The 55,433-nt window shown below is 65.1% G+C and carries 52 protein-coding genes and 1 pseudogene (1 of these 53 running past the window's edge); 24 read left to right on the top strand and 29 right to left on the bottom strand.

The window, feature by feature from the left end:
* The 6 genes from rsmA to lptF all read right to left on the bottom strand — a co-directional run.
* On the bottom strand, nt 1-483 hold the 5' portion of the coding sequence (gene rsmA / locus DBR10_RS06555; protein WP_108503619.1) for a 16S rRNA (adenine(1518)-N(6)/adenine(1519)-N(6))-dimethyltransferase RsmA. Its footprint begins 339 nt before the window's first position; 483 of the gene's 822 nt are visible here — the first part of the coding sequence; its start codon is at nt 481-483; the stop codon falls past the left edge of the window.
* A gap of 23 nt (nt 484-506) precedes the next feature.
* Entirely contained in the window at nt 507-1,508 is a 1,002-nt protein-coding gene (gene pdxA / locus DBR10_RS06550) for a 4-hydroxythreonine-4-phosphate dehydrogenase PdxA (protein ID WP_108503620.1), read from the bottom strand.
* On the bottom strand, nt 1,505-2,827 hold the full coding sequence (locus DBR10_RS06545; protein ID WP_233243298.1) for a peptidylprolyl isomerase: 1,323 nt from the start codon (nt 2,825-2,827) through the stop codon (nt 1,505-1,507). Before DBR10_RS06545 ends, pdxA begins: the two co-directional genes overlap by 4 nt.
* A gap of 207 nt (nt 2,828-3,034) precedes the next feature.
* Nucleotides 3,035-5,383 (bottom strand): LPS-assembly protein LptD, encoded by a 2,349-nt coding sequence (locus DBR10_RS06540; RefSeq protein WP_233243297.1) that lies wholly within the window; start codon nt 5,381-5,383, stop codon nt 3,035-3,037.
* 22 nt (nt 5,384-5,405) lie between these two features.
* Nucleotides 5,406-6,512 (bottom strand): LPS export ABC transporter permease LptG, encoded by a 1,107-nt coding sequence (gene lptG, locus DBR10_RS06535; RefSeq protein ID WP_108503985.1) that lies wholly within the window; start codon nt 6,510-6,512, stop codon nt 5,406-5,408.
* Nucleotides 6,509-7,648 carry an LPS export ABC transporter permease LptF gene (gene lptF, locus DBR10_RS06530; RefSeq protein WP_108503984.1) on the bottom strand — a complete coding sequence of 380 codons (1,140 nt, stop codon included), beginning with the start codon at nt 7,646-7,648 and terminating at the stop codon, nt 6,509-6,511. The genes lptG and lptF overlap by 4 nt, the downstream gene beginning before the upstream one ends.
* 212 nt (nt 7,649-7,860) lie before the next feature.
* On the opposite strand from lptF, the gene DBR10_RS06525 reads away from it, so the two are divergent.
* Genes DBR10_RS06525 through DBR10_RS06515 form a run of 3 tightly spaced genes read left to right on the top strand, consistent with a single transcriptional unit; the run spans nt 7,861 to nt 10,147 of the window.
* Nucleotides 7,861-9,342: a leucyl aminopeptidase gene (locus tag DBR10_RS06525; protein WP_108503983.1), complete on the top strand. Its 1,482-nt coding sequence runs from the start codon at nt 7,861-7,863 to the stop codon at nt 9,340-9,342.
* Between the two features lie 8 nt (nt 9,343-9,350).
* Nucleotides 9,351-9,812: a DNA polymerase III subunit chi gene (locus tag DBR10_RS06520; RefSeq protein ID WP_108503982.1), complete on the top strand. Its 462-nt coding sequence runs from the start codon at nt 9,351-9,353 to the stop codon at nt 9,810-9,812.
* Entirely contained in the window at nt 9,809-10,147 is a 339-nt protein-coding gene (locus DBR10_RS06515) for a peptidase inhibitor I78 (protein ID WP_108503981.1), read from the top strand. Before DBR10_RS06520 ends, DBR10_RS06515 begins: the two co-directional genes overlap by 4 nt.
* Nucleotides 10,148-10,246: 99 nt before the next feature.
* Here the strand turns inward: DBR10_RS06515 and lexA are convergent, their stop codons facing one another.
* The 5 genes from lexA to DBR10_RS06490 all read right to left on the bottom strand — a co-directional run bounded on the left by lexA (nt 10,247) and on the right by DBR10_RS06490 (nt 14,512).
* A complete protein-coding gene (gene lexA, locus DBR10_RS06510; protein WP_108503986.1) occupies nt 10,247-10,951 on the bottom strand; it encodes a transcriptional repressor LexA in 705 nt (234 codons plus the stop codon).
* A gap of 453 nt (nt 10,952-11,404) precedes the next feature.
* Nucleotides 11,405-11,968, bottom strand: a complete 564-nt coding sequence (locus DBR10_RS06505) for a lysophospholipid acyltransferase family protein (RefSeq protein WP_108488757.1) — start codon at nt 11,966-11,968, stop codon at nt 11,405-11,407.
* A gap of 125 nt (nt 11,969-12,093) precedes the next feature.
* A complete protein-coding gene (gene trpC / locus DBR10_RS06500) occupies nt 12,094-12,882 on the bottom strand; it encodes an indole-3-glycerol phosphate synthase TrpC (protein WP_108504381.1) in 789 nt (262 codons plus the stop codon).
* Nucleotides 12,879-13,907: an anthranilate phosphoribosyltransferase gene (trpD, locus tag DBR10_RS06495; RefSeq protein WP_108556215.1), complete on the bottom strand. Its 1,029-nt coding sequence runs from the start codon at nt 13,905-13,907 to the stop codon at nt 12,879-12,881. Before trpD ends, trpC begins: the two co-directional genes overlap by 4 nt.
* An 8-nt stretch (nt 13,908-13,915) precedes the next feature.
* Entirely contained in the window at nt 13,916-14,512 is a 597-nt protein-coding gene (locus DBR10_RS06490) for an anthranilate synthase component II (RefSeq protein WP_108505625.1), read from the bottom strand.
* A 193-nt stretch (nt 14,513-14,705) separates the two neighbouring features.
* Here DBR10_RS06490 and DBR10_RS19270 point away from each other — a divergent pair, with 193 nt between their 5' ends.
* Nucleotides 14,706-14,909 carry a hypothetical protein gene (locus DBR10_RS19270; RefSeq protein WP_177486132.1) on the top strand — a complete coding sequence of 68 codons (204 nt, stop codon included), beginning with the start codon at nt 14,706-14,708 and terminating at the stop codon, nt 14,907-14,909.
* A 7-nt stretch (nt 14,910-14,916) separates the two neighbouring features.
* On the opposite strand, the gene trpE is transcribed toward DBR10_RS19270, so the two are convergent.
* Together trpE and DBR10_RS06475 are read right to left on the bottom strand one after the other, a co-directional pair.
* Nucleotides 14,917-16,455, bottom strand: coding sequence for an anthranilate synthase component I (gene trpE / locus DBR10_RS06480; RefSeq protein WP_108556214.1), 1,539 nt, complete (start codon nt 16,453-16,455; stop codon nt 14,917-14,919).
* A complete protein-coding gene (locus tag DBR10_RS06475) occupies nt 16,452-18,407 on the bottom strand; it encodes a peptidylprolyl isomerase (RefSeq protein WP_108505626.1) in 1,956 nt (651 codons plus the stop codon). Before DBR10_RS06475 ends, trpE begins: the two co-directional genes overlap by 4 nt.
* Nucleotides 18,408-18,560: 153 nt before the next feature.
* On the opposite strand from DBR10_RS06475, the gene tpiA reads away from it, so the two are divergent.
* Together tpiA and aspS are read left to right on the top strand one after the other, a co-directional pair.
* Entirely contained in the window at nt 18,561-19,322 is a 762-nt protein-coding gene (gene tpiA / locus DBR10_RS06470) for a triose-phosphate isomerase (protein ID WP_108505627.1), read from the top strand.
* Between the two features lie 991 nt (nt 19,323-20,313).
* Complete coding sequence (gene aspS, locus DBR10_RS06465) at nt 20,314-22,152, top strand: aspartate--tRNA ligase (protein ID WP_199223577.1); 1,839 nt, start codon at nt 20,314-20,316, stop codon at nt 22,150-22,152.
* An 80-nt stretch (nt 22,153-22,232) separates the two neighbouring features.
* Here aspS and DBR10_RS06460 read toward each other — a convergent pair whose 3' ends face one another.
* The 3 genes from DBR10_RS06460 to DBR10_RS06450 all read right to left on the bottom strand — a co-directional run bounded on the left by DBR10_RS06460 (nt 22,233) and on the right by DBR10_RS06450 (nt 26,473).
* Nucleotides 22,233-23,105 carry a pentapeptide repeat-containing protein gene (locus tag DBR10_RS06460; RefSeq protein ID WP_108505628.1) on the bottom strand — a complete coding sequence of 291 codons (873 nt, stop codon included), beginning with the start codon at nt 23,103-23,105 and terminating at the stop codon, nt 22,233-22,235.
* Between the two features lie 95 nt (nt 23,106-23,200).
* Entirely contained in the window at nt 23,201-23,698 is a 498-nt protein-coding gene (locus DBR10_RS06455) for a pentapeptide repeat-containing protein (RefSeq protein WP_108505629.1), read from the bottom strand.
* 66 nt (nt 23,699-23,764) lie between these two features.
* Nucleotides 23,765-26,473, bottom strand: a complete 2,709-nt coding sequence (locus DBR10_RS06450) for a TSCPD domain-containing protein (protein ID WP_108505630.1) — start codon at nt 26,471-26,473, stop codon at nt 23,765-23,767.
* A gap of 218 nt (nt 26,474-26,691) precedes the next feature.
* Between DBR10_RS06450 and DBR10_RS06445 the strand changes: the two genes are divergently transcribed.
* Together DBR10_RS06445 and DBR10_RS20460 are read left to right on the top strand one after the other, a co-directional pair.
* Nucleotides 26,692-27,087, top strand: a complete 396-nt coding sequence (locus DBR10_RS06445) for an NADH:ubiquinone oxidoreductase subunit NDUFA12 (RefSeq protein WP_108505631.1) — start codon at nt 26,692-26,694, stop codon at nt 27,085-27,087.
* A gap of 278 nt (nt 27,088-27,365) precedes the next feature.
* A complete protein-coding gene (locus DBR10_RS20460) occupies nt 27,366-27,704 on the top strand; it encodes a DUF2155 domain-containing protein (protein ID WP_369831648.1) in 339 nt (112 codons plus the stop codon).
* Here the strand turns inward: DBR10_RS20460 and aat are convergent.
* From aat to aroQ, 4 genes are read right to left on the bottom strand one after another with little or no spacing between them, the layout of a single operon-like run.
* Nucleotides 27,641-28,291, bottom strand: coding sequence for a leucyl/phenylalanyl-tRNA--protein transferase (aat, locus tag DBR10_RS06435; protein ID WP_108503605.1), 651 nt, complete (start codon nt 28,289-28,291; stop codon nt 27,641-27,643). The genes DBR10_RS20460 and aat overlap by 64 nt on opposite strands.
* Before the next feature lie 16 nt (nt 28,292-28,307).
* Complete coding sequence (gene accC / locus DBR10_RS06430) at nt 28,308-29,651, bottom strand: acetyl-CoA carboxylase biotin carboxylase subunit (RefSeq protein ID WP_108503606.1); 1,344 nt, start codon at nt 29,649-29,651, stop codon at nt 28,308-28,310.
* Between the two features lie 5 nt (nt 29,652-29,656).
* Nucleotides 29,657-30,169: an acetyl-CoA carboxylase biotin carboxyl carrier protein gene (gene accB / locus DBR10_RS06425; protein WP_108503607.1), complete on the bottom strand. Its 513-nt coding sequence runs from the start codon at nt 30,167-30,169 to the stop codon at nt 29,657-29,659.
* Between the two features lie 56 nt (nt 30,170-30,225).
* Entirely contained in the window at nt 30,226-30,669 is a 444-nt protein-coding gene (aroQ, locus tag DBR10_RS06420) for a type II 3-dehydroquinate dehydratase (protein ID WP_108503608.1), read from the bottom strand.
* Nucleotides 30,670-30,747: 78 nt separating this feature from the next.
* On the opposite strand from aroQ, the gene thiS reads away from it, so the two are divergent.
* Entirely contained in the window at nt 30,748-30,948 is a 201-nt protein-coding gene (thiS, locus tag DBR10_RS19265) for a sulfur carrier protein ThiS (RefSeq protein ID WP_108503609.1), read from the top strand.
* Nucleotides 30,949-30,993: 45 nt separating this feature from the next.
* Complete coding sequence (locus DBR10_RS06415) at nt 30,994-31,800, top strand: thiazole synthase (RefSeq protein ID WP_108504805.1); 807 nt, start codon at nt 30,994-30,996, stop codon at nt 31,798-31,800.
* On the opposite strand, the gene DBR10_RS06410 is transcribed toward DBR10_RS06415, so the two are convergent.
* The 4 genes from DBR10_RS06410 to DBR10_RS06395 all read right to left on the bottom strand — a co-directional run bounded on the left by DBR10_RS06410 (nt 31,797) and on the right by DBR10_RS06395 (nt 36,916).
* Nucleotides 31,797-32,537 carry a DsbA family protein gene (locus DBR10_RS06410; protein WP_108504806.1) on the bottom strand — a complete coding sequence of 247 codons (741 nt, stop codon included), beginning with the start codon at nt 32,535-32,537 and terminating at the stop codon, nt 31,797-31,799. The genes DBR10_RS06415 and DBR10_RS06410 overlap by 4 nt on opposite strands.
* 26 nt (nt 32,538-32,563) lie before the next feature.
* Entirely contained in the window at nt 32,564-33,976 is a 1,413-nt protein-coding gene (locus tag DBR10_RS06405) for a M48 family metalloprotease (RefSeq protein ID WP_108490332.1), read from the bottom strand.
* 140 nt (nt 33,977-34,116) lie between these two features.
* A complete protein-coding gene (locus DBR10_RS06400; RefSeq protein WP_108503737.1) occupies nt 34,117-36,774 on the bottom strand; it encodes an Rne/Rng family ribonuclease in 2,658 nt (885 codons plus the stop codon).
* Entirely contained in the window at nt 36,698-36,916 is a 219-nt protein-coding gene (locus DBR10_RS06395; protein ID WP_108503736.1) for a hypothetical protein, read from the bottom strand. Before DBR10_RS06395 ends, DBR10_RS06400 begins: the two co-directional genes overlap by 77 nt.
* Nucleotides 36,917-37,323: 407 nt before the next feature.
* Here DBR10_RS06395 and DBR10_RS06390 point away from each other — a divergent pair, with 407 nt between their 5' ends.
* The 3 genes from DBR10_RS06390 to prfB all read left to right on the top strand — a co-directional run bounded on the left by DBR10_RS06390 (nt 37,324) and on the right by prfB (nt 42,230).
* Entirely contained in the window at nt 37,324-38,505 is a 1,182-nt protein-coding gene (locus DBR10_RS06390) for an N-acetylmuramoyl-L-alanine amidase family protein (protein WP_108503735.1), read from the top strand.
* Between the two features lie 154 nt (nt 38,506-38,659).
* Nucleotides 38,660-41,041 (top strand): penicillin-binding protein 1A, encoded by a 2,382-nt coding sequence (locus tag DBR10_RS06385; RefSeq protein WP_199225313.1) that lies wholly within the window; start codon nt 38,660-38,662, stop codon nt 41,039-41,041.
* Nucleotides 41,042-41,116: 75 nt separating this feature from the next.
* Nucleotides 41,117-42,230 (top strand): peptide chain release factor 2 gene (prfB, locus tag DBR10_RS06380; RefSeq protein ID WP_108503612.1). Its coding sequence is split into 2 segments (ribosomal slippage): nt 41,117-41,185 and nt 41,187-42,230, totalling 1,113 coding nucleotides; the frame shifts between segments, so codons are not numbered across the junction.
* 125 nt (nt 42,231-42,355) lie between these two features.
* Here the strand turns inward: prfB and DBR10_RS06375 are convergent.
* The 4 genes from DBR10_RS06375 to tyrS form a co-directional block, all read right to left on the bottom strand.
* Entirely contained in the window at nt 42,356-42,832 is a 477-nt protein-coding gene (locus tag DBR10_RS06375; protein WP_108503613.1) for a bactofilin family protein, read from the bottom strand.
* On the bottom strand, nt 42,813-43,964 hold the full coding sequence (locus DBR10_RS06370) for a peptidoglycan DD-metalloendopeptidase family protein (protein ID WP_108556211.1): 1,152 nt from the start codon (nt 43,962-43,964) through the stop codon (nt 42,813-42,815). The genes DBR10_RS06375 and DBR10_RS06370 overlap by 20 nt, the downstream gene beginning before the upstream one ends.
* A gap of 235 nt (nt 43,965-44,199) precedes the next feature.
* Complete coding sequence (locus DBR10_RS06365; protein ID WP_108490242.1) at nt 44,200-44,661, bottom strand: peroxiredoxin; 462 nt, start codon at nt 44,659-44,661, stop codon at nt 44,200-44,202.
* A 42-nt stretch (nt 44,662-44,703) separates the two neighbouring features.
* On the bottom strand, nt 44,704-45,963 hold the full coding sequence (gene tyrS, locus DBR10_RS06360; protein ID WP_108504631.1) for a tyrosine--tRNA ligase: 1,260 nt from the start codon (nt 45,961-45,963) through the stop codon (nt 44,704-44,706).
* 256 nt (nt 45,964-46,219) lie between these two features.
* Here tyrS and DBR10_RS06355 point away from each other — a divergent pair, with 256 nt between their 5' ends.
* Entirely contained in the window at nt 46,220-47,326 is a 1,107-nt protein-coding gene (locus tag DBR10_RS06355; protein ID WP_108504632.1) for an anhydro-N-acetylmuramic acid kinase, read from the top strand.
* Nucleotides 47,327-47,356: 30 nt separating this feature from the next.
* Here DBR10_RS06355 and DBR10_RS06350 read toward each other — a convergent pair whose 3' ends face one another.
* On the bottom strand, nt 47,357-48,007 hold the full coding sequence (locus DBR10_RS06350) for an alpha/beta hydrolase (RefSeq protein WP_108504633.1): 651 nt from the start codon (nt 48,005-48,007) through the stop codon (nt 47,357-47,359).
* A gap of 184 nt (nt 48,008-48,191) precedes the next feature.
* Between DBR10_RS06350 and DBR10_RS06345 the strand changes: the two genes are divergently transcribed.
* The 10 genes and pseudogenes from DBR10_RS06345 to DBR10_RS19770 all read left to right on the top strand — a co-directional run.
* A complete protein-coding gene (locus DBR10_RS06345) occupies nt 48,192-48,650 on the top strand; it encodes an Rrf2 family transcriptional regulator (protein WP_108504634.1) in 459 nt (152 codons plus the stop codon).
* Complete coding sequence (locus tag DBR10_RS06340; protein WP_255579980.1) at nt 48,647-49,786, top strand: cysteine desulfurase family protein; 1,140 nt, start codon at nt 48,647-48,649, stop codon at nt 49,784-49,786. Before DBR10_RS06345 ends, DBR10_RS06340 begins: the two co-directional genes overlap by 4 nt.
* Nucleotides 49,786-51,255 carry a Fe-S cluster assembly protein SufB gene (sufB, locus tag DBR10_RS06335; protein WP_108489645.1) on the top strand — a complete coding sequence of 490 codons (1,470 nt, stop codon included), beginning with the start codon at nt 49,786-49,788 and terminating at the stop codon, nt 51,253-51,255. Before DBR10_RS06340 ends, sufB begins: the two co-directional genes overlap by 1 nt.
* Nucleotides 51,252-51,650: a hypothetical protein gene (locus DBR10_RS06330; protein ID WP_108489644.1), complete on the top strand. Its 399-nt coding sequence runs from the start codon at nt 51,252-51,254 to the stop codon at nt 51,648-51,650. The genes sufB and DBR10_RS06330 overlap by 4 nt, the downstream gene beginning before the upstream one ends.
* Complete coding sequence (locus tag DBR10_RS06325) at nt 51,647-51,949, top strand: hypothetical protein (RefSeq protein ID WP_108489643.1); 303 nt, start codon at nt 51,647-51,649, stop codon at nt 51,947-51,949. The genes DBR10_RS06330 and DBR10_RS06325 overlap by 4 nt, the downstream gene beginning before the upstream one ends.
* Nucleotides 51,942-52,691 (top strand): Fe-S cluster assembly ATPase SufC, encoded by a 750-nt coding sequence (sufC, locus tag DBR10_RS06320; protein WP_108504636.1) that lies wholly within the window; start codon nt 51,942-51,944, stop codon nt 52,689-52,691. The genes DBR10_RS06325 and sufC overlap by 8 nt, the downstream gene beginning before the upstream one ends.
* The gene (sufD, locus tag DBR10_RS06315) at nt 52,688-53,722 is read left to right on the top strand and encodes a Fe-S cluster assembly protein SufD (RefSeq protein WP_108504637.1); all 1,035 of its coding nucleotides are present in this window, start codon (nt 52,688-52,690) and stop codon (nt 53,720-53,722) included. The genes sufC and sufD overlap by 4 nt, the downstream gene beginning before the upstream one ends.
* Nucleotides 53,722-54,948 carry an aminotransferase class V-fold PLP-dependent enzyme gene (locus DBR10_RS06310; RefSeq protein ID WP_108504638.1) on the top strand — a complete coding sequence of 409 codons (1,227 nt, stop codon included), beginning with the start codon at nt 53,722-53,724 and terminating at the stop codon, nt 54,946-54,948. The genes sufD and DBR10_RS06310 overlap by 1 nt, the downstream gene beginning before the upstream one ends.
* A 7-nt stretch (nt 54,949-54,955) precedes the next feature.
* Nucleotides 54,956-55,312, top strand: coding sequence for an SUF system Fe-S cluster assembly protein (locus tag DBR10_RS06305; RefSeq protein ID WP_108504639.1), 357 nt, complete (start codon nt 54,956-54,958; stop codon nt 55,310-55,312).
* Nucleotides 55,313-55,326: 14 nt separating this feature from the next.
* Nucleotides 55,327-55,433, top strand: a pseudogene (locus DBR10_RS19770) (FeS assembly scaffold SufA); the annotation flags it as partial.

Genomic DNA, 55,433 nt, shown 5'->3' with positions numbered 1-55,433 from the left:
CTCGACCTGGGCGGCGATGCGCTCGGCCACTTCCTTCTGGAACATCAGGGTCATGGACAGGGGGCGGAACGGACCCGTCAGCCAGTTGATCAGGAGCTGGGTGCCGACATTGTAGGGCAGGTTGGCCACGACATGGGCCGGAACCCCGCCGACGGCCTTGGCGGCATCGACCTTGAGCGCGTCGCCCTGCACGACCTCAAGGCGCTGGTCTGAGGCCTCCGTCAGTTCGGCCAGGATCGGCAGGAAGCGGCTGTCCATTTCGATGGCGACGACGCGCGCGCCGGTTTCCAGCAGGGCCCGGGTCAGGCCGCCCGGGCCGGGGCCGACCTCAACCACGACGTCCTCCGGCTGGATGCCGGACAGCCGGGCGATCTTGCGGGTGATGTTGAGGTCGAGCAGGAAGTGCTGGCCAAAACTCTTGCGAGCCAGCAGGTCGTGCCGCTCGAGAGCGTCGCGCAGGGGCGGCAGGTCAGCCAGGCTCATGGTCGTTCAGTCTCTGCGTAAGGTCAGGCCGCGCGGCGAGCGGCGATCTGCTCGGCCAGCCGGATGGCGGCGATCAGGCTATCGGCTCGAGCGATGCCGCGTCCAGCAATGTCGAAGCCGGTGCCGTGATCGGGTGAGGTCCTGACGATTGGCAGGCCCAGCGTAACGTTCACCCCGCCCCAGAAGTCGAGCATCTTGACCGGGATCAGGGCCTGGTCGTGATACATGCAGAGCACGGCATCGAAGCGCGTGCGCGCTTCTGCATGAAAAAGGGTGTCGGACGGGGCAGGGCCGCTGACCGCGATACCGAGGTTTCGCAGGTCCGCAACAGCCGGTCCGATGATCTCGATTTCCTCGCGGCCCAATGCGCCGCCTTCGCCCGCATGGGGATTGAGGGCGGCCACGGCCAGACGAGGACGTTCCAGACCAAAGTCGCGCCGCAGGGCCTCGGCGGTCACCTGACCGGCCTGGACGATCGCCTCCCGGGTCAGGGCCGCAGGAGCATCCCTGAGCGCCATGTGAATGGTCACCAGGGTGGCGCGCAGGTCGCCGGCCGCCAGCATCATCACCGGCCCCCGGGTGCTCGCCTGTGGGACGGCAGCGGTCAGGTCCGCGAGAAACTCGGTATGGCCCGGGAAGCGGAAACCCGCCGCATAGAGCGGCGCCTTGGCGATCGGTGCGGTGACGATCCCCGAGACCGCGCCTGACAGGGCCAGGTCCACCGCCGTCTCGATGCAGCGGAGGATCTGGCCGGCATGTGCACTGTCTGGCTGTCCAGCGATGACGGGTGACGTCAGGGGGATGTCCAGCACCGGCAGCGCGTCAGCAAAGACGGCGCACGCCTCGGCCGGAGTGCCTACGGCGCGAACCGGAACCTCTGGGTTGGCGGCGGACAGGGCACGGGCGTCGCCCACCACCATGAACGCCGGTCCCTGCAGGCGAAGCGAGGTCCAGGCCCTGGCGATGATCTCCGCGCCGATACCGGCCGGATCACCGGCGCTGAGGGCGAGGGGGCTCGGCGTCACCGGGTTTCGATGGTCGCCGAGTTGCGCAGGTCACGGAGATAGCGCTTGGAGATCAGCGCCAGCTGCTGGCCGCGCAGGCGGTTCTCGATCTGGTCGTGGGTCGGGGCCTTGCCGCCCGACTGTCGCTTGCCGCAGACGGCGATCAGGTGAAGGCCGGCATCGGTGCGGATCGGATCGGAAACCTGACCGATCTGCAGGGCGGTCGCCGCTTCCTGGAAGGCCGGAGCCAGATCCGTGATCTCGGCTTCGCCGAGGTCACCGGCCACCAGGCCATCAATCTTGCCGGCCGCAGGTTCGAGGGTCGAGCAGCTGGTGATCTGTGGCTTCAGGGCCAGCAGGGTCTTGGTGGCCAGCTCGACCTGATCGGCGGGGGCATCGGCCGCCAGCGGATAGGCGACCTGCTTGAGATCGACCAGGGCCGCCTTGGCTCCGGCCCGCTTCTCGCGCAGATAGATGATGTAGACGCCGTCCTTGACCGGAATCGGACGCGATAGCTGGCCCGGGCGCAGCTGTTCCAGGGCGACGTCGACTTCCGCCGGCATTTCGCCGGGGCTGATCCAGCCGGCATCGCCGCCGTTGGCTGCGGTCGCGGCGGCCGAGAACTGCCGGGCGACCGCCGGGAAGGGGGCTCCCTGCTGGATCTGGCCTACCAGCTGGTTGGCTCCGTTGACTGCGGTTTCCATGCCGCCGACGCGGGTGGCGTCGATGAAGACTTCACTGACCTGGTACTGCGGCTTGCTGGCCGACTCGGCCATGCGACGCTCATAGGCCTTGATCTGGTCTTCGCCCACGCGCAGACGCGAGCCGTAACGACCACTGATCCAGTTCTGCCAGCTGCTTTCGGCGCGGATCTGGGCCCGGAAGGTTTCCGCGCCCACGCCCTGCGACGCCAGCTGGGCCAGCAGCTGCTTGCCGGTCATGCTGGCATTGTTGCCCTTGGCGATGTCGTCGATCTGCTCGTCGATTTCGCGATCGGTCGAGATGATCGTGATCTTCTGGGCCTTTTCGACGCGCTTCAGTTCCTGGAACTGGACGCGTTCGTCGATCAGCGACCGCAGGGCCTCCTGCTCCAGCTGGGGCAGGTTCTCCTCGGTCGGCTGCAGGCCCGAGCTGACCATCAGCAGGCGCATGCGCTGCATCAGGTCATAGCTGGAGATGATGTCGTCATTGACGACAGCCGCGACACTTTCCGACAGCGGGTTGGCGTTCGGTGCGGCAACCGTGGGCGCAGCAGCGGTCTGGGCCATGACCGACGAGCCGAAGCCCGCCACTGCCAGGGCGATGATGGACGCGGCGCCAGCCGCGGCAAGGGTCTTCACGCTACGCGCAGGCCGCATGGATAGTGTCGTTCCTCTTGAGCTCGCCAGTCCGGGCGGAAGGACTTCCGGGACAGGGCAGGCTCGGTTCCAAACATTCAAACGCGACCGGCTCAGAAAACGGCGAGCCGTCTTCTGCCGTCACGCATCAGGGCGGATGGGCTGCTCACATGGTGAAAGCCATGTGTCGCAGCGTCGCCGCGAGTAATTTCAGTCGCTGTATCCTGTATCACCCAATGTGGCGAGCGTTAGGCGCAGCACGATGGATTCGTCGGCCTGCAACTTCAGGCCACCTGATGAGGCCTGGCTGTAGCGATCCTCGTTTTGGTAGATGACGTCGATGCGGATGCAGTCGTCGGTATAGGCCACGCCGAGGTCGCGGCGGCGCCAGACACCGGCTTCCAGATCGCGCTGGCCATAGGCTGTCAGGCCCCACTTCTTCGTCAGGTTCAGCTGGCCGCGCATTTCGAAGGTCTCGAGCGGCGCTCCATTGGCATCCTGATTGTCTCGCACATAGCGGGCCGAACCCAGGATGTACTTGCTGTTGGCATCAAGCCCGGCCTCGATGCGGCGCAGCTTGTCGTCGTTGAGGTCCGGGGCATAGCGGGTGCGGACAAAGGCGTTGACGCCGCGGATCGGTGTCACCGTCGCCGCGACAATCCAGTCCGACGACTTGGTCTGCAGGCCTGACCGGGCCGGCAGCAGGGGATCAACTTCCGATCGGAAGCTGCGGCCCACCAGGACGCTGGCCCCACGGCCGTCATCATAGGTCACGGTGGCACGGCCACCGACGTTCATCCTCTGCCCCCCCTCATAGAGGTCGAAGCCCGGCGACTTGTTGGCCCGGAACAGGTTGGTCTCGTCGAATTCGAACGAGGTGCTGTCCTCGTTATAGAGATAGGTCTTCGAGCCCGCCGTTCCGACGGTGACCGGCACCCGGCGACTGTCTGAACCGGCCGCGAACTGGGCCATGGGCTCCAGCACGATCGTCCCGCCCTTCAGGGGCTTCAGAAGCGGCCAGCTGAGGTCGACGCCGGTGACGCCGAGGGTCCGCGAATAGGACCGGGTCTTGTCGGCTCCAGGCAGGTCGGAGATGCGATAGGCGTCGCCCCGGGCCTGGGCGAACGGCGACACACGGACGCCGGACCGCAGCGTCAGGTTGGAGCGCCAGTCGAGGTTCACGCTGCCGCGCTGGCTGTCGACGCCGTCGGTCCCGGCGGCATAGGGCGACTCCGTACGGGTCAGGATGACGCCCGAGCCCTGCAGGCGCAGCCGCCCGCCCAGGATCGGGGTCTCAGGCTGCCAGCGCCCTTCGACCAGCGGGCCGATCAGCGGGAAGACGTCGCTGTTCTCGAAACTGGAAAGGCCCGTCACCGGATCAACCGCCGAAACCCGAAGCCCCTGGACCGTGACCGCCGAGACCGACAGGAACGATCGCGCGTCCTGGCGGGTGGCGTAGATCTGCGAGCTCAAGCGCCTGTCTTCGCTCGTGAAAAGACCGCGCTGTTGATAGACGTCATTGATATCGTAGTTGTCGAAGATCAGCTTGTCCGAGGTCCGTTCGGCGCTGAAGCCCCAGGTCCAGCGGTCATTGATGTCGAACTTGCCCTTGGCCAGGATATAGCTGCGCGCCGTGGCTTCGCCGAACCGCTCGCCCTTGCTGTCGATGTCCTTTTCGTAGGTGAAGCCTGCGCGAACCTCGGTGGTTCCCGAGTAGAACCGCTTGCGCCAGTTCACATTCAGAAACGGATTAACACTCGTGTTAATTTGAGGACTTAGGACAATATCCTGAGACGGCGAGATCACCTGCAGATACGGCTGCTGATACGACATCCCGCGGCGTTTCGAGGCGCCGAGCTTGGGAGTCAGAAAGCCAGAGCTGCGGGTCGCCTGCGGGTCCGGGTGCCAGAACACCGGCAGGTACATCAGCGGCGCGCCCCAGAGGCGGATGACTGCCTTCTTGTAGTAGACGAGCTGGCGTTCCTTGTCCTGGACCACCTTGTCCGCCGACAGCGACCAGGTCGGGGTCGGCTTTTCGGCGCAGACCTCACAGGGCGTGTAGATCGCCTGGTTCAGTTCCTGGATGGTTTCGTTGCGTCGAATGGCCGTGGCCGCCGCGATCTTGACGTTCTCGTCCATGCGGGCCGAGAAGCCCAGGGCGAAACCGGCGCGCAGGTCCTTGTCCAGGGTCAGTTCGTCGGCGAACTGGGCGGTGCCGTCGGCATTGATCAGGGCGACCTTGCCCTTGGCGGTGATCACGCCGGACTTGGTGTCATAGACCACTTCCTCGGCCCGCAGCGTGCGGCCCTGATAGCGAACCTCGACATCACCGCGTGCGGTCAGGACCTCGGACTTGTCGTCGCGGATCAGCAGGTCCGATTCCAGGTAGTAGCCGTCCATGCCGAGCCCGTCGTCCGGGGCCGGCGCGACCTTGGGCACCGGGGGCACGCCGGCGAGGCTCTGGGCGTGCGCAGCCGTGGCCGCCAGCACGAGCCCTGCCACGCTCCCCAGCAGGCGCATGCGCCCTTCGGGCGAAGCGCCTTGGCGCTGATCCTTCATGAACGACCTCGGAAACACGGACTCAACCATCCTCGGTATAGCAAAGCAGGGTGAAGCCCGCCAAAAGCGCAACGAGCGGCGGGGTCCAGGCGGCGAACGCCGGGGACAGAACATCCGCCTTTGCCAGTGCGCTGCAAAGCGCATTGAAAAAGAAAAAGCCGAAGCCCAGGGCCACGCCCGATCCCGCCAGGGCCGCCAGGCCGCCGAGGCGCATCAGGCGCAGGGAGAAGGCCGCCGCCAGCACCGACATGGCCGCAAACAGCAGCGGAGTCGCGAGGATCTGGTGGAAGCGCAACCGGAACGGGGTGGCCGAGAAGCCCGCGGCTTCGGTGCGTCGAATGGTGTCGGGCAGTCGCCACAGCGCCACGGCTTCGGGCGAGGTGAAGCTCTCGGAGGCGGTGCGATCGTCCAGGTTTGACGGAATCGACTGGCTCTCCGACCGAATCGCCCCGGAGCCGGGTGTCGCCTCCCGAACATCGATCAGCCGCCAGAAACCCGGTTCCAGTCGGGCCTCGCTGGCCTCGATCCGGCGGGAGAAGTCCATCACGCCCTTGCTGTTCAGGGTGTAGATGAACAGCGACACGCCGCGCAGCCGGACCGAGCCGTCGACCTGGTCCCGGGCCCGGGCATGGATGACGATCTGGTTGCGGTCGTCGCCCTGCCGCAGCCAGGTGCCCTTGGGCGCGGCCTTCAGATAGTTCTCCATCATCCGGTCGCGGGTGACTTCGTACTGGCCTGTGAGGGCGGTGCTCATCGGGTTGAGCAGGGCGATGGTGACCACCCCCATCGCAAAGGCTGCGAAGGCCGCCGGGAAGATGAAGCGCCAGGCCGAGACGCCCGCGGCCCGCATCGCGATCAGTTCGCTCCGCCGGTTCAGCCCGACATAGGCCCCAAGGGTTCCGAACAGGAAGATGAAGGGCGTGAGCAGCAGGATCGTAGCCGGCGACTGCAGCAGGGTCAGATAGAGGAGCTCGCCAAACCCGACATCGGCACGGGTGCCGACCGTGCGGGCGATGTCGACGAAGGCGATCAGCATGACCATCGAGCCGAGCACGGCGAAGGCCGCACCCAGCGAGGCCAGGGTCCGCTTCAGGACGTAGCGCTCGAGCATGCCGATGCCGAGGCTCACGTTGCGGCTCCCGCAAACGGCGTCGGGCCTGCGCCGCCGATGGCGACATAGCGGGTGATCTTCTGGCGGAAGATCTGTGCCAGGCCCCACCAGATCGCCGCGAGCGGAACGGCATACTGCAGGATATTGAGCCAGGCCGAGTCCTCGCAGGCCGCCTGGACGCCGAAGCCGATGATCCGGACCACAGCGGCGGCCGCGCCGACGGCGGCGATCCGCTTGCCGTAGCCCATGCGGCTGAAGGAGCCGCCGATCACGGCGGCCAGGGCCATGGCCATCATCGCGATGGTGTAGAGCGGACCGGACAGGCGCGAATGCCCTTCGGCCAGCAGCCCGGTCCGGTTCCTCTGTTCCCACTCCTGGGTCAGGTCCGGGAAAAACAGCTCGTGCGGATAGCGGTCGGCGATCTTGTAGTGCAGCAGCTCGTCGCTCTGGAACAGCGAGGACAGGTCGAAGGCATATTCGTCAAACGAGGTGTACTGCAGCACGCCGGTACTCGAGAACTGCTGGTTCGAGCCCTTCAGCATGATCAGGACCGGGGCGCCGTTGCGCGTGGCGATCACGGCTTCGCGCGAAGAATAGGTCGAGGCCCCGCCATCGGGCTTGTCCTGATGGATGAACAGGTTGTGGATCAGGTTGTTGCGGTCGATCGACTGCGCATAGACGGTCAGCCCCGGGCCCGGCTCGGTGAACTGGCCCGGTTTGACCAGGGTCGAGGCGACATCGGTCTTGACGGCAAAGGCCGTCTCACGAATCTGGCGGGCGCTCCACGGCTGGACCCACAGGCCCAGGACCAGCGAGAGCAGGGCGGCGAACACCGACAGACGCATGGCCGGCGAGATGACCCGCCAGCGGCTCATGCCGCCCGCAAAGCACACGACGATCTCCTGCTCGGTGTGCAGCCGGTTCAGGGCGACCAGGGCGGCCACGAACAGGGCAATCGGCAGGATGATGTTGAGGAGCTGGGGCAGGGCCAGCGCGATGATCTTCACGAACACGAGGGCGCTCTGTCGCTGCTCGACCAGAACGTCGAACTCCGACAGGCTTCTGGCCAGCAGGGCAAGCGCCGCCAGGGCCGCCGTCGCCAGAAGCGTCGGTCCCAGGAGCTGGCGGAAAAGGTAACGTTCGATCAGGCGCATCGAAAAGGGGGTTCGGGCGAGCGGATTCGGCTGGATGCGAACCCCCACGGAAGGCGTTCGTTCTACACGCCGCCTCTGCATCGGCACAACCGAAGACCGCGTTCGCGATCGCCGGAAGTCTTTTCTCGCGACAAGGCTTGCACTATGCCGCCACATACAGGTGTTCCGGCGCGCGAGCGGCAGGTGCGCCACGACCGATCAAGGAGCCTGCGATGCGTATCGAGTTTGTTCCCGCCGACGTCCAGGCCGGTGCCACGGCCGCCCTGGCGGTCCTGGCGCACGAGGCTGCCGCCCTGTCGCCCGAAGCGCGGGTGATCGACGAGGCCACCGGCGGTGGCCTGGCCCGCGCCATCGCCAGTGGACGGTTCATCGGGGCCAAGGGCCAGACCCTCGACCTCATCGCGCCGCATGGCCTCGAAGCCGCCCGTGTCGTCCTGGTGGGCGTTGACGGGGTTGGTGCTGTCGAGCCCGAGGCCCTCGAAACGGCTGCGGCCCATGCCTTCCACGCCGTGAAGGCCTCGGGTGTTTCCGAACTGGTGCTGAAGTTCGGAGCCGACGCCGAGACCGCCGCCCGGGCCGCGTTCGGCGTGAAGCTGGCCGCCTATCGCTTTGACAAGTATCGGACAACCGAGAAGGCCGAGAAGAAGCCCTCGGTTGTTGTGGTCAAGATTGCCGCCGCCGATCCGGTCAAGGCGGCCAAGGTGTTCGAAGGGCTGGATGCCCTGGCCGACGCCATCCTGTTCAGCCGTGACCTTGTCTCGGAACCGGCCAACATCCTGCACCCCGAAGAGTTCGCGGCCCGCGCCAAGAGCCTGGAAAGCCTCGGCCTTGAGGTCGAGATCCTTGGCGAGGCCCAGATGGCCGAGCTCGGCATGGGCAGCCTGCTCGGCGTCGGCCAGGGCAGCGTCCGCGAGAGCCAGCTGGTCATCATGAAATGGACCGGCGCGGCAGACAAAGCCGCCCAGCCCATCGCCTTTGTCGGCAAGGGCGTCTGCTTCGATACCGGCGGCATCAGCATCAAGCCGGCCGACGGCATGGAAGACATGAAGTGGGACATGGGCGGCGCGGCCGCTGTCGCCGGAGTCATGCATGCGCTGGCCGGCCGCAAGGCGAAGGTCAATGCCATCGGCGTTCTGGGCCTGGTCGAGAACATGCCCGACGGCAATGCCCAGCGCCCCGGTGACGTGGTCACCTCGATGTCGGGCCAGACCATTGAGGTCATCAATACCGATGCCGAGGGCCGCCTCGTGCTGGCCGACGCCCTCTGGTACACCCAGCAGCGATTCAAGCCGCAGTTCATGATCGACCTGGCCACGCTGACGGGAGCGATCATCATCTCCCTGGGTCATGATTACGCCGGTTTGTTCAGCAATAACGATGGTTTGTCAGAAAAACTTCTCGCGGCGGGCAATGCCGAGCGCGAGAAGCTTTGGCGACTGCCGCTGCCGGCTGCCTACGAGAAGCAGATCGAAAGCCCGATCGCCGACATGAAGAACATCGGCGGCCGCCCGGCCGGTTCGATCACGGCGGGTCTCTTCCTGCAGAAGTTCGTCAATGGCGTGCCCTGGGCCCACCTGGACATCGCTTCGGTCGCCTGGCGCAAGCCGTCGACCGATCCGACCGTGCCCGACGGCGCGGCAGGCTTCGGCGTCCGCCTGCTGAACCGGCTGGTTGCCGACGCCTACGAAGGCTGACGGACATCATGGCCGAAGGCCCCTGCGAGGTCTGGTTCTACCACCTGGAGCGAAGCAGCGCCGAGCAGGTGCTGCCCGAGCTGCTGGAGAAGACCCTCGGCCGGGGCTGGAAAGCCCTGGTCCGGGGCGTTGATGCCCAGCGGCTGGCCGCGCTGGACGAGCATCTGTGGACCTACCGCGAGGAGAGCTTTCTGCCGCACGGCATCACGGGCGAGCCGCTGGCGGACCGGCAGCCGGTTCTGCTTACGACCGGTCTGGACAATCCGAACGTCGGCGACGTGCTGTTTTTGATCGACGGGGCCGAGCCGGGGGATCTGGCGGGCCTAACGCGCTGCATTCTGCTGTTTGACGGGCGCGATGACGCGGCTCTTGGAACCGCACGGGGGCGCTGGACGCTGTTCAAGAAGGGCGGTCACCCGGTGTCCTACTGGCGCCAGGGGGCTGAACGGGGCTGGGAGAAGCAGGCATGAACCGTTGGACGTCATCTCTGCTGGCCGCAGCCGCAATGCTGGTTCTGGCATCCTGCACCAGCGCGCCGCCGCCTGCGCCTCTGCCGCCCCCTGAAACACCCGTGGCACCGCCGCCGGTCGCCATCGCGCCGCCGCAGCCCAAGGATCACTGCGGCATGGCTGAGGCCCAGGGCTTCGTCGGCAAGCTGCGGACCGAGCTGCCGGCCCCGGTGGATCCGACCCGCTGGCGGGTGGCCTGCACGACCTGTCCCGTGACCATGGACTTCCGTCCGGACCGGTTGAACATCCTGTTCGACGCGGGCACCGGCACGGTCAAAGAGGTCAAGTGCGGCTAGCGCCGGCCCCAGGCGGATTGAGACCCTGTAGAACCGTCCAAACGCAAAACGCCCCCGACCTTGGCCGGGGGCGTTCCGTTATCGGGTTCTCAGGCCAGCCTAGTGGTAGCGGCGGATCAGACCCACAAGCTTGCCCTGGACCTCGACCTGATCGGGGCCGAAGATTCGGGTTTCATATTTCGGGTTAGCGGCTTCCAGGGCGATAGAGCCGCCCTTCTTGCGCAGACGCTTGAGGGTGGCTTCCTCACCGACCAGGGCCACGACGATCTCGCCGGAATTGGCGGTGTCGCCCTTCTTGATGATCACATAGTCGCCGTCGAGGATGCCGGCCTCAATCATCGAGTCACCCTGGACTTCGAGCACATAGTGCTCCCCGCCGCCCAGCATGGCCTCAGGCACCGGCAGGCGCTCGCGTTCATGCTGGATCGCGTCGATGGGCGTGCCGGCGGCGATCTTGCCGAGGATCGGCAGGTCGCGGCTGTCATTGGCGGCCGGAGCCGACGCAAGGCTGGGTGAGGGGGCTCCACCGCCCTCGACAACCTGCGGCTTGAACGCGCCGCGACCCTTGGGCGGCGCTGCGGTCGTGGCCTGTTGCGGAAGCTTCACGACCTCGAGAGCCCGGGCCCGATGGGCCAGGCGGCGGATGAAGCCGCGCTCTTCCAGGGCGGTGATCAGCCGGTGGATGCCCGACTTGGACGCCAGGTCCAGGGCTTCCTTCATTTCATCGAAAGACGGCGAGACGCCGCTCTCTTTGATGCGTTCGTGGATGAACATCAGCAGTTCGTGCTGCTTGCGCGTGAGCATGTCGGCCTCGACCCAGACGCGGAACAAACCGCAAACCTTGCGAATGTTCTCTAGGCGTTCTTTCTTAATGTCAAGTTGACGACCCTCGTGGCGGCACCAGTGCGGGAGGCTGGAGGGCTCAGGGCCCGGGTTGGCTCGCGGGCTCGGCCGGGCCCCGTAGCGCTGATCGGCAGCGACCCAAAGTTACGGCCCGATTTCCGTTTTGAATTGGGGGGTTGCGACGGAGGCCTCAGGCAAGGCGGCCTTGATCGCTCCGGCGGCAGAACCTGCCCTGCCGATCGCTGCGACGGTTCAGGATCCCTCGTGAGATCATCGAACGGCGTTCTGGTCTTTTCGGGCCTGGCGCGCGTGGAGCCGGGTCACTGGCCGGCTTCCGCCGGCTAGGCAGCGCGATCCAGGGCGATTCGGCGCGGTCGAGGTTCCGGGCTGTTTAGCCTGCCTTGCCGGTTTGGCTCAGAAGCTGGTCGCGAGTTCCGGGTGCTTGGGGCTGCAGTTGCCGTAGATGGCCGCAAGGATGGCCATGTCCTTGTCATAGTCGCCGGAGGGCATGATCGCTTCGCCCAGCCCGACGACCTTGCGGCGATAGTCCATCATGCCGCAGACCATCGGCACCCCGGCCTGCATGGCGATGTTGTAGAAGCCGGTCTTCCACTGACGGGCCTTGCCGCGTGTGCCCTCGGGCGCAATGGTCAGCATGAACTCGTCGCGTCGGGCAAACTCGTCCGCCATGACCTTGACGGTATCGCGAGACTGCGAGCGGTCGATCGGCACGCCGCCCAGGTCGCGCATCACCCCTGCGAAGGGCCAGCGGAACAGCGAGGCCTTGCCCATGAAGCTGAGGTTGAGATTGAGGGCATCGGCGGCCCCGATGAAATAGACGAAGTCCCAGTTGCTCGTGTGGGGGGCCGCAATGATCACGCACTTGCGGCCTGGCGGGACAGAGCCTTCAACCGTCCATCCGCGAAGGCGAAAAAACACGGCCAGGGCCCATTTCACAAGTCGAGCAATGGGGCTCATCTACGTTTCGTCTCCCTGGGCGCGCTCTCGTCTGCGAACCGCAGCGAGACGTCGTGAGTCGGCAAATTGACTGGCTCCGGAGCTCAGCGCCAGCCCTCACGCGCGCGATCCGGGGCCTGGGACGCTCAGCCCAGCAAAGCCCGGGTGGCTTCGGCCACATTGGCCTGACGCATCAGGCTTTCGCCGACCAGCATGGCCCTGGCCCCGGCGGCCTCCATGCGCACGACATCCGCATGCACGAAGAGACCGCTTTCTGTGACCAGCAGGGCGTCCTGGGGGGCCTGGGCGGCCAGCCGTTCGGTCACGGCAAGGTCGACGACGAAGCTCTTGAGGTCCCGGTTGTTGATGCCGACCAGCGTCGCACCCAGCTGCCCGGCGCGGGCCATCTCGGCCTCGTCATGCACCTCGACCAGGGCGTCCATGCCCAGGCGTTCGGCCTCGGCCATGAGGTCGGCGGCGAGGCTGTCCTCGATCATGGCGAGGATGACGAGAATCGCGTCGGCCCCGAGGGCCCGGCTTTCGGCCACCTGCCACGGATCGACCAGGAAGTCCTTGCGGATACAGGGCAGGCTGACGGCGGCGCGGGCGTCGATCAGATAGGGATCCGCCCCCTGAAAGCTCGGACCATCGGTCAGGACGGAAAGGCAGGCCGCACCGCCGGCCTCATAGGCCCGGGCCAGGGCGGGCGGGTCAAAGTCGGCCCGGATCAGCCCCTTGGACGGTGAGGCTTTCTTGATCTCGGCGATCAGGGCCAGCCTGCCGGGCGCATGGGCCGTGGACAGGGCGGCCTTGAAGCCACGCGGCTTGCTGGCGGATTTGGCAGCGGTTTCCAGCTGCGACACGGTTCGCCGGCGCTTGCGGTCAGCCACCTCGTCGCGCTTGTAGGCGGCGATCTGGGCGAGAATGTCGGTCATGCGCTGGCGGTCTCGGTGTTGGTGGCGGCGACGAGACCGGCCAGGGCTGCCCTGGCCTTGCCGGAGTCGATCGACGCGGCGGCGGCCTCGAGGCCTTCGCTGAGGGTCTCGACCCGGTCGGCGACCAGGAAGGCGGCTGCGGCATTGAGCAGAACGATGTCGCGATAGGGGCCGGTCTCGCCGTCGAGAAGGCGGGTGAGGGCGGCGGCATTGTATTCGGGCTCGCCTCCGGTGATGTCAGCCAGAGAAGCCCTCGGCAGGCCGACGGCCTCCGGGGTGATCTTGAACAGCCGCACCATGCCGTCGCGCCATTCGGCGACCTCGGTCTCACCGGTGGTCGTCAATTCGTCGAGGCCCGAGCCATGCACCGACCAGGCGCGCTCAGCCCCGAGGGCTCCGAGGGCGCGGGCGATGGGCTCGACAAAGCGCAGGGAGGACACCCCCACCACCTGCCGACGGGCTCCGGCCGGATTGGTCAGCGGGCCCAGCAGGTTGAAAATGGTGCGGAAGCCCAGCTGCTGGCGGATCGGCGAGACGTGCCGCATCGCGCCGTGGTGGGCCTGGGCGAACAGGAAACAGATCCCGGCCTTGTCGAGGGCCCGGCGTTGCTGGGCACGGCTGGCGTCGATATTGACCCCCAGGGCGGTCAGGACGTCGGCCGTGCCGGACTTGGAGGTGATGGCGCGATTGCCGTGCTTGGCGACCTTCAGTCCGCCGCCGGCAGCGACGAAGCCCACGGCCGTCGAGATGTTGAGCGTGTGAAGGCCATCGCCGCCGGTGCCACAGACGTCGACGACGTCATAAGGATGGTCCAGCATCACGGCGGCGCGGCGCATGGCGCGGGCGCAGGCGGCGATCTCGCCGACCGTCTCGCCGCGCAGCCGCATGGCCGTGACGGCCGCCGCGACCTGGGCCGGGGTCGGTTCGCCACGCAGGCAGGCGCTGAAGAAGACCTCGGCGTCGTCCTCGGACAGGGTCTGGCCGTCGGCCAGCTTGGCCAGCAGCGGCTTGAAGGCGTCAGACATGGCTTGTCCTAGGCGAAGGCCGAGGCGTCGCGAGCGACACCGGCCAGGTCCAGGAAGTTGGCCAGCATCTGGTGACCGCCTTCGGTGGCGATGGATTCAGGGTGGAACTGCACGCCGTGCACCGGTCGGGTGCGATGCTGCACGCCCATGATTTCGCCATCGGCGGTCCAGGCAGTGACCTCCAGCTCGGCCGGAAGGTCTTCGCGTCGGACGGCCAGGCTGTGATAGCGGGTGGCGGTGAAGGGGTTGGGCAGGCCCTTGAACAGACCCTTGTCAGCGTGATGGATCGGACAGGTCTTGCCGTGCATCACTTCCTTGGCGCGGATGACTTCGCCGCCATAGGCCTGACCGATGGCCTGGTGGCCGAGGCAGACCCCGAGGATCGGCATGTCGTCCGGCGCGCCGCGCAGCAGGGGCAGACAGATGCCGGCCTGGTCCGGGGCCTTGGGCCCGGGCGACAGCAGGATCGCGGCCGGCCGCAGACCCAGGGCCTCCTGGACCGTCAGGTCGTCGTTGCGATGCACGACGGTATCAGCCCCCAGCTCGTTCAGATAGTGAACGAGGTTGTAGGTGAAGCTGTCGTAGTTATCGATGACCAGGATCATGACGCCGCCTTTCGCGGGTTCAGCTTCTAGGGCCAACCGGGCACCACGCCAAGCCTTGGAGGTGCCGGTCACTTGAGGCATATGCGGTTTCAGGGGGCGGGGACGGCTGATTTGCAGACGATCCGGGGCGTCTTCGACGGGTGCGACATCAATGACCTCGCCACAGACGGACGACGCCACCATGCTGCGTCTCATGGCCCTGACTGATTCCGCCCTCGACCCCGTGGCCCTGTCCTACGTCCGGGCCCTTTTGCGCCCGCGCGAGCGGCGTCAGAAGATGGCGCCCGTCCTGGCGGCCGCAGCCTTCGCCGCGATCTGCGCCGTCAGTTTCGCCACCGTGATGGTGCTGGCCCCGGCGACCGTCACCCAGCACATCCCCAACGACCGCCTCGGCTAGCTGGAGGTCAGGCGAAGCGCCAGGCTTCCTCGGCCGCCCGCTTGAGGGCGCGGGACTTGTGCAGGGTCTCGTCATATTCGGCGTCGGCATCGCTGTCGGCCACCACACCGCCACCGGCCTGGACGTACATCATGCCGTCCTTGACCAGGGCCGTGCGCAGCACGATGCAGGTGTCGACCGAACCGTCGGCCCCGATATAGCCGACCGCCCCGGCATAGCCGAGGCCCCGCTTCTCGATCTCCAGCTCGTCGATGATCTCCATCGCCCGCACCTTGGGCGCGCCCGACAGGGTGCCGGCGGGCAGGGCGGCCATCAGCACGTCGACCGGATCGACGCCCTCGGGCGCGACGCCCTCGACGTTCGAGACGATGTGCATGACATGGCTGTAGCGCTCGACCTTGAAGCTTTCGGTCACCTTGACGCGCGGGCCCTTGTGCGGCTTGGCCGGCTCGTTACGACCCGGCTCCTTCAGCATCGACACCCGGCCCACATCATTGCGGCCCAGATCCAGAAGCATCAGGTGCTCGGCCCGTTCCTTGGGATCGGCCAGCAGCTCGGCCTCGAGGGCCAGATCTTCTTCGGGCGTCGCGCCGCGCGGACGGGTGCCGGCGATCGGGCGGATGGTGATCTTGCCGTCGCGCAGCCGGACCAGGATCTCCGGGCTGGACCCGACCAGATGGCAGCCGTCCAGATTGAGGAAATACAGGAACGGCGACGGATTGGTCCGGCGCAGGGAGCGGTAGAGGGCGAACGGATCCAGGTCGAACGGGGCCCGGAAGCGATGGCTGGGCACGACCTGGAAGATGTCGCCGGCCCGGATGTACGCCTTGGCCTTCTCGACCACGACCGCATACTCCTCGCGGCTGACCGGCGTGGTGAACTCGATCGGGGCGTGGCCCCGGCGGGGGGCTTCATGAGCCAGCGGACGGCGCAGGTCGGCCATCACCGCCTCGATGCGGGCGCGGGCAGCGTGATGGGCGTCCTCGGCGGAAACCCCGACGACCGGGCGCACCGTCGTCACCAGGATGATCTCCTGGGCGATGGCGTCGAACACGGCCACGATCGACGGCCGGGTCATGATGCCGTCGGGCAGGCCGCCGAGGGTGTCCTCATTGATGTCGGGCAGGCGTTCGGCCAGTCGCACCATGTCATAGCCGAGCGCGCCGAAGACGCCGGCCGCCATCGGCGGCAGGCCGGCCGGCAGGTCGATGCGCGACCGGGCGATCAGGTCGCGCAGGCTGTCCAGGGCCCCGCCCGCCTGCGGCGTGAACTCGCGACGCGCCACGGCTTCGCCTTCGGCGATCTCGGCCTGGTCCCCCCGGCAGCGCCACACCAGGTCGGGCTTCATCGCCACGATGGAGTAGCGGCCGCGCCAGGCGCCGCCCTCGACGCTTTCGAACAGGAAAGCATAGGGCTTGCCCTGGCCGATCTTCAGATAGGCCGAGACCGGGGTCTCGAGATCGTCGATCAGCCGGGTCCAGACGACCTGGGGGTGTCCGGCCTCATAGGTCTGGGCAAAGGTGTCGAAGGCGGGTTCCAGGCTCATTTGCTGGGCTTGCCGCTCTTGGCCGCCTCGGCCTTGGCCAGGGCCTCGGTATCGACGCCGATGGCCTGACGGGCGAGAGTCAGATTGACGCCGGTCTTCAGCTTGGTGCGAGCGGCGACCCGCGCTGCCTCGCCGAGGTCGCGCATCATGCTGCCGTCGGTCTGCTGGCGCAGCATCTGGACGGTGCGGGCCAGGTCGGCCGTCTTGGCCGGGTTCACGCGCTCAAGCTTGGCGACCACATAGGCCCCCTGACCGGCGCGCGAGGTGAAGACCTCGCCTGGCTTGGCCCCGAAGGCCCCAACCAGCAGGTCACGCCCCAGGGCCTGATAGCGCTGGGCATTCTCGCGACTCAGGCCGGGCACGCGCTGAACGCGCGAGCCGTTGGCCGCAGCGATGCTTTCGAGCGACGCGCCCTTGCGGACCTGGGCGGCCAGGGCATCGGCCTTCTCGCGCATGCGTTCGCTCATCTGGGTCTGCAGCCAGAACTGGGTGAGCTGGGGCTTGATCTCGGCCAGGGGCGGCATGGCGGAGGGGATGACCCGTTCGGCCCGGACCGCATAGTACTCGCCCTTGCCGATTTCGATCAGCTCGCTCTCGCCGCCGGCGGGCAGTTCGAAGGCCGTCTTCAGGACATCGGGGGTCAGGCCGGCAACGGGGCGACCGGTTTCGTCAGCGCCCTGGGCGGTGACCGGAGCCGTGGTGATGACCATGGCTCCGGCCTTGCTGGCGGCGGCCACCAGATCAGCCCCGGCATCATGGGCGTCCTGATAGGCCTGGGTCTGGTCATAGGCCTTGGTCTGGGCGTTCTGGGCCCGCAGTTCGGCCTCGATGGCCGGACGGACACTCTCGAGGCTCGCAGCGGCCCCCGGCGTGATCTTGGTGACCTTGATCACCGAGACGCCGAGATCGCCGACCACGGGGGCGCTGACCTGATCCGCAGCGAGGCGGAAGGCCGCGTCGGCGACCTTGCGGTCGGGCAGGGCGGTTTTCGGCTTGTCGGTCAGGAACACCGGCTTGACGCCGAAGGCCGAGGCCACGATGGCGGGCTGTTCGCCCTTGCCCAGCCGTTGGGCGATCGTCGCCGCACCCTTGGCATCAGGCGCAACGATCTGGACGAGCGAGCGGGTTTCCGGAGCGCTGAGCGTGTCCTTGCGGAAGTTGAAGGTCTTCTGCACCTCGGCCGGGTCCACACTGACGGTGGGCTCCAGGGCCTGGGCGCTGACCCGCATGATCGAGATGACCCGCGTTTCGGGCCGGGTCAGGCGCTCGGCGTTCTGCTTCATGAAGGCGGTCAGCTGGGCATCGGTCGGATTGCCGGGCGGAGTCACCGAGGCCGGATTGACGGCGAAGGCCGCCAGGTCACGGCTTTCCAGGCCATAGGCGGCCTGCAGGGCCGTGTAGATGCGGGGCGCATGCAGGCCGTTGGCAACGCCCGAGAAGAACTGGGTCTGGGCGATCTCGTCGCGCAGTGAAGCCTCATAGGTCTTCGGCGTCAGGTCGTTCTGGGCCAGCAGGGCGGCATACATCTTCGGATCAAACTTGCCGGTGATCGGGTCGAACGGCCGCTGGTTGGGGTGCAGGGCGCTCATCTGCTGCCGCACGACATCACCGATCAGCTTGTCCGACGGGTTGATCCCGGCCCGGCTGATCGCCTCGGCAATGGATTCCTGCAGGGCGATCTCGTCGAGGATCTGACGGTCGATACCGCGTTCAACAGCCTGGTCTGGCGTGATCGCCTCGCCGGTCTGCCGCTCGGTCCCCTTGCGGTAGCTGTCGAAGCGCACCTTGAAGTCCTGCGGGGTCAGGGTCCGGGAGCCGGCCTGGACGACGCCGGACAGGCGCGGGCCCTTGAAGACGTCGCTGATTCCAAACACCGCGAAGCTGACGATCAGCAGGGCGAACAGGATCACCGCGAGGGGCGATTTGGCGAAGGTGCGGAAACCGGCGAGCATAGGCGTTAAAAACCTTCCTGACTTGTCGCGGGCGCGCTTTGCCCTTCGGGCATCACAGCGGACACGAGCAGCGGGTATAGTAGAGCGGACGGCTCAGGGGCAACCCACGCCAGCCTTGACTTCCCAAGCGTCGGGGGGGTCAACAACGTCTTTATGACCCTTTCAAGCCCGACACCCCGGCCGCTGATCGCCGGCAACTGGAAAATGAACGGCCTTTCGCAGGCACTGGACGAGGCCCGAGCGGTTTCCGCCGGCCTTGAAGAGCGCCCCGCGGCGGCTCGCGTGGCCCTGTGCCCACCCGCCACGCTGCTCGATCGTCTGTCGCAAGCCCTTGAAGGCTCAGCGGTCCTCACCGGCGGCCAGGACTGCCATGCCCGGGCCAGCGGAGCCCATACCGGCGATGTTTCGGCCGACATGCTGGTCGATGCCGGAGCGGCCCTGGTCATTCTCGGCCACTCCGAGCGTCGGGTTGATCATGCCGAGACCAGTGCCATGGTCGCCGCCAAGGTCGAGGCCGCGTTGGCCGCCGGACTTGAGCCGATCGTCTGTGTCGGCGAGAGCCTGGCCCAGCGCGAGGCCGGATCGGCGCGCGACGTCGTCACGGGCCAGATTCGCGACTCCCTGCCGGCCAGCCTGGCGGACAACGCTTTCACCGTGGCCTATGAGCCGATCTGGGCGATCGGAACCGGTCGCACGGCAACCGTGGACGACATCGCCGAGATGCATGCGGCGATCCGGGCCGAACTGGTCGTCGCCTTCGGTCCCCACGGCGCGACGGTGCCGATTCTCTATGGCGGCTCGGTGAAGCCCGACAACGCCGCCGAGATTCTGCGCACGCCGGACGTCGGCGGAGCCCTGGTCGGCGGAGCCTCCCTGAAGGCCTCGGACTTCCTGGCGATCATCGCGGCAGCCTGAGAGGGGCGGGCGTGCCAAACGGCCGACGCCGCAGGCCCCCACCTGACCGGCTTTCGCCGGTCGTCCGCCCCCAGCGGGGGCGGATGAGATCATCTTCCCCCTCCGGGGGAAGACGGTCGCGAAGCGACCCGTAGGGGGCAAGTGCGGGGGATCAATAGAGCACCTTCTCCTTGTCATCCCGGACGCGCGCAGCGCGAGCCGGGACCCAGGGGCAACCGCAGTGCGTCGACCCCTGGGTCCCGGCGCTCCCGCCCTCCGGGCGTCCGGCCGGGATGACAAGGATTTTGGGCGTTAGAGAACGGGGATCCAGCCCGCTCAATCCCCATCACCCGCCAAACAAACCCCAACCCGATCAACCCCTTACAAAAATCCCCATCGCGCCAATCAAACGCGCTCAGAACCCCCCGCATAATCACCTCACCTCGTCGCGGGGAAGGGCGCCTGGCCAGCGACCGGAGCGGCGGCGTGGGGTGGTCGAGCGGGAAGCTCAACCGATGGCGGGAGGATCGCTTTGCGGTCCAGGCCGTCAACCCTGTCGTGTCTGGCGGCGGTCGGCCGTGGATCACAGAAACGACGTCACGGCAGGGGTCGGGCGAGCAGCAGGTGGGCCTGGAAGGGTTCACAGTCCGGGACGGGGTCGCGCCCCGGTCCGCCCGCCGGAGGCTTCAAGGCGGCGAGGCCCGAACAGGGCTCAGGCGTCGCGCGCTTCCGACAGAACGATCACGCGGAGCGTTCAGACGTCGTCGAAACGGTAATCATCAATCTTCTTCCGGGCGAGGCCCGGACGCTCCGCAGCCCTTCCCACACCTTCAGCGGCCAAACCGCGTGAGGCGGAGACGCCATGCCTTCCGATTGTCCTGCCGGCGGGCAGGGCGCGTGCCCCAGATTGAAACCCCGTCGCCCGACCAGAATCCTTGACAGAACCGCCCCCCCATGCGCCTTTCCGCGCCTTGCAATTCCTCACCTTTTCTTGCTTTCCAAAGATCCTGCCATGACGACCATGCACGCCTACCGCACCCACACCTGCGGCGCCCTGCGGGCGAATGATACCGGCGCGACCGTGCGCGTTTCGGGCTGGATCCACCGCAAGCGCGACCACGGCGGTCTGGTCTTCATTGACCTACGCGATCACTACGGCCTGACCCAGCTGGTCCTGCACCCCGGCACCCCGGGCTTTGACATTGTCGAGCGCCTGCGCGCCGAGAGCGTGATCAAGGTCGACGGCGCGGTCGTGGCCCGCGACGCCGCGGCTGTGAACCCCAACCTGCCGACCGGCGAGATCGAGATTCACGTCACCGCCGTCGAGGTGCTGTCTGAGGCCGCCGAGCTGCCGCTGCCGGTGTTCGGCGAGCCCGACTATCCGGAAGAAATCCGCCTCAAGCACCGCTACCTAGATCTGCGCCGCGAGACCCTGCACAAGAACATCGTCCTGCGCAGCAAGGTGATCCACTCGATCCGCCGCCGCATGGTCGACCAGGGCTTCCTCGAATATCAAACCCCGATCCTGACGGCCTCGTCGCCGGAAGGCGCGCGTGACTTCCTGGTGCCCTCGCGCCTGCATCCCGGCAAGTTCTATGCGCTGCCCCAGGCTCCCCAGCAGTTCAAGCAGCTGCTGATGGTCTCCGGGTTTGACCGCTATTTCCAGATTGCCCCGTGCTTCCGCGACGAAGACCTGCGCGCCGACCGCTCGCTGGAGTTCTACCAGCTCGACGTCGAGATGAGCTTCGTGACACAGGAAGACGTGTTCGCGGCCATCGAGCCGGTGATGCACGGCGTGTTCGAGGAATTCTCGGGCGGCAAGCCGGTGTCGCCGATCTCGGGCACCCACACCTTCACCAATGATTTCGGCGCGACACTGGAGCACACTGGCTTCGAGCGTCTGACCTATGCCCAGTCGATGGCCTGGTACGGCAGCGACAAGCCGGACCTGCGCAACCCGATCAAGATGGCCGATGTCTCCGAGCACTTCCGCGACGGCGGCTTTGGCCTGTTCGCCAGGATCCTCGGCGCGGATCCGAAGAACCGCGTGTGGGCCATTCCCGCGCCGACCGGCGGCAGCCGCGCTTTCTGCGACCGCATGAACAGCTGGGCCCAGGGCGAAGGCCAGCCGGGCCTGGGCTATGTCTTCTGGTCGGAAGACCAGGGTTCGTGGGGCGGCCCGATTGCCAAGAACCTCGGCGAACCGACCCAGGCGCTGATGGAGTCGATGGGTCTGGGCAAGGGCGACGCCGCCTTCTTCGTGGCCGGCGACCCTGCCGTGTTCGCCAAGTTCGCAGGCCTGGCCCGCACCCGCGTCGGCACCGAGCTGAAGCTGGTCGACGAGAACCAGTTCAAGTTCTGCTGGATCGTCGACTTCCCGATGTTCGAGTGGAACGAGGACGAAAAGCGCGTCGACTTCTCGCACAACCCGTTCTCGATGCCGCAGGGCGGTCTGGAGGCCCTGGAGACCCAGGACCCGCTGACCATCCGCGCCTATCAGTACGACATCGTCTGTAACGGCTATGAGCTGTGCTCGGGCGCGATCCGGAACCACAAGCCGGAGATCATGCTGAAAGCCTTCGAGACCGCCGGCTATGGTGCCGAGGTGGTCGAAGAGCAGTTCGGCGGCATGCTGAACGCCTTCCGTTTCGGCGCGCCGCCGCACGGCGGTCTGGCCCCCGGCATCGACCGGATCGTCATGCTGCTGGCCGAGCAGGTCGCCATCCGCGAGGTCATTGCCTTCCCGCTGAACCAGCAGGGCCAGGACCTCCTGATGAACGCTCCGGCCGAGGCCCAGGACCGGCAGTACAAGGAACTGCACATCCGCTCGGCCCCGCCGATCAAGGTCTAGGACGGGAGCCGGGATCCCTGACAGTCAAAGGCCCCGGTCCTTGCGGATCGGGGCCTTTTTGTTGGGGCCGTTCGGGTCGATCAGTATTTGGGAGACTTCGGGGCCTTCGGCGGTTCCGGTGGCTCCGGCGGGGCCTTGGGCATGCTGCGGATCACGATGACCCGGCGCTCGCGCAGGCTGTTGCAGGGCTTGATGGTCAGGCCGCGCGGCAGCCGGGTGGCACTGTCACCACAGGCCTCGTCCATCTGGTCCTGGTCGAGGCCACGGGCCCCGGAAAGGTCCGCACCGCCCAGCATCGCCGACGAGAAGTCGGCCCCGCGCATGTCCGATCCGTTGAAGACAGCCCCGCGCAGATTGGCTCCGGTGAACTCGGCATTGCGGAAGTCCGCCTGGTCAAAGCGCGCGCCGATCAGATTGGCGGCATTGAGCTCGGCATTGCGGAAGTCGGCTTCGCGGGCGTTGACGGACGCCATGTTGGAGCCGGTCAGCTCGGCGTTCGACAGGTTGGCCCGGCTCAGATTGGCACCGACCATGTGCGCGCCGTGCAACTCGGACGACGACAGGTCGGCCCGTTGCAGGCTGGCGTTCTGGAAGTTCGCGCCGCTGCTCGACACGCCCGACATCCGGGCATCCGCGAAATTCGCATTGGCGAAGTTGGCGCCGCGCATCTCGGCTCCCCGCAGGTCGGCGCGGGACAGGTCGGCATGGGCGAAATTCGAACCGTAGAACGCCGCACCCCGCAGATCGGAACCGATCAGGGTCGCATTGGCAAAGTCGGCCCCATTGAACTTGGCCCCGGTCAGCTTGCGGCCGGAAAGCTCGCAATTGGCGCAGGCTCCGCCGAAGGAAACCAGCCGGGCGACGTCCTTGTCGTCAGGGCCCGCCTGGGCCTGTCCGGCCAGGGCCGTCAGGGCCAGCGTCAGGACCGCGAAGGAAACGCCCATACGGGACATCGTAATCTCCAGTCTGCCGAAAGAGGGACGGCGTGAGATACGATTTGGGCCCGGCGGACCTGCAATGCCACTTAAATCGCCGTAATGACAGATGCTTAACGACAGGTCGGGATGGTCAGCCCACGCGGCAGGCGCGTCGCGCCATCACCGCAGGCGCGGTTAAGTTGAGCCTGGCTGAGCCCTCTCGCTCTGTCCATCTCAGCTCCGGAAAAGTTCACGCCGGACAGGATGGCCCCGGAGAAATTGGCACGCTCCAGAAAGGCCCCGACGAAGCTGGCATTGGTCAGGTTCGCCCGGGCGAAGCTCGCCCCACCGAACACACCGCCATAGGCCTCGACGTCACGCAGGTCGCCGCCCGAAAAGTCGGTCCGGTTCATGACAGCGGCTGAAAGGTCCGCCTGACGCAGTCTTGCCCCGGCCAGATTCTTGCCGTTCAGGGTCCGGTTCGCGAGATCGGCCTGAAAGAGGTTGCAGCCCGGGCAGTGGGCTCCGGCCTGCACCCTGGCGATCTGCCCCGCATTCTGGGCCGAGGCCGGCAGGGCAAGACCCGTAGCGAGCAGGGCCAGGGCGAAGGTCTTGGCGAACGAAGTCATCTCGAGGGCGTCCTGTCGGTCGGGCGACCAGACCCTAGCCGTGCAAACTTAAGGCGAGGCAAACGCTCAGGACCCGGTCCCGGGCGAGGCCCTGTCCGACTGCACCCCACAGCTGTCGCAGACCGTAATCCCGCCGCGCTGGGTCAGGGCCATATCCCCGCAGGCCGGACAGACGTCCGCGAGGGTCTCCTGGACGCGGGCCTCGTCCTCGCCCCGACGGCCTCCGAAGGGCAGGAAGACGAGGTTGTCGGGGGCTGCGCCGCGCGAGAAGCCCTTGGAGATGAACTTGCTGGCGGGCAGGGGCTCGGCCTCACTCTCGGTGTCAGCCTTGCCGTGTCCGAGACCGTCCGCATTGAACTCCTGCGGATCGGCATTGGCGAGGTCGTCGCGTCCCAGATACGAGACGCCGAGTTCCCGGAAAATATAGTCCAGGATCGAGGTCGCCGACTTGATCGAGTCATTGCCGGTCACGGGGCCGGCGGGCTCAAACCGGGTGAATACAAAGGCATCGACAAACTCGTCGAGCGGCACGCCGTGCTGCAGCCCCAGCGAGACGGCGATCGCGAAATTGTTCATCAGGCTGCGGAAGGCGGCACCTTCCTTGTGCATGTCGATGAAGATCTCGCCGACCTCACCGTCGTCATATTCGCCGGTATGCAGGTAGACCTTGTGCCCGCCGACGGCTGCCTTCTGGATGTAGCCCTTGCGGCGATCCGGCAGCTTCCGGCGCGAGCGATCACGCTCGATCACCTTCTCGACGACCCGCTCGGTGACAATGGGCTCGACGGCGCGCTGGCGCGGGGCTTCTGCCGGGGCCTCCGGAAGGTCGAGGCGGAAATCGGCAGCCGGGGCCGCGCGTTGCAGGGTCAGGGCTCGCAAACCGGCCCTTGCCGCTGCTGCCTGCAGTCGGACGGCATCGGCCGGCCGGGCATCGAAGGCCAGGGCCAGCGGCTTGGCCGTTGGCTTGCAGCAGAAGGTCTCGACAGCAGCGATCATGGCCAACTGGTCGGCCAGAACGGGCGCTTCGACTGACTGGAACAGATCCCGGATCGTCGCATCCAGGGCCGGGCAGTCGGAGAGGCGGCCCGCGCCAAGGGCGTAGCGCTCGGCCGATGCAACTTCGGCTTCGGAAAAGCCCGCAAAAGCCAGGGTGTCGAAGTCAGACCTGGCCAGAGCCGCCGCCGGAGCGCCGAGGACATCACCGAGGAAGCCGGCACCGATCACCGCGGGCGCAAAGGCCTGCCGCAAGTCAGGCGTCGACCTGAGACCGTCCTCGACCCGCTCGATTTCGTAAGCCGTGAAACCCCGGGCTTGGAGCGTCATGTGATCAAGGGTCGGGGCGTCAGCCAGGGTCCCGTGTCCGACTGCGTGACGACGTGCCGCGTCAAGGTCTATCCCGGCCTCAAGCAGGCAGGCAAAGGCCGCTGCGCTAAACGCCGGAACCAGCAATCCGTCCGCCGTCTGGGTGACCGAAACCGGGTATGAGACACCGGCCCAGCCGAGAGGGCGGCCGCCCAGTCTCAGACCGGCCTCGGCATCGTCGAAAGCCGCCAACAGGCCTGGAGACCGCAGGCCGTGCTTGCGGGCCAGGCCGTGGGCCATCGCCAGGGCTGTCGCAGCCTCGGTGGCGAGGGGCGACTTCAGCGCCGCCGCCCGGACCCGCCGTTCGGCCAGACTCCGGAGAATGCCCTGGCGGTCCTGGAGGAACGCGGGGTCCGAACCCAGGGCACCTGCGGCCTCCGCGCTGGCGGTCAGGGTCGTCCCGGCAGCGAGGGCCCAAACGGCGGCAGCCGCATCACGCCCCTCCGGCCCGGCCAAGGACAGTCCCTGCGCCAGAAGCCAGTCGCCGACACCGGCCAGGCCGATTGAGGCCGGGCGCTCTTCACGATCGATCTCAAGGGCCGTGGCCCAGAGATGCAGAACATAGGTGAAGCCATCGAGATCGAAGGCGTTCTCGACCTGGAACGCCGAGACATCCACAGCGGCGCGCAGTCCCGCGCCCTGGGCAAGGCTGTCGGCATCCTCGGGCGAAAAGGCGAGGGTCAGGGCGCTGCTTTCCCAGCCCACCAGACCGGCGTGGCCGGCATTGTCGTCTCCGGCCGCGACGGCCTGACGGCTCGCCGTCGCGACAAGGCCTTGCAGACGGTCCAGCTTCGTCACGGCAAGTGTCGGCCGGGGCATGCCGGCCAGGGCTATGGCCTCAAAGATCATGCGATCGTCGGCCCCGAGCTCACGGGCGCGCCGGGCCGCCCTCGCCAGGGCGCTGTTCTTCTGGGGATCGGCGCAGGCTCGGCTATCCCCATGGCAGCGCGCTACGGCATCGCCTACCTGGCCGAGGGCGCCATCCAGGATCGCAGAAGCTTTTCGTGCGAGGGCCTGGCTGCGATGCTGTGCGAGATGGAGATCGACCTCGGTTCGAAACTCGATTTCAGCGATATCGGAAAGGCGGTGCGATGCCGGGCTGGTTCCAGCCGGAGAGGCGACGCCGGCCAGCATGGTCTCGAGAAGAGATGTCTCGAAGGCCCGCGCATCATTTTCGTCGGCGAAAACTCCGTCTCTCAGACCTTTGGACGCCAGTCGTCCGGCCAGGCGGGATGGCCCACCGCCGAGCGGGGCGCTGTCTTCGAATTCCCCATCGTTGAGATCCAGCCACGCCTCGACGCGTGCATCGGTCCAGTCGGCCGGGGCGAGAATGTCGGTGACGCGATCGGCGCATTCAAGGGCACGCATCTCCATTCTGGAGACGGGACCACGATAACGGGACTGAATGCGCATGGGCGATTCCGCAACTGAGCGCCAGGAGGTGTTCAGATTAGAGCGCGGCTGGTTCGCCTTCAATAGATGTTGGGGCTTGGGCGCGACTGTCCACAAGATGTTGAAGTGATCCGCCCAAGGGGCGCGCTGGACGCTAGGAGCGACGAGCCGTATAGTCGCGCCGCTTCGTCACGCAAAGCCGCGTTGCCGGAAGCCCTAGCAAATTCGGGTGCCATCGAGTGCTGAAAGCGATCTTTACGTGGTGGAATGGCGCGACCCTGGGTCAGCGTTTCCATATTGGCCGTCGTGGCGTTTTCGTGGGTCAGGACGATTTCGGTAACCGCTACTTCGAAGCGCGGGACGCCAGTGACAGCTATGACAGCCATAAGCGTCGCTGGGTGATCTACGACGGCTATGCCGAAGCCTCCAAGGTTCCTGCAGAGTGGAGCGGCTGGCTCCACTACACCTTCGACGAGCCGCCGACGACGGCACCGCTCCTGCGCCGTGATTGGGAAAAGGACCATACCCCCAACCTCACCGGGACGGTCCACGCCTGGCGGCCGAAGGGCTCGCTGACACGAGGGGGCGAGCGTGCCGTAGCCACAAGCGACTACCAGCCCTGGAAGCCGGAATAGTCCGGGTGGGAGGGCTCTCGGGTTCGGCCGGCGCTGCGCTTGTTGCAGCGGCCTTTATCGCCGGAGGGGCCTATGCCCAGTCGGCAGCCCCCGCGGGTTCACAATCGGTCTCCGCGCCCGTAGCGACTCCCAGCGATCCTGCTCCGGTTCGCGCGTCGGCACCCGTCGTGCAGGAGGCAGCGGCTCCAGCTCTTTCAACAGCCAAGGTTGCGCCTGCTACGAAACCGGAAGTGGTCGAAACAAAGCCCGCCGAGCCCGCGAAGCGGCCTCGCTCAAGCGTGGCCATCATTCAGGCCCTCGACAAGGTCACGACGGAGACCATGCGGTTCGAGGCCCCCGTCGGCCAGCCGATCCGCTACAAGACGCTTATCTTCACGGTTCGGGCCTGCGAGACGTCGGCTGCCGACGAGATTGCACCCGTGACGGCGGCCTATGTCGTCGTTGATACGCAGCCAAAGGCCGTTTCCGGCCGTATCGCTCCGGCGGGGCGGCAAATCTACAAGGGCTGGATGTACGCCAATGCGCCAGGCGTCCATCCGCTGGAGCATCCGGTCTATGATGCCTGGCTGATTGCCTGCAAAGCGTCTTCGCCCGAAGCCCCGGTCGTCAAGCGATAGAAATCGGCCTGGTCCTGCAGGGCCCGTCGCAGTCTTTTCTGATAGTCCGATCGCGATATCTCGGTGGTCCCGAACTGCTTGAGATGATCCGTGATGAACTGGGTATCGAGCAGGCGGTACCCGCCCTCGATCAGTCGGGCGACCAGATGCACCAGCGCAATCTTGCTGGCGTCCCGCCGGATCGAGAACATGCTTTCACCGAAGAAAGCCGATCCCAGGGAAACGCCATAGAGCCCGCCGACGAGGATTCCGTCCGCCCAGCACTCGACGCAATGCGCTGCACCGCGTGAAAACAGGTCGCTGTACATCTTCTGGATCGGTCCATTGATCCAGGTCTCTATGCGCCCCGGACCTGACGCGGCGCAGGCCTCGACCACGGCGTCGAATGCCGTGTCGATCCTGACTTCATAGGGGTCCGATCGGATCGTCCGGGCGAGGCGACGGGGCAGGTGAAAGCCGTCGAGCGGCAGCACACCCCGTCGCTCCGGGTCGATCAGGAAGATGCTCTCATCTTCCCGGGAGTCTGCCATCGGGAAGACCCCGCGCCGATAGCAGGCCACAAGGTCGTCGACCGTGAAGGCGTCCATCTGCGCGGAGAATCCGCTAGCCCTGGGCCTTGATCCAGCGTTCAAGCCAGTGGATGTCGTAGTCACCGGCCAGGATGTCAGGCTGAACAAGGAGGTCCTGGAAGAGCGGGATCGTCGTCTCAATCCCACCGACGACCATTTCGCCGAGGCAACGCTTCAGACGCGCAATGCACTCGGCACGGTCCCGACCGTGCACGATGAGCTTGCCGATCAGGCTGTCATAGTAAGGCGGGATGGAATAGCCGGTGTAGATCGCCGAATCCAGGCGAACCCCCAGACCACCCGGAGCATGGAAGTCGGTGATCGTCCCGGGCGAGGGCGTAAACGTCCGTGCGTTCTCGGCGTTGATCCGGCACTCGATGGCGTGACCTTCGAAGACCACGTCGTCCTGGGTGAAGGACAGCGGCAGGCCCGCAGCAATGCGGATCTGCTCGCGCACCAGGTCGATGCCGGTGATGGCTTCGGTGACCGGGTGTTCGACCTGCAGGCGGGTATTCATCTCGATGAAGAAGAACTCGCCGTTCTCCCACAGGAACTCGATGGTGCCGACGCCCAGATAGCCGATGGCCTTGACCGCATCGACGACGATCTTGCCGATCTTGGCGCGATCGGCTGCGCCGAGGGCGGGCGAGGGAGCTTCTTCCAGCACCTTTTGGTGACGACGCTGCAGCGAGCAGTCGCGCTCGCCCAGATGCACCACATTGCCATGGCTGTCGGCGATGACCTGGATCTCGATGTGGCGCGGCTTCTGGAGATAGCGCTCCATATAGACCGTGTCGTCGCCGAACGCTGCGCGGGCTTCCGAACGGGCGGTCGAAACGGCCTCAGCGAGATCTTCCCGCGTCTGGGCGACCTTCATGCCACGACCGCCACCGCCGGAGGCGGCCTTGATCAACACGGGGAAGCCGATCATCTCGGCCGCCGCAAAAGCCTCTTCCTCGGTCGCAACGCCGCCGTCGGACCCAGGAACGACGGGAATGCCGGCGTCCTTTACGGCCTGCTTGGCCGTAATCTTGTCGCCCATCATCCGGATGTGCTCAGGCTTCGGACCGATGAAGGTGAAGCCGTGAGCGCCCACGATCTCGGCGAAGCGGGCGTTCTCCGAGAGGAAGCCATAGCCGGGGTGGACCGCCTGTGCCCCCGTGATCTCGCAGGCGGCGATGATCGAGGGGATATTCAGATAGCTTTTTGCTGCTGGAGCCGGGCCGATGCAGACGCTCTCGTCGGCGAGGCGCACCCACATCGAATTGGCATCAGCCTCCGAGTGGACAGCCACAGTAGCAATGCCCATTTCCTTGCAGGCCCGGTGAACCCGGAGCGCGATCTCGCCCCGGTTCGCGATCAGGATCTTGTCGAACATGATCTCTACTCGATAACGACGAGGGGTTCGCCGAACTCTACCGGCTGGGCGTCGCCGACCAGAATTTCAACGACCTTGCCGGCCTTGGGAGCTGCGATCGGATTCATGGTCTTCATCGCTTCGACGATGAGGAGCGTTTGTCCGGATGCAACGGTGTCCCCGACCTTGATGAAAGCGTCAGCACCGGGCTGCGGCGACATATAGACCGTGCCGACCATCGGAGACTTCACGATGTCGCCAGTGGCGCGGGTCGGAGCGGCGGGCGCGGCCTCTGCGGGAGCCTCCGGCATCGGTGCAGGGGCAGAAGCCTGCGGAGCATAGGCCTGAGGTGCCTGGACGTAGTTAGTCGTTGCGGCAGAAACGGTCAGTTCGCGGGCAACGCGGATCTTCAGACCAGCATGCTCGACCTCGATTTCTGTCAGGCCTGTGTCCTTCAGGATGTCCGCAAGCTTGCGGACCAGGCGAGCGTCGATCGACGGAGTTTCGACCGGATCGGCGGGAGCCTTGGGATTGGACATGGAAGCGTACCTTGTTCTCTTGAGCACCGGTCGTTTAAGTCGAACCGGGCCGGGACCTATTTTACGCCGATCAGGCCGAAAGCGGCATCGATCGCCAGTTCATAACTCGCTGCGCCAAAGCCGGAGACAATCCCCGTTGCGGCTAGCGAGACGTAGGTGTGGCGGCGGAAGTCTTCCCGCGCCGCCGGGTTGGACAGGTGGCACTCGATCACCGGAATGCTCAGGGTTTTGAGCGCGTCCAGCAAGGCAATCGAGGTGTGGCCATAGCCGGCCGGGTTGATGACCAGGGCTGAAGCAGACTCACGCGCCTCCTGCACCCAGTCGATCAGCATCCCCTCGTGGTTGGACTGACGAAACACAACGGTGCAGCCATGAGACTCCGCCCGCGCCTCACAGCGCGCCCGGACATCGTCAAGCGTGTCCTTACCGTAGATTTCGGGCTCCCGGGTTCCCAACAGGTTGAGATTGGGGCCACTCAGCACATGGATCGGTTTTACCATTCGGCTCCGCCGTCGATTCCGAAGGTCTTGTATAGCCGGTTCCCTCGGGTCACAAGCACGGCTCGCTTTGGAGGTGAGATGAAGCTTTTCCTGAACGGAGAAGAGCGGGAGATTTCCGGGGTCGCAAACGTTGCTGATCTGGTGACCTCGCTCGGTCTTGACGCACGCAAGGTGGCGATAGAGCTCAACCTCGAGATCGTGCCGCGCTCGATCTATTCGGCGACCTCGCTCGTCGAGGGCGACCGGCTCGAGATCGTGACATTCATCGGCGGCGGTTGAGGTTGCGCATTTGAAACCCGGCTGCCGCAGGCGTAAACCGGCTCCATGACCACATCCGTCTCTCCCGAATCCGCTGCCGCCGTCGAAGACACTTGGACTGTCGCCGGCCGGACTTTCCGATCGCGCCTTATTGTCGGCACCGGCAAGTACAAGGACTACGCGACCAACGCGGCAGCCGCGCAGGCCGCCGGGGCCGAGATCGTCACCGTGGCCGTGCGTCGGGTGAACCTCACCGATCCCAGCCAGCCGCTGCTGGTGGACTACGTCAAGCCTACGGAATTCACCTTTCTGCCCAATACCGCTGGTTGCTTTACCGGCGAAGAGGCCGTCCGGACGCTTCGTCTGGCCCGGGAAGCCGGTGGTTGGGACCTCGTGAAGCTTGAAGTTCTCAGCGACCCCAAGACGCTCTATCCGGACATGGAGGAGACGCTGCGCTCGCTGAAGCTGCTCGTCAGTGAAGGCTTCCAGGTCATGGTCTATTGCTCTGATGACCCGGTCTACGCCCGCAAGCTTGAGGAAGCGGGGGCCGTCGCGATCATGCCGCTGGGCGCGCCGATCGGGTCGGGGCTTGGGATCCAGAACCGGGTCAACATGCGCATCATCATCGAGAACGCCAAAGTGCCCGTCCTCGTTGATGCCGGCGTCGGGACCGCATCGGATGCGGCGATCGGCATGGAGCTGGGCTGTGATGCCATCCTGATGAATTCGGCGATCGCAGAAGCCAAGGACCCCATCAGAATGGCCCGTGCGATGAAACATGCCGTCATCGCGGGGCGTGAAGCCTACCTGGCCGGACGCATGCCAAAGCGCCTCTATGCTGATCCCAGCTCGCCGCTAGGCGGGTTGATCTAACCCGCTTTCAGCTTCGACGCCCTGGCATTGGCGATTGCCAGCGTCAGGGCATTCATATCGGCCCCCGGGATGATCTGGTCCCCAATAATGAAGGCTGGTGTGCCTTCAATCGCAAGGGCTTGGGCTAGGGCATGGGTGTCCGCGAGATGCTGGGTCGTTTCAGCTGACGCGCCAGTCGCCTTGGCCTTCTCCACGTCCAGGCCCATGGCCGCAGCGATTCTTAGGGCACCCGCAGCATCAAGGCTCTTCTCGGCCATCAGGGCCTTGTGGAGTTCGAGGGATTTTCCCTGATCCCGCGCACCGAGGAACAGTCTTGCTGCTGCTTCGGAATCCTGGCCGAAAATCACGAAGTCCTTGAACACAAACCGGACATCCGGGTTCTCATTGATCAGCTTGATGATCTCCGGTGTGGCGAGTTTGCAGTAGCCACAACGGTAGTCAAAAAACTCCGTGACCGTGACGACGCCCTTGGGATTGGCAACAAAGTCGCGGGGATCCCGCTCAATGGCCTGACGGTACTGGTTGAGCGCTGCTCGCCCCTGGGCAGCGGCCTTCGAGGCCTGCTTCTGTTCGAGTTTGGCACTCATCTCGAGCAACACTTCAGGGTGTTCCAGCAGGTAAGCCCTGACCTTCTGGCCAAACGCCTCATCAGGCTTTGACGGGGTGCAGGCGGTCATCAGACCAGAGGCCAGCAGGATTGCAGCAGCGGCGACACCGGAACGGCGGGGCAGGGGCATGATGTCTCGAACTTGATGAGGGGGTGTCAACGGCGCAGGTCGGACTGCGTGGCGCCTTCCTTGGCCAGGTCCTTGAGGTCCTGGTTGCTGGGACGGGAGGCCAGTACGATATCCGTGGCTCGCCGCCATTCAGGCGTATCCTTGGTCAGTAGTTCGCGCGCCCGCATGGCGAAAATCCTCGCCTCCTGCGGCGCACCCAGCGAAAAGTACTGCTCTGCGGTGGCCAGACGCGCATCGCCGTCGCGGCCCTGGGTGTCATAGGCCTGAGCCAGCAGCCGCCAGGTCACAGCATTATCGCCGTCGTTCAGCAGTGAGCGTTTCAGCTCCTGAACACCTTCCTCGACTTTCTTGGGGTCCTTGAGACCGATCAGGGTCTGGCCCAGATTGATTCTGAGAAGCGGCGCGTCCGGCTTGAGCGCAACAGAACGACGTTGGGGCGCTTCGGCCTGTTCAACCCGGTTGAACTCGAACAGCACCTGGCCCTTCAGCTCCCAGAGATACGGGTTGTCTTCGTTCTCGGTGAGCAACTGGTCGATGAGCTTGAGAGCCCGGTCGGGTTCCTTCATCTGATAATAGGCGATCGCACGGGCGTAGCGGGCCGGGAAGCTGCGATCGTTTTCCTTGTACTTCATGAGAGCAACCTGGGGGTTGAGAAACCCCTCCAGCTTGGCCCGCATGATCTGGTGTTCGGCGAGATCCTCGGGGCTGTCCACGGCGTCGTAGTGCGCCTGCCTCACAACCCTGCTCCTGAGGGTTTCGATCCGCTCTGAAGACAGAGGGTGGCTCCGGAAATAGGCGAAGCGCCGGGCCTGGTCGAAGACCTCCTGATATCGGAAGTTGTCGAAAAACTCGACGAGGCCACGACCAGACTGACCCGTCGCCTCCAGAAACCCTGCTGCAGCCTGGTCCGCGCGCGATTCCTGGTCACGGCTGTAACCCAGCGCGCCCAGGGTCCCGAAATAGGAGGCGTTGCCGAGCAGGACGGCTCCGGCGTCCGGAGCTCCCGCCAGAGCCGCAAGGACGCCGAGGCCCATGGTCAGGATCATCGGCTTGAGCCCGGCTCGCATCATTTCCGCCGACCGGATCGGGTGTCCGCCGGCAAGGTGACCGGTTTCGTGAGCAATGACGCCCTTCAACTGATTGGGGGTCTCGGACTGAAGGATGAGGCCCGTGTTGAGGCCCATCTGCAGTCCCTGGGTCGCAAAAGCGTTCAGGGACTTGTCGCCGACCAGCAGGATGCGAACAGTTCTGGAATCCAGCCCGGCGGCTTCGAAGATCGGGTCTGCGTCGCGATGCAGGATCTCTTCGATTTCGGTGTCGCGGATCAGCGAGGGGCCGTCCTGAGCGATTGCCGGCTGGGCGAGGCTGACAGTCGCGACGACGGCGACGGAGCATAGAGCGCGAAACCGGTTTTGCGCCCACCGCGTGCGGGAGGTCATGCACTGTCTCCTGATCGCGCCCCCGCGATAGAGGCCAGACTATGCCGTAAAGGACATCGGTGTGAACCGGCCTGTTTGGCGCGCTGACTCATATAGGTATCGTGGGTGGCCGGGGGAGCCCCGACCACCCACGATCTTAATCAGCTCCGGCGCCACCAGCCGCGACGCGGCTTCGCAGGCGGATCGGAGATTTCGGCAGGATCAGGTTCAACCGGAGCGGCCGGATCTGCGGTTTCAGGTTCCGCTTCGGTGATCGAAACGGCCGCATCGATCTGCGCTGCGGCTTCCGACGTCAACTCGGCCGTGACCGTGGCTTCGGCAACCGGCTCAGCGACTAGAGTGGCCGACTCTTCGGCCACTGCGGCCTCAGGTTCGGCCTGGGCCTCGATGACCACTTCAACGGCGGCCTCGGTGGCATCAGCCTTACGACCACGCGACCGCGGACGACGCGCTTTTTTGGGCGCGTCTTCAGAGGGGGCGGGCAGTTCCACCCAGATATCACCGGGAGGAGCCACGATAACAGCCGGAGCCACAATCAGGGCCTCAGCCTCAACGACTGCCTCGGCCGGTGTGGGGCGGGCCTCGCGTTCTGGACGGCGCTCGTTACGTTCCGAGCGAACCCGGTCCGGGGCGCGTTCCGCAGGCCGGCGAGCATCACCACCCCGTGCATCGAGCGCCGCCGGGTCGTGCCAGGCAAAGGCGCTGTCGCCGAACGGGACCCGCGGGCGAATCCACACGAAGGCATCACTCGGACGATCACCATCCTCACGGCCACCACGACGGCCGCCGCGGCGACCGCGCCGACGCCGGCGGCGGCGAGCCTCCTCGTCTTCGCCTTCGATGGCGAAATCGCCCCGTTCACCATCAACCTCAGCGTCCGAGTCGAGGTCTGCATCCTCATCTGAACCTGCGGCCGTGTCTGCCGGAGCGTCATCGCGACGTCCGCGCCGACGGCGCTTGCGCTTGCGATTCCGATCGCCTTCATCATCGGCGACTTCAGGTTTGGACTTTCCACGGGCGGGCGAGCGCGCCGAAGCCGAATCATCGTCTTCGTCTTCGCGCTCGACGGCCTCTTCGTCGATGAACTCGTCTTCTTCGTCCTCGTCCTCATCGTCGTAGGCGACGTCGTCGGCCAGGTCGGGCTCCGAGAGCGGCGCCGGCGTAAAGGCGATCCGCTCGCCCAACTCGGTTCGCTCGATCTCGCTGTCGGCGGCATGCAGGGTGTCGTCGACCAGGACGGTCACGAACAGACCATGGGTCTGCTGCAGGCGCAGCAGATAGGCGCGCTTCTCGTTGAGAATATAGATGCCGACCGCGCGAGCCACCTTCAGCGTGATGGCTCCGCTGCCCTTCAGGGCCTCAACCTCGACGGCACGAAGGGCGGCGAGGGCGCTGGACTCCACAGAGCGAACCCGGCCCGTACCTTCGCAGTGCTCGCAAACGTGGGTCGTCCCCTCCAGCACGCCGGTCCGACGACGCTGGCGGCTGATCTCCATGAGACCAAAGCCACTGATCTTGCCCATCTGGATGCGAGCGCGATCGTCCTTCAGGGCGTCCTTCAGGACCTTCTCAACGGTGCGGTTGTTCTTGGCTTCATCCATGTCGATGAAGTCGATGACGATAAGACCCGCGAGATCCCGGAGCCTGAGCTGGCGGGCAGCTTCTTCGGCGGCTTCGGTATTGGTTTTCAGCGCTGTCGCTTCAATGTTGCGTTCGCGCGTCGCCTTCCCGGAGTTCACGTCGATCGCCACCAGGGCTTCGGTCTGGTTGATCACCAGGTAACCGCCCGAGCGCAGGGGGACGACCGGCGAATAGATCTGCGCCAGATGGTCTTCGATGCGGTGCTTGACGAAGATCGGGGCCGGGTCCTGGTAGTGGAAGACCTTCTTGGCCTGGCTGGGCATGAGCATGCGCATGAAGTCGCGCGCCTCGCGGAAGCCGGCCTCGCCCTCAACCCAGATGCCTTCCAGCTCCTTGTCGTACATGTCGCGGATGGCGCGTTTGACGAGGTCCTCTTCCTCGTAGATCAGCGCCGGGGCGACCGAGTGAAGGGTCGTCTCGCGGATGTTTTCCCAAAGGCGCAGCAGATAGTCGTAGTCGCGCTTGATCTCGGCCTTGGTGCGCTTGGCTCCTGCCGTGCGAACAATCAGGCCCATGCCTTGCGGCACATCCAGGCTCTGAACCACGCTCTTCAGGCGCTTGCGGTCGGTCACCGTCGTGATCTTGCGGCTGATGCCACCGCCACGCGCGGTGTTGGGCATCAGCACGCCATAGCGGCCGGCAAGCGACAGGTAGGTGGTCAGGGCCGCGCCCTTGTTGCCGCGCTCTTCCTTGACGACCTGAACCAGCATGATCTGCCGGCGGCGGATCACTTCCTGGATCTTGTACTTGCGCATGAGGCGGCGCTTGCGGCGCGCCAGCTCCTCTTCGACGGCGTCTTCCTCGTCATCGACGTGATCGCCATCGTCATCGTCGTCACCGCGACGGCCGACCGGATGGTCATCCTCATCATCGTGCGAGTCATCGCGCATCAGCGCTTCACGGTCAGCGACCGGGATCTGGTAATAGTCGGGATGGATCTCGTTGAAGGCGAGGAACCCGTGGCGGTTGCCACCATACTCGATGAACGCAGCCTGGAGGCTGGGTTCAACGCGGGTTACCTTGGCGAGATAGATATTTCCGCGAAGCTGTTTGCGGGTCTGGCTTTCGAAATCGAACTCTTCAACCCGGGTTCCGTCCACGACGACCACACGCGTCTCTTCGGCGTGTGCTGCGTCGATCAGCATCTTCTTCGACATAAAGGGAATCTCCACGGCGCACGGCGAGCTCTGGGCTCGGGCGCCGATATGAAAGACAGGCGCGCGCGTCACCGCCCGTCGCTCCGCCAGTGCGGTTGCGAGAGGTCGGATGCCAAAGGCGGACGGGTGCGGCGCAGCCCATGAGGTTTCTGTTTTCTCCACCGTGCCGTGAGGCTCGGGCAGGAAGTTTGACCGGGTCGCGCCGGGTTGGCGCGGAACGGATGGCGCGTCGTCGCCAAAAGGCGGAGAGCCCGACGCGGGCTCCGCAGGCCTGTCTCTCTGCAAGCGTCTGGCCTGCGAATGAGGGACTGGCCCTTGAGCAATCATTAGTCCGCGACGCGCGTAAAGAAAGAGGCAAAGGCTTCTGACGATACGGGCCGCCCGCGCGAGCCGCCATGTCGATCACGGCACCCGAGCGCGTTTGAATACTAGCAACATCGCGGGACAAAAGGAAAGCGCTCGACAAACCGACGTGTCTTAACGCTTTTGCTACCGCGCCCGGGCGACATTGATATTTGGTTCACCAACCACGGGGCGCGTGAGCAGGGGATGCGTAGGCTTTTCATCGGTTTGGCGCGGGCGGGTTGGCTGAAGGCGGCATTGATCGTCGGCGGCTTGACTGTGGCCGGCGTCGCCGTGGCTACCGCCCAGGGCCCCGCGCCCGCCGCAGGGGTCCAGAAAGTTCGGTTCGGCGGCGATCGACTTGAAACGCGGATCGTTATCGATCTGGACCGCGCTGCGGCCGGCCGGATGGTCGCTGACGGGGCCCAGGATCAGCGAATTGTGATCGGCCTGCCGAACGTTTCGGTTTCGGGAGATCTGCAGGGGGCAGGTCAGGGCCTCGTAAAGCGCTGGGTCATCGATGAAGCCGCCGGCGGGGCACGCCTGAGCCTTGACCTTGGTGCCCGTGCCGAAGTTCGGCGTCGGTTCCTGCTGCCGCCCGGCGACGGAGCCACGGCTTATCGCTACGTGATTGACCTCAAGGCGATTGAGGCCCCTGCAACGCTTCCAAAGGCGCAGCTCAAGCCTATTCCGGTCAAGGCCGCGCCGCTCCGGCTGAAGCGCGTTATCGTGATCGACGCCGGCCATGGCGGCAAGGATCCGGGCTCTCTCGGCGCTACCGTGTTCGAGAAAGACGTTACCCTGGCTGCTGCCAAGGCGCTCAAGGCCCGACTCGAAAAGACAGGCCGTTTTCAGGTCGTCATGATCCGGGAAACCGATACCTTCGTCCCGCTGGAAGCTCGGGTGCAGGTCGCCCGGCGTGCCGATGCTGACCTCTTCATCTCGCTCCACGCAGACTCTGGTCCTGACGTGGCTACGCGAGGCGCTAGTGTCTACACCCTTTCGGAAAAAGGCGCTGAACGCTTCGCCCGGGTGATGGACAAGGACGACTGGTTGATGAAGGCCAGCATGCCGGGTCGGGATCGGGCCGTCAGCCAGATCCTGCTCGATCTGAGCCAGCGTGCGACCAAGAACCGGTCTGCGGCTTTCGCCCAGATGCTGCTGGAAAAAGTCGGTGCGGAAACGCCCTTGCTGCGTCGGAGCCACCGCGACGCGGGTTTTGTCGTCCTTCTAGCTCCTGATGTCCCTGCGGTACTCCTCGAGATGGGTTTCATTACCAACGTTGAGGACGAGCGGCTCCTCAGCAACCCCACCAGCCGTGACAGGGTCGTCGACGCCGTAGGCGACGCAATCGAGTCCTATTTCGCGCCCCAGCTTCGCAAGTCCTGAACCAAGCAGCGCCGTTGGCACCCGGCACGATGCAGGCTAGACGCTTGTCATCGGGTTGGTTTGTAGCAGGGTAGGCACGAAGCCTCCCCGGCTTCGCTCATTCGGGCATCAATGGATTTGGGCGGGCCATGGTGTCCGCCATGACGGAGGCTGCGTGGATCTGAAACCCACCGAACGATGGATGGCCATCGCGGGCGTGGCGGTGCTTTCCGTCATCGCCGTGGCGGGCTTTGCGATCGCGATCTACGCCGCGTGGTTGTTCCACGACATGCCGGATGCGGGCGAGCTTCAGGACTATCGACCGCCAACCGCAACCCGGGTCTATGCGTGGGATGGGACCCTGATTGGAGAATACTCCAAGGAACGCCGGATCTTTGTCCCCTATGATCAGATCCCGCCGCAATTGGCCCAGGCCTTTATGGCGGCCGAGGACCGTAATTTCTTCCGGCATAGCGGTGTGGATGTGGGCGGCTTCTCGCGCGCCATGCTCAAGAATGTCGGCAATGCCGCCCGCGGCCGGAGGCTTGAGGGCGGGTCGACCATCACGCAGCAGGTCGCAAAGAACGTCTTGCTGACCAGCGATGCGACGGTCGGCCGGAAATTCAAGGAAGCGATTCTGGCCCATCGGCTCGAGCAGTCGCTCGACAAGCAGCAGATCCTGGAACTCTACCTGAATGAAATCTGGCTGGGCTACCGATCCTTCGGCGTCGGTGCTGCGGCCTATAACTACTTCGGCAAGGCCCTTCCGGATCTCACGCTCGCCGAGAGCGCCTATCTGGCCGCGCTTCCAAAGGGGCCGGACAACTATCACCCGGTGCGTAACAAGGCCAAGGCGCTGGCCCGCCGCAACTGGATTCTCGGTCAGATGGCTGAGCTCGGCTGGGTGTCCCAGGCCGATGCCGCCAAGGCCATGGCTGAAGACCTCGTTGTCCAGGCTGCCCCCAAGCGTGCCGCCTATCGCGATGCCGACTACTTCGTCGAGGAAGTCCGTCAGCGCGGCGTGGCAACCCTGGGGCCGCGCCTCAGTGAAGGTGGCTATTACATGCGCACCACGCTGGACCCGCGTTTGCAGACCGCAGCCCGTGTCGCGCTGATGGACGGTCTGGAACACTATGACCGGAGACACGGCTGGCGAGGGGCCTGGGGGCATGTCACCCCGGACGCTCAGGACTGGGAGAAGGCCGCGCGCGCAAAGTCGCCCCCTGCCGAGCGAACCAACTGGCGCGCCGCCCTTGTCCTGTCGGCCGATGGCCGGGTTCGCCTCATCCGGGGTGAAGGCGAGGGCAGTCTTGCGGGTGAAGACGTTTCATGGGCCAGGGCGGGGAAAGGCCTGAAGGCGGGCGATCTGGTGTTCGTCGAGCGCGCAGCAACAACCGGAGCCTACCGCCTCCGCCAGGTGCCCTCGGTGAACGGTGCGCTTGTGGCCATCGAACCCTATTCCGGCCGGGTCGTGGCCCTTGTCGGCGGGTACAGCTTCTCGCTTTCAAACTTCAACCGGGCCACTCAGGCCATGCGCCAGCCCGGATCGGCCTTCAAGCCGTTCGTCTATGCCGCAGCCCTCGAGAACGGCTACACGCCGGCCAGCGTCATCGTCGACAGCGCCATTACGCTGAAGGGCGCAAATGGCGAGGACTGGAGCCCCGAGAACTACCACAAGGAGTTCTATGGCGCTCAGCCCCTCCGTAAGGGCCTGGAGCAATCCATCAATGCCATGACTGTTCGTCTCGCCCAGGGCGTCGGGATGAAGAAGATCGTTGAGTTCTCAAAGCGCACCGGCGTGGTGCGGGACATGCAGCCGGTGCTGGCTATGGCCCTGGGGGCCGGAGAGACGACACCGTTCAAGCTGACGTCGGCGTATGCACCGTTTGTGAACGGCGGCCGGCGCATCGAGCCCCACCTGATCGAACTGGTTCAGGATCGCGAAGGCAAGGTGATCTTCCGCGCCGACAAGCGCGACTGCATCCGCTGCGAGGCTGGCTTCAACGGGGATGAAAGCCCGCGATTCCAGCCGCTGGGGGAACCCGTGATGGATCCGGTGACGGCCTATCAAATCACCTCCATGTTGCAGGGGGTTGTCCAGCGCGGCACGGCCGCAGCCGTGAGTTCGCTGGGCCGGCCCCTGGCGGGCAAGACCGGAACGACGAACGAATATCGCAGTGCCTGGTTTGTGGGATACTCGCCCAACCTCGTTGTGGGTGTCTTTGTGGGCTTCGATGACAATCGTTCGCTCGGCGAAGGTGAAACCGGGGCGACCGATGCGGTGCCCGTGTTCATGGACTTCATGAAAGAAGCCCTCAAGGGCCAGCCCGTGGTCGATTTCAAGCCGCCCAAATCGGCAAAGTTCGCCATGGTCCGAGGCATCCAGGAAGCGTTCCGTCCTGGAACGGAGCCCAAGCTTGAAGTCCCTGCGGTTCCGTCAGGACCTCAACCTTACTCCGAGGCCTGGCCAAACGGCGTGATTCCGGGTGCTGCCGGCACTCCGGAGGCTGCAAAGCCTCCACCCAAGGCACCGGATCCCTTGAGCGGTCTCTACTGATCGATCTGGGGCGTTGCGCCAAGGTTCCACGCGGGGTATCTCCCGCGCCCTTTCACACTGTCACGGAGTAACGTGATGAGACCGGATGTCGAGGCCTCTGCGGCTGACATCGAGCAGTCCGTTGGACTGCTCAGGAGGCGTCTTTGACTGGGATGCCGCACTTCGAAAACTCGACGAGCTGAACGCTCGGGTCGAGGACCCGACCCTTTGGGACCGACCGGCCGAGGCCCAGGCCGTCTCCCGGGAGCGCGCCGGACTTGCTGCCCGCATTGAAGCTGTCCAGGCCCTTGAACAGGGCCTCAGCGATGCACTTGAGTATGCCGAGCTTGCAGACATGGAGGGTGATGAAGCCCTTCTGGAAGATGCTCGGGCCCAACTCAAGGATCTCAAGGAGCGGGCTGGTCGGGCCGAACTGGAGGCCCTGCTTTCAGGGGAAGCCGACGGGAACGACTGCTACGTCGAAATCAATTCCGGGGCCGGTGGCACGGAGTCGTGCGACTGGGCCGGCATGCTGCTGCGCATGTATTCGCGCTGGGCCAATGCCCACAAGATGAGCGTTGAGCTTGTCGAGGAAACCTCCGGTGACCAGGTCGGGATCAAGTCAGCGACCCTCCTGATCAAGGGAACCAATGCCTATGGCTGGTTGAAGACCGAAGCCGGAGTCCACAGGCTTGTCCGCATCAGCCCTTATGACGCGGCGGCCAAGCGTCACACCAGCTTCGCTTCGGCCTGGGTCTATCCGGTGGTCGACGATACGATCGAGATCGAGATCAATCCGTCTGATGTGCGGACCGACACTTACCGCGCCAGCGGCGCGGGCGGTCAGCACATCAACAAGACCGACTCTGCAGTTCGCCTTACCCACATCCCCACCGGCATTGCCGTCGCCTGTCAGGCTGGTCGCTCACAGCACCAGAACCGGGAAGAGGCCTGGAAGATGCTTCGGGCCCGTCTTTATGAGGCGGAGCTGCAGAAGCGTGAGGCGGCCCAGCAGGCGCTTGAGGATCAAAAGACGGACATCGGCTGGGGCCACCAGATCCGAAGCTACGTTTTGCAGCCCTACCAGATGGTCAAGGACCTCCGGACCAATGTCGAGACCTCCGACACCCAGGGGGTGCTGGACGGCGATCTGGACGAGTTCATGGGCGCATCCCTGGCCCAGAGAGTTGGCGTCACGCGCGACGGCTAGAACGCTACAGCAAACGTCAAAACGCCCCGGCATCGACCGGGGCGTTTTTCGTTGTACACCGACCAAGTGAGTGAGGGCTGGGTCCGCAAGGCCATCGGCTTGGGCATGTCAGCCGTTTCAGGAGCCTAGGACTGCGGGTCAGAAACCGGTGCAACGACTGCAGTTGGAGCGATGGCTGCTGGCTGAGCCGGGCGCTGGAACTTCAGGCTACGCCCCTGGAAGAACGCACCTGTCTCCATCGCCAGTTGCTCATGTGTGATGTCGCCGTCGATGTAGGAGGTCCCGTAAAGCCGGACCTGCTTGGCGGTAATAGCCCCGACAACACGGCCACGAACTTCCACGGCTTCGGCAAAAACCGATCCTTCGACATGCCCTGTTTCGCCCACCATCAAGCGGGCCACACGGACGTCGCCCCGGACAATGCCATCAATCTGCAGTTCACCGTCGCCGACGATCCCTCCTTCGATGGAGATATCGGCCGAGATCAGCGAAGCCACTTTTGGCGCGAGCTTGCGGGTCGGCTCGGCAGCGACTGCAACTGGCGTGGCCAGGGGCTCGATGCGGGGAGGGGAAGACTGCCCCTTAGTTTGCTTGCTGAACATACTCACCAGCCTTCAGGAACCGATTGGGGTTCTGGGCACGTCCATTGGCCCAGACTTCATAATGGAGATGAGGACCGGTCGACCGACCGGTTGAGCCCATGGCCCCGACGCGCTGACCGATTGCCACGCGTTGGCCTACCCGAACGGAGATGCCTTGCAGGTGGGCGTAGCGTGTCTTGAAACCGCCGCCATGGTCGATCTCGATCGTGTTGCCGTAACCCGAGCGGACCCCGGTAAAGGAAACGACGCCAGGTGCCGTAGCCATGATCGGCGTATAGAAGGCTCCCGGGAAATCCAGACCCGAATGGAACGCCGGTCGCCGCGTAAAGGGATCGAAGCGCACTCCATAGCTGCTGCTCATCGCCGGATTGCTGGTTGGTCGATAGAAGGGGAGCTTTTTTGCAGCCATGTTGAGAGCGCGCATGTCTGACATGTCTGTCGCTGCCCGCTGAATGCGCGTTGCGAACTCTTCATCGACATCGAGGATCGCCGCCAGGGCGCGAGGGTCTTTTGCCTCGATCAGCGGACCGCCAAGTGAGGCCCCGCCCCGGGAAAAGGAACTGGAGTCGAGGCCAGCCATCCGCATTGCAGCCCTCAGACGTTCTGCACGGCTATTGGCAAAGGTTTCAGCGGCCTCGATCAGTCGCTCCTGATCCATTCGCGTGGCCTGGATGCGCTGGACGGGAGAGCCCGCGAGAAGCTGGGGCTTGCTGGATTTCAGGGCGTCGGCAGCGCCGGGCACACCTTTGAAATCACTGACAAGCAGGGCCAGTGCCGCATGGCGTTTCTCAACGGACGCTGCCAGCTCATCGAGGGACCCATTGGTCGCAGAAAGCTGGGCAATAGCGCTATTGAGCCGCCCCTGCCGATCTGCGTTCAGGCGCTCGTAGTAGGCGCGTTGCTTGATAACCATCTGGTCCGCAGAACTCACGGACAGGGCGCTGACCAGCATGGCGGCCGTGCAGATGCCCATCCACAACGCGGTCGCTCCGACCACACCTGCGGCGATCAGCTGCTTGTTGGTTGAGAAGACATAGCCGCGCATCTCTCCACCTGAGCGGATGTAGAGCTGACGTTCGGGGAACAAACCTTCTAGGGATTGCCGCAACCGCTGGAAGTGCCTGAGCGCCATGTGCCTAAGAAACCCCCGTTTTCAGGACACGGGGATATGCAACGAATACAAGCCGGCGCGCAAGGCCGTTCACCCCCAACGGGAGTGCGATTCGAGAAAATGGCAATTAACAGACACACATTAGTGCTGCCCCGCAGCCATCGCCACGCCTTAACCCACTTGCGCGTGAGGAACATCGCGTGAGCGACGAAAATACAACACCTCGCGTTGAGGGGATTTCCAGTCTGCTACGGCGCTAGCGAAGGCCTTTTGCCGCGGTGAGCACCGACTTGATGTGCCCTGGAACCTTGACCTTCCGCCAAACCTCCCGGACGACGCCCTCGGCGTCGATCAGGAAGGTTGACCGGTCAATGCCCATGTACTTTCGGCCGTACATGCTCTTCTCGACCCAAGCCCCATAGGATTCCACCGTCTCGCCGGTCGTATCCGCTGCAAGCTCGACGGTCAGATCGTGCTTCTTGCGAAACTTGGCATGCGAGGCCGCGCTGTCCTTGGAAACACCGATAACGACGGTGCCCATCTTGGCGAACTCCTCGACTTCTGACGAGAACTGCAGAGCCTGGGACGTGCAGCCAGACGTGTCATCCTTGGGGTAGAAATAGAGAATGATCTTCTTGCCCTTCAGCCCGGTGAGGCTGACCCGGCCCGTATCGGTCGGCAGGTCGAAATCGGGAGCCTTGTCACCAGCTTGAAGCATTCTCTCTCTCCGTTTCTACACCAGTCTTTACAACAGTTCGAATCAGACCGGGCGGACCAGGACGATCTTCTTCTTGCCGGCTGCGAGCTTGATGACCCCGTCTATGAGGTCTTCTTCGGTAACCAAACGGCTCGCATCGGCCTCGGGCTTGTCATTGACCTTCAAACCGCCGCCCTGGGCGAGCCGGCGGGCCTCGCCACGGGAGCCGGCCAAGCCCGCATCCGCGAACAGGCCGGCTAGAACAACGCCGGCCTTCAGGTCCGAAGCGGGGAGCTCGAATGTGGGCAGGTCTGCTGAAAGTGCACCCTGTTCAAAGGCTTTCTCGGCGGCGTTTCGGGCCTTTCGAGCGTCCTCTTCGCCATGAGCCATCCGCGTGGCCTCATCCGCCAGCACTTTCTTGGCCTCATTGATCTGGGCCCCGGGCAAGGCTTCCAGCCGGGCGATTTCGTCGAGCGGGAGGTCCGTGAACAGGCGGAGGAAGCGACCGACGTCGGCATCCTCGCTATTTCGCCAGAATTGCCAGTAGTCGTAGGGACTGAGTTGCTCGGCGTTCAGCCAAACAGCACCCGACATGGTCTTACCCATCTTCGCCCCGGAAGCGGTCGCCAGAAGCGGTGTGGTGAGGCCGAAGGCGGCCTTCTGATCGACGCGGCGGGTAAGTTCCACGCCATTCAGAATGTTGCCCCACTGGTCTGACCCGCCCATCTGCAGCACGCAACCATACTTGCGGTTCAACTCCAGGAAGTCCGTGGCCTGCATCAGCATGTAGTTGAATTCTAGAAAGGTCATCGGCTGCTCACGCTCAAGGCGCAGCTTGACACTGTCGAAAGCAAGCATCCTGTTGACCGTGAAGTGGACCCCATAGTCGCGCAGAAACTGGACATAGCCAAACTTCGACAGCCATTCGTCGTTATCGACCATGATGGCATCCGTCGGCCCATCGCCGAAGGTCAGGAACTTGGCGAAGACCTGCTTGATGCCCGCGATATTGGCCGCAATGTCGGCGTCGGACAGCAGCTTGCGGCTCTCGTCCTTGCCGGTTGGATCCCCAACCTTGGTCGTGCCGCCGCCCATCAGGACAATTGGCTTGTGCCCCGCTTGCTGCAGCCTACGCAACATCATGATCTGGATCAGCGAGCCGACGTGTAGGCTTGGCGCTGTCGCATCAAAGCCAATGTAGGCCGTGACGACGCCACTGGCGGCCGCCGAATCCAGTTCATCGGGATGGGTGATCTGATGGATATAGCCGCGCGCCTGCAGGGTCTGGAGGAATTCCGACTTGAACGAGGCGGGCGCGGACATGGATCGACTCTCTTAATCTGACGACGGGCCGTCTAGCACGGTCGGACGCATATGTGGCGAGGGTTTCATTCTGCAGGGCCCTGGAAGAGGGCTGATCACCGTGCACTGGAAAGGCCGCATCCGGGACTGAAAAGCCTGTCTTAGACGCAACAGCTTCACGGGGCGCTTTCGATGCGGTCGCCAGTGAGGCGGGCCGAAGTGCCAGCTGGTGATCATCGGTCTAGCTACAAGTCAGTCCGCGTGGCAGTCAACGGTCATGCTTATTCTTGGATTCATGACCGGCACGTCTCTCGACGCAGTCGATATGGCGGTGCTTGAAACCGACGGCGAGGACATTCAGGCGTTCGGTCCTGCGGGTGAACGCAAGCTCCGGGAAGAGACCCGGGACTTGCTCCTCTCTGCCACGGATCAAGCCCGCGCATGGCCGCGCGGCGCGCCCGAACCTCTGATCTTTTCCGAGGCTCGCAAGGCCATCGCCGAAGAACATTTCCTGGCCGCGAGTGAATTCCTCCGTGAACACGGCCTGGATTGGCAGGCGTTTGACCTCCTGGGCGTCCATGGCCAGACCGTTCTGCATGAACGGCCCCAGCCCGGCAGAATCGGGCGCACGGTCCAACTGCTGGACGCGCAGCGCCTGGCCACCGCGAGTGGCAGGCCCGTAGTCTACGATTTCAGAACCGCAGATGTCGCCGCAGGCGGCGAGGGCGCTCCCCTGGCCCCGATCTATCACGCCGCGCGGGCAAGAGCGTCTGGCCTCGTCACGCCGGTGGCGGCCTTGAACATCGGCGGCGTCGCCAACATTACCCTGATCGACGGTGAGGGCGCTCTGCTTGCCTTCGATACCGGACCCGGGAACGGCATGATCGACCTCATGCTGCAGGAACGTGACCTCGGTCGCTTTGACAGGGATGGCCGCCTGGCCGCATCCGGTTCCGTCGACGAAGCAGCTCTCGGCAGCCTGCTTTCGGGCGACTATTTCGAAGCACCGCCGCCCAAATCACTGGATCGCTATGACTTCACGCTCGAGGCCGTCAGGCATCTCTCTGCAGAAGACGCGGCCGCGACGCTGGTGGCCTTCACGGCCGAGGCTGTCGTAAAGGCGTTCGAGAAGGGCGCTCGCCCAAGCGTGCTGATTGTTTGCGGGGGAGGTCGGCACAATCCCGAGATCATGCGGGTCCTGACCGCCCGTGCGCCGGTGCCTGTCAAGACAGCGGAAGCTGTGGGTTGGCGGGGCGACGCCATCGAGGCCGAGGCCTTCGCCTATCTTGCTGCACGGACGGCGAGGGGGCTGCCGATCAGCTTCCCGGGAACGACCGGCATAGCCTCGCCGATGTCAGGAGGCCGGATCATCTATCCGGAATGAAAAAGCCTCCCCGAAGGGAGGCCTTGAAACTTAGATCGGGTTGGCTTCGATCCGCTTGTCCAGATAGTCGCCGACGCTCTTTTCAACGAACGGCAGATGTTCCGTCCAGAAATGGCTGGCCTTGTCGATGACCTCGTAGTCGATGACGATACCCTTCTGGGTCCGCAGCTTGGTGACCACGCGCTCGACTTCCACCGGAGGCGTAATGGTATCGGCAGAGCCGGTCAGGAACAGGCCTGAAGCCGGGCAGGGTGCCAGGAAGCTGAAATCGTACATGTTGGTCGGCGGCGAGACACTGATGAAGCCGTCCGTCTCCGGGCGACGCATCAGCAACTGCATGCCGATATAGGCCCCGAAGTCGAAACCGGCGACCCACGTCTGGCTGGCCGCCGGATTGGAGGTCTGCAGCCAGTCGAGCGCGGTGGCGGCATCGGCCAACTCGCCGATACCGGCGTCGAACTCGCCCTGGCTGCGGCCCACGCCGCGGAAGTTAAAGCGCAGTGTCGCAAAGCCGCGCTTCATGAACAGGTGATAGAGCTGCACCGAAACCGGATGGTTCATGTGCCCGCCAGCCTTGGGGTGCGGGTGCAGGATCAGCGCGATCGGCGCGGTTTCCGTCTTGCCCGGCGAGTAACGACCTTCGATCCGTCCGGACGCGCCAGTCAAAATCACATCAGGCATATCGACCCCATCGTTTCGACAAGCGGTGGACGATTCCGGATCTTTCGACCGATGGAATACTTGACCACTGCGCTTGGTCTTCCTAAATCCAACCAGCGTCGCGGACCCTAGGGTCCGACGCGAAGTCGCGGCTTGTAGCACACGCAAAAGCCGATGCGCGCGGAATCTGCAAGGAGTAAGGCGCATGCGCCTGAGCACCAAGGGACGATACGCCGTCATGGCCATGACCGACCTGGCCAAACGCCAGGACGAAGGTGAGGGGCGCGCCGTCGCCCTGGCCGAGATCGCCGCCCGGCAGCAGATCTCCCTGTCCTATCTGGAACAGCTTTTTGCGCGTCTGCGCCGCAAGGGTCTGGTCAAGAGCGCCAGGGGCCCGGGTGGCGGCTATCGCCTGGCCCAGGATGCCGAGACGACCCTGATTTCCGACATCGTATTGGCCGTCGATGAGCCGCTCAGGGCCACCCGCTGTGGCGTGACCAAAGGTAGCCCCAAAGGGTGCATGGCCGGCGGCGAGCGCTGCATGACCCATGACCTCTGGGAGGAGATGGGGCGGCAGATCCACGGCTATCTGGCTTCGGTTTCGGTGGCCGACGTCCTGCAGGGGCGCTTGCGCCCTAGCGCTCTGGAGATAGCGGCGGAGTGACCTTGCCCCGCGCGCCCGTTTATCTGGACTACAACGCCACTGCGCCGATCCGACCAGAAGCGCAGGAAGCGATGCTCCGCGCCCTCAAGGTGCCGTCCAATCCTTCCTCGGTTCATGCTGCGGGACGGGCCGCCCGGGATATCGTCGAGACGGCCCGGACCCAGGTCGCCGCCCTGGTCGGTGTACCCGCAGGCTCGGTCACCTTTGTGAGTGGCGGTACCGAGGCCAATGCCCTGGCCATTGAGAGCGCCCGGGCCTGCGGTTTCACCCGGATCGTCGTCGGCGCGACCGAGCATGACGCGGTTATGGAAACCGCCAAGGCCAGCGGCCTGCCGGTCGAGGCCTGGCCGGTCGATGCTCGTGGCGTGGCCCAGTTGTCCTGGCTCGAGGCCGAGCTCAACGGCCCCGGCCGCGCCCTGGTCTGTCTGATGCTGGCCAATAACGAGACCGGTGTCATTCAGCCTGTGGCCGAGGCTTCGGTCCTGGTCCGCGCCGCCGACGGTTGGCTGCATGTCGATGCGGTGCAGGCGGCCGGCAAGATCGCCATAGATTTTTCCGCCCTCGGTGCCGACACCATGGCCCTTTCCGCCCACAAGCTGGGTGGCCCGCAGGGCGTCGGAGCCCTGGTCGCGGGCACGCGGGCTACCCTTCATCGTCGTCAGCATGGCGGCGGGCAGGAGCGCGGTCGCCGGGCTGGGACCGAAAACGTTGCTGGCATCGCCGCCTTTGGGGCAGCAGCGGAGGCGGCCGTGCGCGATCTGGCCAAGCTGTCCGAACAGACCCAATGGCGTGATGCCCTGGCTGAGCGTGTCAAGGCAGAGGGCGCAGTTGTGCTCGGGGAGGGCGCTGATCGGCTGCCCCAGACCCTTTGTTTCGCCGGTGAAGGCTTCGGCTCCGAGATCCAGGTGATGAACCTTGATCTCGCCGGCGTGATGGCCAGTGCCGGCAGCGCCTGCTCGTCGGGCAAGGTCAAGGCCAGCCGCGTGGTGGAGGCCATGGGCCATTCCAACCTCGCGCCTTTCGCCCTGCGCGTCAGCGGCGGCTGGGCGAGCACGGAAGACGACTGGATCAAATGCGGCGACGCCTGGATCGCCGCCTGGAAGCGTATCGGCGCCCGGCGCCGGGAGGTGGCATAGTGGCCGCAGTTCAAGAAACCGTCGAAGCCGTTGCCTCGCTTGAGAAATACGAGCACGGATTCACCACTGAGATTGATCAGGAGTTCGCCCCCAAGGGGCTCTCCGAGGACATCGTGCGCTTCATCTCGGCCAAGAAGGACGAGCCTCAGTGGATGCTGGACTGGCGACTTGAGGCCTATCGCCGCTGGCTGGAGCTGGAAGAGCCGGACTGGGCCAAGGTCAACTATCCCAAGATCGACTACCAGGACTCCTACTATTACGCGGCCCCCAAGACCAAGGAGGGGCCCAAGAGCCTGGACGAGGTCGATCCCGAGATCCTCGCTGTCTACGCAAAGCTCGGCATCCCGCTGAAAGAACAGGAAGTTCTGGCCGGTGTTGAAGGCGCGCCGCGCTATGCTGTCGACGCCGTGTTCGACAGTGTCAGCGTCGTGACCACCTTCAAGAAGGAACTGGCAGCGGTCGGGGTGATCTTCTGCTCGATGAGCGAGGCGATCCGCGAGCACGGCGATCTCGTGAAGCAGTATCTGGGCTCGGTGGTGCCGACCTCGGACAACTATTTTGCCTGCCTGAACAGCGCGGTCTTTAGCGACGGATCGTTCGTCTACATCCCGCCGGGCGTGCGCTGCCCGATGGAGCTGTCGACCTATTTTCGCATCAATGCCAAGGACAGCGGCCAGTTCGAGCGCACCCTGATCATTGCCGACAAGGGGGCCTATTGCTCGTATCTGGAGGGCTGTACGGCCCCGATGCGGGACGAGAACCAACTGCACGCCGCCGTGGTCGAATTGGTCCTGCTGGACGATGCCGAGATCAAGTATTCCACCGTCCAGAACTGGTATCCGGGCGATCCCGAGACCGGCAAGGGTGGTATCTTCAATTTCGTCACCAAGCGCGCCGACTGTCGGGGCGACCGCTCCAAGGTCTCTTGGACCCAGGTCGAGACCGGCTCGGCCGTGACCTGGAAATATCCGTCCTGCGTGCTCCGCGGCGAAGGCAGCTCGGGCGAGTTCTATTCGATCGCCGTGACCAATGGCCACCAACAGGCCGACACGGGCACCAAGATGATCCATCTGGGCGCCAATACCCGCTCGCGGATCGTCGCCAAGGGCATCAGCGCCGGCAAGTCGACCAGCACCTATCGCGGCCTGGTCAGCGCCCACCCCAAGGCCAAGGGCGCCCGCAACTTCACCCAGTGCGACTCCTTGCTGATCGGCAAGACCTGCGCGGCCCACACCATCCCCTATATCGAGGCCCGCAACAGCCAGTCGGTGTTCGAGCACGAGGCCACCACCACCCGCCTGTCGGACGACCAGCTGTTCTATTGCCAGCAGCGCGGTCTGAGCCAGGAAGAGGCCGTGGCCCTGCTGGTCAACGGCTTCGTCAAGGACGTGCTGCAGCAGCTGCCGATGGAGTTCGCCGTCGAGGCCCAGAAGCTGGTGGCCATCAGCCTGGAAGGGAGCGTGGGATGAGTGCGAGCCCTCTTGATGCTGCCTTCATGCGCGAGCAGCTCCGTCTAGAAGAAGAGACAATTCCAGCGCGACGTGAGTTCGACGCTCTCGTGAAGATCGTTCAGGGCAGTGAGACCCCGGCCGAGCTAGGGTTCGGCGTTAGTGCCGGGCACGACGAGTTGGTACTCGCGCGTGATCAATACCTCATCTCGGCTACGGTATCTAAGGAAGGTATCGAAGTTAGGGTCAAAATCCCGGACGCGTCCAATTATGTACAGTCAATGCTTTCGATTTATGGAACGGCATCGGATTCTACGACTGCCGTAGCGGCTGCTGAAAACATTGGAACGTTCATGGCGCGCATCGTTGAAGGCCGCCTGATGAATACGCTTGGCTTGGGAGGGATCGAGCGATGACCCCTGTCCGCTTCGGGCTGAACGACAAGGAATACAAGTACGCGCGCCAGCTGGCCTATCAGGCCGCGCACGGCACGTGGATCAATCCCTATGGCGACGAGGCCCCGCTGATCGACCGCAGCGCCAAGCTGCTGGCGAAAGGCAATGCCGACGGCGCCGCCGAACGCGCCCTGCTGATCGAACTGCTCAAACTCGCCTGCTACAGCCCCGAACATGAATGGGAGGCGCCGACCCTGACCGGCAAGCCGACCACGTTCGCCATCCAGACGCTCGAAAAGATCACGGCTTTCAATGCTTAATATCCAGAACCTCCACGCCCGCGTCGAAGACAAGGCCATCCTGAAGGGCGTCACGCTGGACGTGCCGGCCGGCGAGGTCCACGCCATCATGGGGCCGAACGGGGCGGGCAAGTCGACCCTGTCCTACGTGCTGACCGGTCGTGGCGGCTATGAGGTCACCGAGGGGGCTGCCAGCCTCAACGGCGAGGACCTGCTGGCCCTGGAGCCCAACGAGCGGGCCGCCAAGGGCTTGTTCCTGTCTTTCCAGTATCCGCTTGAAATTCCGGGTGTTCCGGCCCTGACCTTCATCCGCACCGCCCTCAACGCCCAGCGCCGCGCGCGGGGTGAGGACGAGATCGCCGCGCCCGCCTTCCTGAAGCTGGCCAAGGAGAAGGCCGCCTCGCTGAAGATCGACTTCGAGATGCTCAAGCGCGGCCTGAATGTCGGCTTCTCGGGCGGCGAGAAGAAGCGGATGGAAATCTTTCAAATGGCGATGCTTTCGCCGAAGTTCCTGATCCTCGACGAGACCGACAGCGGCCTCGACATCGACGCCCTGAAGATCGTTTCCGAAGGCGTCAACGCCCTGCGCAGCCCAGAGCGCGGCATGCTGGTGATCACGCACTATCAGCGCCTGCTGGACTACATCAAACCCGACCGGGTCCATGTGCTGGCCGCCGGCCGCATCGTTGCGTCGGGCGGCCCGGAGCTGGCGCTGCAGCTGGAAGCCGAAGGCTACGACAAGTATGCGAGCGCCGCGGCATGAGCCTGGCTTCTGCGCTCAAGACCGGTGACCTGACCGAGCTGCCCTCGCGCCGCGATGAGGACTGGCGCTGGACCGACCTGCGCGGCCTGATCCGTACCCTGCCGCCACTGTCGCCGAAGTTCGAGGGCGACATCGGGGTTGGGCCGTTTGCGGCCGATGAGACCCTGACTCTGGTCAATGGCCAGGGCGCAATCGACCTGACCCTTGCCGCCGGCGAGACCCGCGTCATTTCCATGCGCCTGATCTCGGCGACTGCAGCAACGGCGCACGCCGGCCGCGTCCGCATCACGGTGGGTGAGGGCGCGCGCCTGACCCTGTTGGAAAGCCATGAAGGCCTGGGCGAGGGCTATTTATCCGAGATTGCCCTCGACATCCACCTGGCCAGTGACGCCGTCGTCGAGCGGATCGTGCTGGCTTCCGACGCGCCCGAGGCTGTGTCGGTGGTCGACGCCGAAGTGGCCCTGTCGGCCGGTGCCAGGTTCGCCCAGACCCTGCTCACCTCCGGTGCCCGTCGCCAGCGGATTGAGACCCGCGTCGCCCATCCTGGTGCCCATGCAGACCTGCGCCTCGACGGCATCTATCTGCTGGACGGCCAGCGCCACGCCGACCTGACCACCCAGGTCACCCACGCTGGCGTTGACGGGACCACGTCTCAGCTCACCAAGGGCATGGTCGCAGACCAGGCGCGAGGCGTGTTCCAGGGCCGGATCATCGTCCAGCCCGGCGCCGACCAGACCGACGCCCGCATGGGCCACCACGCCCTGATCCTGTCGGACAAGGCCGAGGTCGACGCCAAACCCGAGTTGCTGATCTTCGCCGACGACGTCTCCTGCGCCCACGGCAACACCATCGGGGCCCTGGACGAGCAGGCGATCTTTTACGCCCGTCAGCGCGGCATCCCCGAGATGGAAGCCCGCGCCATGCTGACTGAGGCCTTCGTGGGCGAGGTGGTCGAGCGCATCGAACATGAGCCCGCTCGCGAGGTGGCCCGCGCCTGGGTCGCACAGCGCCTTGGCCGGAGTAACATCTGATGGCTTTCGACGCGCCTTTCGATGTTGAAGCGATCCGCGCCCAGTTCCCCATTCTTGGTCGAACGGTGCACGGTAAGCCCCTGATCTATCTGGATACGGCCGCCAGCGCTCAGAAACCGGAGGTCGTGCTGGACGCGATGATGGGTCTGGCCCGCACCTCTTACGCCAATGTCCACCGCGGCCTGCACACCCTGGCGAATGAGACGACGGAAGCCTATGAAAAGGCGCGTGAAAGCGTCGCGCGATTCATCAACGCGGAACCGACGGAAATCGTCTGGACCAAGAGTGCCACCGAGGCGGTCAACCTGGTGGCGGCAACGTTCGGCCAGTCGCTCACGGCCGGCGACGAGATCGTCATTTCCGAGATGGAGCACCACGCCAATATCGTGCCGTGGCACTTCCTGCGCGAGCGCAAGGGCGTGGTCCTGAAGTTCGTACCGGTGCTCGACGACGGCCGGCTCGACATGGAGGCCTATAGGGGCCTGCTGTCCGAGCGCACCAGGATGGTCGCCCTGACCCAGATGTCGAACGTGCTGGGCACAGTCAATGACGTGCCGGAGATTGTCCGCCTGGCCCATGCGGCCGGCGCCCAGGTGCTGATCGACGGCTGCCAGGGCGTGGTCCATTCCAGGGTCGACGTGAAGGCCCTCGACGTCGACTACTACGTCTTTTCCGGCCACAAGCTGTACGGCCCCACCGGCATCGGCGTGCTTTACGGCAAGGCCGAGCGCCTCGCCGCTCTGCCGCCCTACCAGGGCGGCGGCGAGATGATCGGCTCGGTGTCGATGGACGTCATCACCTATGCCGACCCGCCGCATCGGTTCGAGGCGGGCACTCCCGCCATTCTTGAGGCTGTCGGCCTTGGCGCAGCGATTGAATGGCTCAACGGCCTGGATCGCGATGCCATCTTCGCCCACGAGCACGCGCTTTATGCCCGGGTTGCCGAGCACCTGCGCGGCGTCAACGGTCTGCAGATCCTCGGCGAGGCCCCAGGCAAGGGCGCTGTTCTGTCGTTCACGGTTGAGGGCATCCATGCCCACGATCTAGCCCAGGTACTGGACCGCTACGGCGTCGCCGTGCGCGCCGGGACCCATTGCGCCGAGCCCCTGATGCGACGCTTCGGCGTCACCTCAAGCGCGCGCGCCTCCTTCGCCCTATATAACACCGAGGCCGAGGCCGATGCGTTCGTGGACGCTCTGGCCAAAGCCCGCCGTTTCTTCAGTTGAGCCCGAAATGACCGACGCCGCCGTTCCTGAGACCGTCTCCGCCCTTCCCAAGGAAGAGCTGGCCAAGCTGACTGATCTGCTGATCGAGAAGCTGAAGTCGGTCTATGACCCGGAGATCCCGGTCGACATCTACGAGCTGGGCCTGATCTACAAGGTGGACGTGTCTGACGACAAGGACGTGGCCATCGACATGACCCTGACGGCGCCGGGCTGCCCGGTGGCGGGCGAGATGCCGGGTTGGGTCAAGGACGCGGTGATGGAAATCCCCGGCCTGAAGTCGTGCACCGTCGATCTCGTTTTTGACCCCGCCTGGGACCCGTCGCGGATGAGCGACGAGGCCAAGCTGCAACTGAACATGTTCTGATCGGACCTGTCGCCATGGACATCGCCGTCACGCCACGCGCTCGTCGCCCCCGTCCCAAGGTCGTCACCCTGACCGACGCAGCGGCCGCGCGGGTGAAGGAGATCATGGCCCGGGCGGATCA

The sequence above is a fragment of the Caulobacter sp. HMWF025 genome (genome assembly GCF_003060965.1).
Classification (GTDB): domain Bacteria; phylum Pseudomonadota; class Alphaproteobacteria; order Caulobacterales; family Caulobacteraceae; genus Caulobacter.
Note: the sequence above shows the minus strand (reverse complement) of the source record. Positions and strands in the feature narration are given on the sequence as shown.

What these genes read in the sequence shown, in the direction of transcription:
- DBR10_RS06540 (WP_233243297.1), bottom strand. Translation starts at nt 5,383, where the DNA reads ATGAAGGATCAGCGCCAAGGCGCTTCGCCCGAAGGGCGCATGCGCCTG.
- lptF (WP_108503984.1), bottom strand. Translation starts at nt 7,648, where the DNA reads ATGCGCCTGATCGAACGTTACCTTTTCCGCCAGCTCCTGGGACCGACG.
- DBR10_RS06525 (WP_108503983.1), top strand. Translation starts at nt 7,861, where the DNA reads ATGCGTATCGAGTTTGTTCCCGCCGACGTCCAGGCCGGTGCCACGGCC.
- DBR10_RS06520 (WP_108503982.1), top strand. Translation starts at nt 9,351, where the DNA reads ATGGCCGAAGGCCCCTGCGAGGTCTGGTTCTACCACCTGGAGCGAAGC.
- DBR10_RS06515 (WP_108503981.1), top strand. Translation starts at nt 9,809, where the DNA reads ATGAACCGTTGGACGTCATCTCTGCTGGCCGCAGCCGCAATGCTGGTT.
- lexA (WP_108503986.1), bottom strand. Translation starts at nt 10,951, where the DNA reads ATGCTCACGCGCAAGCAGCACGAACTGCTGATGTTCATCCACGAACGC.
- DBR10_RS06505 (WP_108488757.1), bottom strand. Translation starts at nt 11,968, where the DNA reads ATGAGCCCCATTGCTCGACTTGTGAAATGGGCCCTGGCCGTGTTTTTT.
- trpC (WP_108504381.1), bottom strand. Translation starts at nt 12,882, where the DNA reads ATGACCGACATTCTCGCCCAGATCGCCGCCTACAAGCGCGACGAGGTG.
- trpD (WP_108556215.1), bottom strand. Translation starts at nt 13,907, where the DNA reads ATGTCTGACGCCTTCAAGCCGCTGCTGGCCAAGCTGGCCGACGGCCAG.
- DBR10_RS06490 (WP_108505625.1), bottom strand. Translation starts at nt 14,512, where the DNA reads ATGATCCTGGTCATCGATAACTACGACAGCTTCACCTACAACCTCGTT.
- DBR10_RS19270 (WP_177486132.1), top strand. Translation starts at nt 14,706, where the DNA reads ATGGCCCTGACTGATTCCGCCCTCGACCCCGTGGCCCTGTCCTACGTC.
- trpE (WP_108556214.1), bottom strand. Translation starts at nt 16,455, where the DNA reads ATGAGCCTGGAACCCGCCTTCGACACCTTTGCCCAGACCTATGAGGCC.
- DBR10_RS06475 (WP_108505626.1), bottom strand. Translation starts at nt 18,407, where the DNA reads ATGCTCGCCGGTTTCCGCACCTTCGCCAAATCGCCCCTCGCGGTGATC.
- tpiA (WP_108505627.1), top strand. Translation starts at nt 18,561, where the DNA reads ATGACCCTTTCAAGCCCGACACCCCGGCCGCTGATCGCCGGCAACTGG.
- aspS (WP_199223577.1), top strand. Translation starts at nt 20,314, where the DNA reads ATGACGACCATGCACGCCTACCGCACCCACACCTGCGGCGCCCTGCGG.
- DBR10_RS06460 (WP_108505628.1), bottom strand. Translation starts at nt 23,105, where the DNA reads ATGTCCCGTATGGGCGTTTCCTTCGCGGTCCTGACGCTGGCCCTGACG.
- DBR10_RS06455 (WP_108505629.1), bottom strand. Translation starts at nt 23,698, where the DNA reads ATGACTTCGTTCGCCAAGACCTTCGCCCTGGCCCTGCTCGCTACGGGT.
- DBR10_RS06450 (WP_108505630.1), bottom strand. Translation starts at nt 26,473, where the DNA reads ATGCGCATTCAGTCCCGTTATCGTGGTCCCGTCTCCAGAATGGAGATG.
- aat (WP_108503605.1), bottom strand. Translation starts at nt 28,291, where the DNA reads ATGGACGCCTTCACGGTCGACGACCTTGTGGCCTGCTATCGGCGCGGG.
- accC (WP_108503606.1), bottom strand. Translation starts at nt 29,651, where the DNA reads ATGTTCGACAAGATCCTGATCGCGAACCGGGGCGAGATCGCGCTCCGG.
- accB (WP_108503607.1), bottom strand. Translation starts at nt 30,169, where the DNA reads ATGTCCAATCCCAAGGCTCCCGCCGATCCGGTCGAAACTCCGTCGATC.
- aroQ (WP_108503608.1), bottom strand. Translation starts at nt 30,669, where the DNA reads ATGGTAAAACCGATCCATGTGCTGAGTGGCCCCAATCTCAACCTGTTG.
- thiS (WP_108503609.1), top strand. Translation starts at nt 30,748, where the DNA reads ATGAAGCTTTTCCTGAACGGAGAAGAGCGGGAGATTTCCGGGGTCGCA.
- DBR10_RS06415 (WP_108504805.1), top strand. Translation starts at nt 30,994, where the DNA reads ATGACCACATCCGTCTCTCCCGAATCCGCTGCCGCCGTCGAAGACACT.
- DBR10_RS06410 (WP_108504806.1), bottom strand. Translation starts at nt 32,537, where the DNA reads ATGCCCCTGCCCCGCCGTTCCGGTGTCGCCGCTGCTGCAATCCTGCTG.
- DBR10_RS06405 (WP_108490332.1), bottom strand. Translation starts at nt 33,976, where the DNA reads ATGACCTCCCGCACGCGGTGGGCGCAAAACCGGTTTCGCGCTCTATGC.
- DBR10_RS06400 (WP_108503737.1), bottom strand. Translation starts at nt 36,774, where the DNA reads ATGTCGAAGAAGATGCTGATCGACGCAGCACACGCCGAAGAGACGCGT.
- DBR10_RS06395 (WP_108503736.1), bottom strand. Translation starts at nt 36,916, where the DNA reads ATGGGCTGCGCCGCACCCGTCCGCCTTTGGCATCCGACCTCTCGCAAC.
- DBR10_RS06390 (WP_108503735.1), top strand. Translation starts at nt 37,324, where the DNA reads ATGCGTAGGCTTTTCATCGGTTTGGCGCGGGCGGGTTGGCTGAAGGCG.
- DBR10_RS06375 (WP_108503613.1), bottom strand. Translation starts at nt 42,832, where the DNA reads ATGTTCAGCAAGCAAACTAAGGGGCAGTCTTCCCCTCCCCGCATCGAG.
- DBR10_RS06370 (WP_108556211.1), bottom strand. Translation starts at nt 43,964, where the DNA reads ATGGCGCTCAGGCACTTCCAGCGGTTGCGGCAATCCCTAGAAGGTTTG.
- DBR10_RS06365 (WP_108490242.1), bottom strand. Translation starts at nt 44,661, where the DNA reads ATGCTTCAAGCTGGTGACAAGGCTCCCGATTTCGACCTGCCGACCGAT.
- tyrS (WP_108504631.1), bottom strand. Translation starts at nt 45,963, where the DNA reads ATGTCCGCGCCCGCCTCGTTCAAGTCGGAATTCCTCCAGACCCTGCAG.
- DBR10_RS06355 (WP_108504632.1), top strand. Translation starts at nt 46,220, where the DNA reads ATGCTTATTCTTGGATTCATGACCGGCACGTCTCTCGACGCAGTCGAT.
- DBR10_RS06350 (WP_108504633.1), bottom strand. Translation starts at nt 48,007, where the DNA reads ATGCCTGATGTGATTTTGACTGGCGCGTCCGGACGGATCGAAGGTCGT.
- DBR10_RS06345 (WP_108504634.1), top strand. Translation starts at nt 48,192, where the DNA reads ATGCGCCTGAGCACCAAGGGACGATACGCCGTCATGGCCATGACCGAC.
- DBR10_RS06330 (WP_108489644.1), top strand. Translation starts at nt 51,252, where the DNA reads ATGAGTGCGAGCCCTCTTGATGCTGCCTTCATGCGCGAGCAGCTCCGT.
- DBR10_RS06325 (WP_108489643.1), top strand. Translation starts at nt 51,647, where the DNA reads ATGACCCCTGTCCGCTTCGGGCTGAACGACAAGGAATACAAGTACGCG.
- sufC (WP_108504636.1), top strand. Translation starts at nt 51,942, where the DNA reads ATGCTTAATATCCAGAACCTCCACGCCCGCGTCGAAGACAAGGCCATC.
- sufD (WP_108504637.1), top strand. Translation starts at nt 52,688, where the DNA reads ATGAGCCTGGCTTCTGCGCTCAAGACCGGTGACCTGACCGAGCTGCCC.
- DBR10_RS06310 (WP_108504638.1), top strand. Translation starts at nt 53,722, where the DNA reads ATGGCTTTCGACGCGCCTTTCGATGTTGAAGCGATCCGCGCCCAGTTC.
- DBR10_RS06305 (WP_108504639.1), top strand. Translation starts at nt 54,956, where the DNA reads ATGACCGACGCCGCCGTTCCTGAGACCGTCTCCGCCCTTCCCAAGGAA.